Annotated in this window: 56 protein-coding genes, 2 pseudogenes and 1 riboswitch (1 of these 59 cut by a window edge); of the genes and pseudogenes, 40 read left to right on the top strand and 18 right to left on the bottom strand. The window is 65.6% G+C overall.

The window, feature by feature from the left end:
- The first annotated feature begins 211 nt into the window (after positions 1 to 211).
- The 3 genes from BIX52_RS20970 to BIX52_RS20980 all read left to right on the top strand — a co-directional run bounded on the left by BIX52_RS20970 (position 212) and on the right by BIX52_RS20980 (position 2023).
- Positions 212 to 1120, top strand: coding sequence for an ArdC family protein (locus BIX52_RS20970; RefSeq protein WP_075223072.1), 909 nt, complete (start codon positions 212 to 214; stop codon positions 1118 to 1120).
- A gap of 275 nt (positions 1121 to 1395) precedes the next feature.
- Complete coding sequence (locus BIX52_RS20975) at positions 1396 to 1710, top strand: type II toxin-antitoxin system RelE/ParE family toxin (protein ID WP_075223148.1); 315 nt, start codon at positions 1396 to 1398, stop codon at positions 1708 to 1710.
- Complete coding sequence (locus tag BIX52_RS20980) at positions 1694 to 2023, top strand: addiction module antidote protein (protein ID WP_075223149.1); 330 nt, start codon at positions 1694 to 1696, stop codon at positions 2021 to 2023. Before BIX52_RS20975 ends, BIX52_RS20980 begins: the two co-directional genes overlap by 17 nt.
- A gap of 311 nt (positions 2024 to 2334) precedes the next feature.
- Here the strand turns inward: BIX52_RS20980 and BIX52_RS23990 are convergent, their stop codons facing one another.
- Positions 2335 to 2997, bottom strand: coding sequence for a hypothetical protein (locus tag BIX52_RS23990; protein ID WP_075223073.1), 663 nt, complete (start codon positions 2995 to 2997; stop codon positions 2335 to 2337).
- Entirely contained in the window at positions 2997 to 3701 is a 705-nt protein-coding gene (locus BIX52_RS20990) for a nucleotide-binding protein (protein WP_075223074.1), read from the bottom strand. The genes BIX52_RS23990 and BIX52_RS20990 overlap by 1 nt, the downstream gene beginning before the upstream one ends.
- A gap of 543 nt (positions 3702 to 4244) precedes the next feature.
- Here BIX52_RS20990 and BIX52_RS20995 point away from each other — a divergent pair.
- The 3 genes from BIX52_RS20995 (at position 4245) to virD4 (ending at position 8571) form a co-directional block, all read left to right on the top strand.
- Positions 4245 to 4721: a DNA mobilization endonuclease VirD1/MobC family subunit gene (locus BIX52_RS20995; RefSeq protein WP_075223075.1), complete on the top strand. Its 477-nt coding sequence runs from the start codon at positions 4245 to 4247 to the stop codon at positions 4719 to 4721.
- 224 nt (positions 4722 to 4945) lie between these two features.
- Positions 4946 to 6436: a relaxase/mobilization nuclease domain-containing protein gene (locus tag BIX52_RS21000; RefSeq protein WP_157956294.1), complete on the top strand. Its 1491-nt coding sequence runs from the start codon at positions 4946 to 4948 to the stop codon at positions 6434 to 6436.
- An 11-nt stretch (positions 6437 to 6447) separates the two neighbouring features.
- Entirely contained in the window at positions 6448 to 8571 is a 2124-nt protein-coding gene (virD4, locus tag BIX52_RS21005) for a type IV secretion system ATPase VirD4 (protein ID WP_075223077.1), read from the top strand.
- A 150-nt stretch (positions 8572 to 8721) separates the two neighbouring features.
- On the opposite strand, the pseudogene cobW reads toward virD4, so the two are convergent.
- Positions 8722 to 9775, bottom strand: a pseudogene (cobW, locus tag BIX52_RS21010) (cobalamin biosynthesis protein CobW).
- 32 nt (positions 9776 to 9807) lie between these two features.
- The gene (locus tag BIX52_RS23340; protein WP_170126442.1) at positions 9808 to 9993 is read right to left on the bottom strand and encodes a hypothetical protein; all 186 of its coding nucleotides are present in this window, start codon (positions 9991 to 9993) and stop codon (positions 9808 to 9810) included.
- A gap of 153 nt (positions 9994 to 10146) precedes the next feature.
- Between BIX52_RS23340 and BIX52_RS21015 the strand changes: the two genes are divergently transcribed.
- The 6 genes from BIX52_RS21015 to BIX52_RS21040 all read left to right on the top strand — a co-directional run bounded on the left by BIX52_RS21015 (position 10147) and on the right by BIX52_RS21040 (position 15761).
- Entirely contained in the window at positions 10147 to 12417 is a 2271-nt protein-coding gene (locus BIX52_RS21015) for a ribonucleoside-diphosphate reductase subunit alpha (protein WP_205647874.1), read from the top strand.
- Positions 12414 to 13586 (top strand): ribonucleotide-diphosphate reductase subunit beta, encoded by a 1173-nt coding sequence (locus BIX52_RS21020; RefSeq protein WP_108676654.1) that lies wholly within the window; start codon positions 12414 to 12416, stop codon positions 13584 to 13586. Before BIX52_RS21015 ends, BIX52_RS21020 begins: the two co-directional genes overlap by 4 nt.
- A 38-nt stretch (positions 13587 to 13624) precedes the next feature.
- Positions 13625 to 13844: riboswitch (cobalamin riboswitch) on the top strand.
- Positions 13845 to 13926: 82 nt separating this feature from the next.
- Positions 13927 to 14106 carry a CbtB domain-containing protein gene (locus tag BIX52_RS21025; RefSeq protein ID WP_075223079.1) on the top strand — a complete coding sequence of 60 codons (180 nt, stop codon included), beginning with the start codon at positions 13927 to 13929 and terminating at the stop codon, positions 14104 to 14106.
- A gap of 8 nt (positions 14107 to 14114) precedes the next feature.
- Complete coding sequence (locus tag BIX52_RS21030) at positions 14115 to 14861, top strand: CbtA family protein (protein ID WP_075223080.1); 747 nt, start codon at positions 14115 to 14117, stop codon at positions 14859 to 14861.
- Positions 14845 to 15234, top strand: coding sequence for a DUF1636 domain-containing protein (locus tag BIX52_RS21035; RefSeq protein ID WP_157956293.1), 390 nt, complete (start codon positions 14845 to 14847; stop codon positions 15232 to 15234). Before BIX52_RS21030 ends, BIX52_RS21035 begins: the two co-directional genes overlap by 17 nt.
- Positions 15231 to 15761 carry a hypothetical protein gene (locus tag BIX52_RS21040; protein ID WP_075223081.1) on the top strand — a complete coding sequence of 177 codons (531 nt, stop codon included), beginning with the start codon at positions 15231 to 15233 and terminating at the stop codon, positions 15759 to 15761. The genes BIX52_RS21035 and BIX52_RS21040 overlap by 4 nt, the downstream gene beginning before the upstream one ends.
- 6 nt (positions 15762 to 15767) lie before the next feature.
- Here BIX52_RS21040 and virB11 read toward each other — a convergent pair whose 3' ends face one another.
- The 13 genes and pseudogenes from virB11 to BIX52_RS21105 form a co-directional block, all read right to left on the bottom strand.
- Positions 15768 to 16769 carry a P-type DNA transfer ATPase VirB11 gene (gene virB11 / locus BIX52_RS21045; RefSeq protein ID WP_075223082.1) on the bottom strand — a complete coding sequence of 334 codons (1002 nt, stop codon included), beginning with the start codon at positions 16767 to 16769 and terminating at the stop codon, positions 15768 to 15770.
- A 5-nt stretch (positions 16770 to 16774) separates the two neighbouring features.
- Positions 16775 to 18088 (bottom strand): TrbI/VirB10 family protein, encoded by a 1314-nt coding sequence (locus tag BIX52_RS21050; protein ID WP_075223083.1) that lies wholly within the window; start codon positions 18086 to 18088, stop codon positions 16775 to 16777.
- The gene (locus tag BIX52_RS21055; protein ID WP_075223084.1) at positions 18088 to 18855 is read right to left on the bottom strand and encodes a TrbG/VirB9 family P-type conjugative transfer protein; all 768 of its coding nucleotides are present in this window, start codon (positions 18853 to 18855) and stop codon (positions 18088 to 18090) included. The genes BIX52_RS21050 and BIX52_RS21055 overlap by 1 nt, the downstream gene beginning before the upstream one ends.
- Positions 18856 to 18857: 2 nt before the next feature.
- A complete protein-coding gene (locus BIX52_RS21060) occupies positions 18858 to 19532 on the bottom strand; it encodes a VirB8 family type IV secretion system protein (protein WP_075223085.1) in 675 nt (224 codons plus the stop codon).
- 100 nt (positions 19533 to 19632) lie between these two features.
- On the bottom strand, positions 19633 to 20823 hold the full coding sequence (locus tag BIX52_RS21065; protein ID WP_075223086.1) for a TrbL/VirB6 family protein: 1191 nt from the start codon (positions 20821 to 20823) through the stop codon (positions 19633 to 19635).
- Between the two features lie 28 nt (positions 20824 to 20851).
- Positions 20852 to 21277 carry a hypothetical protein gene (locus BIX52_RS21070; protein ID WP_075223087.1) on the bottom strand — a complete coding sequence of 142 codons (426 nt, stop codon included), beginning with the start codon at positions 21275 to 21277 and terminating at the stop codon, positions 20852 to 20854.
- Between the two features lie 5 nt (positions 21278 to 21282).
- Positions 21283 to 21996, bottom strand: coding sequence for a type IV secretion system protein (locus BIX52_RS21075; RefSeq protein WP_075223088.1), 714 nt, complete (start codon positions 21994 to 21996; stop codon positions 21283 to 21285).
- 138 nt (positions 21997 to 22134) lie between these two features.
- Entirely contained in the window at positions 22135 to 24498 is a 2364-nt protein-coding gene (locus BIX52_RS21080) for a VirB4 family type IV secretion/conjugal transfer ATPase (protein WP_083660641.1), read from the bottom strand.
- Positions 24491 to 24766, bottom strand: coding sequence for a VirB3 family type IV secretion system protein (locus BIX52_RS21085; protein WP_075223090.1), 276 nt, complete (start codon positions 24764 to 24766; stop codon positions 24491 to 24493). The genes BIX52_RS21080 and BIX52_RS21085 overlap by 8 nt, the downstream gene beginning before the upstream one ends.
- Entirely contained in the window at positions 24763 to 25053 is a 291-nt protein-coding gene (locus BIX52_RS21090) for a TrbC/VirB2 family protein (protein ID WP_075223091.1), read from the bottom strand. The genes BIX52_RS21085 and BIX52_RS21090 overlap by 4 nt, the downstream gene beginning before the upstream one ends.
- A gap of 110 nt (positions 25054 to 25163) precedes the next feature.
- A pseudogene (locus BIX52_RS24105) lies at positions 25164 to 25460 on the bottom strand (lytic transglycosylase domain-containing protein); the annotation flags it as partial.
- Between the two features lie 245 nt (positions 25461 to 25705).
- A complete protein-coding gene (locus BIX52_RS21100) occupies positions 25706 to 26035 on the bottom strand; it encodes a hypothetical protein (RefSeq protein ID WP_075223093.1) in 330 nt (109 codons plus the stop codon).
- A 592-nt stretch (positions 26036 to 26627) separates the two neighbouring features.
- Positions 26628 to 27578: a replication initiator protein A gene (locus tag BIX52_RS21105; protein WP_342743859.1), complete on the bottom strand. Its 951-nt coding sequence runs from the start codon at positions 27576 to 27578 to the stop codon at positions 26628 to 26630.
- On the opposite strand from BIX52_RS21105, the gene BIX52_RS23780 reads away from it, so the two are divergent.
- The 10 genes from BIX52_RS23780 (at position 27561) to BIX52_RS21150 (ending at position 36734) form a co-directional block, all read left to right on the top strand.
- Positions 27561 to 27812, top strand: a complete 252-nt coding sequence (locus BIX52_RS23780) for a hypothetical protein (protein ID WP_245803264.1) — start codon at positions 27561 to 27563, stop codon at positions 27810 to 27812. The two genes, BIX52_RS21105 and BIX52_RS23780, sit on opposite strands and share 18 nt — an antisense overlap.
- Positions 27813 to 28201: 389 nt before the next feature.
- The gene (locus tag BIX52_RS21110; protein ID WP_075223095.1) at positions 28202 to 29125 is read left to right on the top strand and encodes an IS110 family RNA-guided transposase; all 924 of its coding nucleotides are present in this window, start codon (positions 28202 to 28204) and stop codon (positions 29123 to 29125) included.
- A 128-nt stretch (positions 29126 to 29253) separates the two neighbouring features.
- Complete coding sequence (locus tag BIX52_RS21115) at positions 29254 to 29589, top strand: hypothetical protein (protein WP_139312835.1); 336 nt, start codon at positions 29254 to 29256, stop codon at positions 29587 to 29589.
- 727 nt (positions 29590 to 30316) lie between these two features.
- Complete coding sequence (locus BIX52_RS21120) at positions 30317 to 31747, top strand: multicopper oxidase family protein (RefSeq protein ID WP_075223097.1); 1431 nt, start codon at positions 30317 to 30319, stop codon at positions 31745 to 31747.
- Complete coding sequence (locus BIX52_RS21125) at positions 31744 to 32301, top strand: L,D-transpeptidase (RefSeq protein WP_075223098.1); 558 nt, start codon at positions 31744 to 31746, stop codon at positions 32299 to 32301. Before BIX52_RS21120 ends, BIX52_RS21125 begins: the two co-directional genes overlap by 4 nt.
- A 15-nt stretch (positions 32302 to 32316) precedes the next feature.
- Positions 32317 to 32784: a DUF411 domain-containing protein gene (locus tag BIX52_RS21130; RefSeq protein ID WP_075223099.1), complete on the top strand. Its 468-nt coding sequence runs from the start codon at positions 32317 to 32319 to the stop codon at positions 32782 to 32784.
- Positions 32771 to 33457 carry a L,D-transpeptidase gene (locus BIX52_RS21135; RefSeq protein WP_245803257.1) on the top strand — a complete coding sequence of 229 codons (687 nt, stop codon included), beginning with the start codon at positions 32771 to 32773 and terminating at the stop codon, positions 33455 to 33457. Before BIX52_RS21130 ends, BIX52_RS21135 begins: the two co-directional genes overlap by 14 nt.
- A gap of 5 nt (positions 33458 to 33462) precedes the next feature.
- A complete protein-coding gene (locus BIX52_RS21140; RefSeq protein WP_083660644.1) occupies positions 33463 to 33954 on the top strand; it encodes a c-type cytochrome in 492 nt (163 codons plus the stop codon).
- A complete protein-coding gene (locus tag BIX52_RS21145; protein ID WP_075223100.1) occupies positions 33951 to 35999 on the top strand; it encodes a protein-disulfide reductase DsbD family protein in 2049 nt (682 codons plus the stop codon). The genes BIX52_RS21140 and BIX52_RS21145 overlap by 4 nt, the downstream gene beginning before the upstream one ends.
- A 3-nt stretch (positions 36000 to 36002) precedes the next feature.
- Positions 36003 to 36734, top strand: a complete 732-nt coding sequence (locus BIX52_RS21150) for a DsbA family protein (protein ID WP_075223101.1) — start codon at positions 36003 to 36005, stop codon at positions 36732 to 36734.
- A gap of 35 nt (positions 36735 to 36769) precedes the next feature.
- Here BIX52_RS21150 and BIX52_RS21155 read toward each other — a convergent pair whose 3' ends face one another.
- Positions 36770 to 36964 carry a heavy-metal-associated domain-containing protein gene (locus BIX52_RS21155; protein ID WP_075223102.1) on the bottom strand — a complete coding sequence of 65 codons (195 nt, stop codon included), beginning with the start codon at positions 36962 to 36964 and terminating at the stop codon, positions 36770 to 36772.
- A 189-nt stretch (positions 36965 to 37153) separates the two neighbouring features.
- On the opposite strand from BIX52_RS21155, the gene BIX52_RS21160 reads away from it, so the two are divergent.
- From BIX52_RS21160 to BIX52_RS21245, 18 genes are all read left to right on the top strand, one after another.
- Positions 37154 to 39652: a heavy metal translocating P-type ATPase gene (locus tag BIX52_RS21160; RefSeq protein WP_075223103.1), complete on the top strand. Its 2499-nt coding sequence runs from the start codon at positions 37154 to 37156 to the stop codon at positions 39650 to 39652.
- Between the two features lie 92 nt (positions 39653 to 39744).
- Entirely contained in the window at positions 39745 to 40185 is a 441-nt protein-coding gene (locus BIX52_RS21165; RefSeq protein ID WP_075223153.1) for an EF-hand domain-containing protein, read from the top strand.
- Between the two features lie 283 nt (positions 40186 to 40468).
- Positions 40469 to 41788: an APC family permease gene (locus tag BIX52_RS21170; protein ID WP_075223104.1), complete on the top strand. Its 1320-nt coding sequence runs from the start codon at positions 40469 to 40471 to the stop codon at positions 41786 to 41788.
- A gap of 208 nt (positions 41789 to 41996) precedes the next feature.
- A complete protein-coding gene (locus BIX52_RS21175) occupies positions 41997 to 42812 on the top strand; it encodes a DUF6692 family protein (protein ID WP_245803258.1) in 816 nt (271 codons plus the stop codon).
- 21 nt (positions 42813 to 42833) lie between these two features.
- Positions 42834 to 43307, top strand: a complete 474-nt coding sequence (gene cueR, locus BIX52_RS21180) for a Cu(I)-responsive transcriptional regulator (RefSeq protein WP_075223106.1) — start codon at positions 42834 to 42836, stop codon at positions 43305 to 43307.
- Positions 43308 to 43452: 145 nt separating this feature from the next.
- On the top strand, positions 43453 to 43758 hold the full coding sequence (locus BIX52_RS21185) for a potassium channel family protein (protein WP_211098209.1): 306 nt from the start codon (positions 43453 to 43455) through the stop codon (positions 43756 to 43758).
- Positions 43759 to 43983: 225 nt separating this feature from the next.
- Positions 43984 to 44175, top strand: a complete 192-nt coding sequence (locus BIX52_RS24110; protein ID WP_371747319.1) for a DUF2933 domain-containing protein — start codon at positions 43984 to 43986, stop codon at positions 44173 to 44175.
- Between the two features lie 79 nt (positions 44176 to 44254).
- A complete protein-coding gene (locus BIX52_RS21195) occupies positions 44255 to 44599 on the top strand; it encodes an NADH-quinone oxidoreductase subunit A (RefSeq protein WP_083660648.1) in 345 nt (114 codons plus the stop codon).
- On the top strand, positions 44590 to 45576 hold the full coding sequence (locus BIX52_RS21200; RefSeq protein WP_139312837.1) for a hypothetical protein: 987 nt from the start codon (positions 44590 to 44592) through the stop codon (positions 45574 to 45576). The genes BIX52_RS21195 and BIX52_RS21200 overlap by 10 nt, the downstream gene beginning before the upstream one ends.
- On the top strand, positions 45573 to 46484 hold the full coding sequence (locus tag BIX52_RS21205) for a complex I subunit 1 family protein (RefSeq protein ID WP_075223110.1): 912 nt from the start codon (positions 45573 to 45575) through the stop codon (positions 46482 to 46484). The genes BIX52_RS21200 and BIX52_RS21205 overlap by 4 nt, the downstream gene beginning before the upstream one ends.
- Positions 46481 to 47191, top strand: a complete 711-nt coding sequence (locus BIX52_RS21210; RefSeq protein ID WP_075223111.1) for an NADH-quinone oxidoreductase subunit J — start codon at positions 46481 to 46483, stop codon at positions 47189 to 47191. The genes BIX52_RS21205 and BIX52_RS21210 overlap by 4 nt, the downstream gene beginning before the upstream one ends.
- Complete coding sequence (gene nuoK / locus BIX52_RS21215; protein WP_075223112.1) at positions 47188 to 47493, top strand: NADH-quinone oxidoreductase subunit NuoK; 306 nt, start codon at positions 47188 to 47190, stop codon at positions 47491 to 47493. Before BIX52_RS21210 ends, nuoK begins: the two co-directional genes overlap by 4 nt.
- Complete coding sequence (locus BIX52_RS21220) at positions 47490 to 49394, top strand: NADH-quinone oxidoreductase subunit 5 family protein (RefSeq protein WP_075223113.1); 1905 nt, start codon at positions 47490 to 47492, stop codon at positions 49392 to 49394. Before nuoK ends, BIX52_RS21220 begins: the two co-directional genes overlap by 4 nt.
- 4 nt (positions 49395 to 49398) lie before the next feature.
- Positions 49399 to 50904 (top strand): complex I subunit 4 family protein, encoded by a 1506-nt coding sequence (locus tag BIX52_RS21225; protein WP_075223114.1) that lies wholly within the window; start codon positions 49399 to 49401, stop codon positions 50902 to 50904.
- Positions 50905 to 50908: 4 nt separating this feature from the next.
- On the top strand, positions 50909 to 52318 hold the full coding sequence (locus tag BIX52_RS21230) for an NADH-quinone oxidoreductase subunit N (protein ID WP_075223115.1): 1410 nt from the start codon (positions 50909 to 50911) through the stop codon (positions 52316 to 52318).
- 1029 nt (positions 52319 to 53347) lie between these two features.
- Positions 53348 to 54802 carry a TolC family protein gene (locus BIX52_RS21235; RefSeq protein WP_075223116.1) on the top strand — a complete coding sequence of 485 codons (1455 nt, stop codon included), beginning with the start codon at positions 53348 to 53350 and terminating at the stop codon, positions 54800 to 54802.
- A complete protein-coding gene (locus tag BIX52_RS21240) occupies positions 54799 to 56190 on the top strand; it encodes a multicopper oxidase family protein (protein WP_245803259.1) in 1392 nt (463 codons plus the stop codon). Before BIX52_RS21235 ends, BIX52_RS21240 begins: the two co-directional genes overlap by 4 nt.
- Before the next feature lie 23 nt (positions 56191 to 56213).
- A protein-coding gene (locus BIX52_RS21245; protein ID WP_075223117.1) for a cupredoxin domain-containing protein crosses the window boundary here: on the top strand, positions 56214 to 56428 show its start. 307 nt of this gene lie beyond the right edge of the window; only the first 215 of its 522 coding nucleotides appear in the window; it begins with the start codon at positions 56214 to 56216; its stop codon lies off the right edge, out of view.

Below are 56428 nucleotides of genomic sequence, written 5' to 3' on the forward strand. Positions count from 1 at the left end.
AACCACGGTCACGGCCTGACGGCCGCGCTGCGTGGCCGGGTGATCCCCCTCCCCCCGCCCCCTTCGGGACGCTGCGCGCGAGCTTGCGTGGCACCCCCTCCTGCCCTCGCCGGGAGGCAGGGTTTCAGGAGAGGGCCGCTTCGCGGGCCTCTTCTGAAACCCCGCCCAATGATCGGTACCAGGACCGGACGGGCTGCGACGGAGGCCACACATGGCGAAGGCGAAGTTCGACGTCTACGAGCACGTCACCAGCGAAATCATCGCGCAGATCGAGGCCGGCACACCGCCCTGGCGTCAGCCGTGGACGGGCGGCACTGGCGGTGCGTGCCTTCCCCGCCGCTTCAATGGCGACGAGTATCGCGGGATCAATGTCCTGATGTTGTGGGCGACTGCGGCGATGGCGGGCTTCTCGTCGGCGCGCTGGATGACCTACCGGCAGGCGGGGGAGCTCGGCGCGCAGGTTCGCAAGGGTGAGAAATCCGCCTGTGTCGTGAAGTACGGCACCATCGAGCGCGAGGGCGACAACGGCGAGGAAAAGCGCATCCCCTATTGCCGCGCCTACCGCGTTTTCAACGCCGACCAGATCGACGGTTTGCCCGAGGAATTTTACATCCGCCCCGAGCCAGCGCGCGACCTCGGCACCGCCGCCGACCCCGAGCTTGACGCCTTCTTTGCGCGCACCGGCGCGACCATCGAGACGAGCGCCGACCCCCGCGCCTACTATGACGTTCAGGTCGACCGCATCCACATGCCGCCCGTCGCCACCTTCCACGACGCGCAGGGATTTTACGGCACCCTCGCCCATGAGCTCACCCACTGGACCGGCGCGAGCGTCCGCCTTGATCGCTTCTCGCGGTTTTCCGACCGCAAGGCGTATGCCTTCGAGGAGCTTGTTGCCGAGATCGGCGCGTGCATGCTCGGCGTTCAGATCGGCGTCACGCCGGAGTTCGATCAGTCTGGCGCCTACGTCGAGGGATGGCTTAAGGCGTTGAAGGAGGACAAGCGCGCCATCTTCCGCGCTGCGTCCGAGGCGCAGAAGGCCGCTGACTTCATCTTGCAGCGTGCTCGCCGCGAGGAGGACCCGAAGGCCGAAGAAATCGACGAGGCGCTTGCCGCCTGATCCGACCCCCGCAGCAGGCAGATCGAGCCGCCGCGCCAGATGGTGCGGCGGCTTTTTTTCGTGCGCGCCGGGCAGATGGAGCGCCGAGCAAGCCAAGGACGACCAAGGCGAGGCGGATAGCCGAAATTGTGCGGACCGGCGGAGAGCTGCGCCCTCCCCCGGCCCGCACCGGCGCTTCGCGCCGAAGGCCGCGTTGCGGCCAGGTGTCGATTTAAAATGTATCCTGCAGGAGACAAGGCGCTTGCAATTTGTCTTCTGTGGGATACATTGCCCGGATGAGGATCGTTCCGCTCCCCGAGTTCGACAAGTGGCTGCGGCGGCTCCGAGACACGCGTGCCCGTGCTGTCATTGCCCGTCGAATCGGGCGGATGAGGGCCGGCAACTTCGGTGACGTCAAGCCGGTCGGCAGCGGTGTCAGTGAACTGCGTATCGACTTCGGGCCGGGATACCGCGTGTATTTTACCCAGCGGGGGCGGACGATCGTGGTTCTTTTGTTGGGTGGCGACAAGGACAGTCAGCAAGCCGATATCGTGAAAGCGAAAACTCTTGCATCGACGATTGGAGATGTGGGCGATGACGAACAAGATTGATGTGAGAACGCTGCCGGAGTTCGACGAGGCCGACTATCTCGACAGCGCAGAGGCGCGTGCGGCTTACCTGTCGGACGCCATGCAGGACGGCGACCCCGCGGAGTTTCGGCGGGCGCTCAGCCAGGTGGCGCGGTCCCTCGGCATGGGGGAGATCGCCGCCGAGGCGAATGTCGGGCGGACGAGCCTCTACAAGTCGCTCGGCGAGCAAGGCGACCCGAAGTTTTCGACGGTGCTGCGGGTGATGGCAGCGATGGGCCTGGGGCTTTCGGCTCGGCCGCTCGATCCTGCCGAGATGGACCCACGGCAGACCTGACCGGACTGGGCGGCGATCGCCCCCTGCCCTTCTGAGGCGCTCGGACTCGGTGAGCGCTTGCCCGCAAAGAAATAGGCCGGAGCTTTCGCTCCGGCCATCACCTTCACGGTCATCGCCGTCCCCGGCTGTACCGTGGCATCAGCCTATCAGGCCTGCGCCGAGGTTCAAGTCGGCGGCCCCCGAACGTCTCCCCTCAATCATCTTCTGAAAATATCCTCGGGGGAGCGCGCAACGCGCGCCGGGGGCAGACAGCCCCCGCAGCCGTGGCCCGGCTTTGCCGGGACGCGGCTCCTGCGGCGGATCCGATCCGTTCAGCCGGCCGCCAACGAATGGCTGAGCGCCTGGCGGCAGATGGCGGCTGCGAGCTTGCCCGGCGGGAACAGCGCCATGGGATCGAGGATGGCTCGCGCCTTCTCGTAGACGTCCGGGCTGATGGCCCGGCTTATCTGGATACTCCCCTCCCCTCTCGGGTACTCGGGCAGCACACTGCCGATGGTGCCGGCTTGGATCGCGGCGCTGTAGGCGGTCAGCGCCGGCGCCAGCAGGAGCTGCAGAGCGGACTTGTCGCCATAGACCGCAGCGGCCTGGTCGAACTTCGCGCTGTGGCCCTGTGCGGGTATGGCGAGCCGCGCTTTGAGCAGGATCGTCTCGCCTTTGGTGGTGGCGGGTGCCGGTTCCGAGATTGGCGCCGCGTCAGCTGGCGCAGGCGCTGCGATGGCGGCCGGTCGAGCCGGGAACGGGCTGGCTGGTGCCGCGACTTTTGGCTTCGGCTTGGGCTCGGGCGCCGTTTTCTTGACCGGGGCGGCGGACGCTTGTGCGGGTGTCGGCGCCTCAGGGGCGGGAGGTTGCGCCTCGGCTTCTCTGCTCTGTGCTGACGAGCCTTCCGTGTCGCCGAAGAACCCACCCTTCGGGGAGCGCTTCCGCCGGAACTCGTCGAAGGACGGGGTATCCTTGCCGGGTCGAACGATGCCCATCAGTGATCCTCCTCGAGTGCGGCAAGCAATTCGTCGGTAAAGGAGCGCATCTCGATCAGGGCCACCTCGGTGTGGCCAGCGGCGATGCGTTTGGACGGCGTTTCGGTCAGGCGCTTATGGTAGAGATGGAGGAGACCGAGCCCCTTGATCTCTGAGTAGATGCGGCGGGCCGGAATCTTCGCGTCGAAGGTCGGCATTTCCTTCAAAACTTCGAGGCTGCTCTCCTCCCCCTTGGACAGCCGTCCCGTGGGGACGCGGTTGAGCGAGAGGCCGACAGGCCGGTCGATCTTCATCGTCTTCATGAACTCGACAACGTAGCGGAGCGTCTCCAACGCTTCGTCGATCTCGATCACGGACAGCCCGGTCGGAATGACGATGAGGGAGGCGTTCATCAGGATCGCCTGGTTGAGATCAGACCCACCACCACGGGTGTCGATGAGGCCGATCTGGCATCCGTCTTTCTCGGCCGCTTCGTAGCTCTTCTCGAACTCGTCGAGATCGAGCGCGCCGTGCACCACGCACTTGGCCCCGTCCCAGGTGCCGATCTCGCTGCCGTAACCCCGCCATGTGGCGAGGGGCTCGTTATCGTCCGCTTCGAAGCAGGCAACCTTCATCCCGCGCTCGGCGAGGATGGAGGCGACGGCCATCAGCGTCGTGGATTTGCCGCTTCCGCCTTTGAAAGATGTGAACGCGATGAGCTTCATGGCGACTGCCTCGTCTCCTGATGCTGTGGTGCTGCATCGCTGCGAAGATGCGCTTGCGTAGCAGTGCTTTGATGTGACGCGGTGCGTCGCCTTCGGGGCTTTGGTGCGTCGCGGTATCACGGCAATCCTGCAATGGCGTTAATATGCGAACATGCAGTGCTGTGGCGATGCGGAGGGCGAACGACGTGTTTCTGTGTTGCTGCGAAGCTGCGTCGAGGCACCGATGTGAAGCGGCAAAGATGCGAAGCTGCAAATAGGCGGATCGGTAATTCTGCGGTGCAGTTATGCTGCTCTGTCGTGCTGGGCCAATACGGCGTTGATGTGTCGATGCAATGGGGTAACGCTGCGATGGTGTATAGTTGTCAGAGTCTCGCGGAGCGATTGGATGGGCTTGGCGCGGCCCTCTCGGCTCAAGCGTGAGTCGGCCCACCGAGGAGGCGGTTGCGACTTTGAAGACAATGGGTTGAGGTGAGGTGCGAGGCAGGATATATCTGAAAGTAGAACTTTCGCGATTAAAGCCCACCTCACCGTCTCGACCTCCCCATGCCCGACGATCCCGACCGCCAGCCGCCCTGGCCGAACCGCCGATTCTCGGGGGGTTCGTGGACGAGCGACGCCTCCAGCTCGGCGACCAAACGGGCCGAGAAGACGGTCTCGGTGAAGATGACGGAGGCCGAGCTCGCCGCGTTCGACGAGGCGATCGCCCGCGCGGGGCTCAAGCGGAACCGCGCTTTGAGGATCGCCGCCCGTCGGATCGGCGGGTTTCTGGAGGCCGATGCCGAGACGCTCGCCGTCCTGAAGGACGTTCAGGCCCAGATTGCCGGCATCGCGCGGAACGTGAATCAGATCGCCAAATCCGCGAACCGGACCTACGACCCGGACTATCGTGCCTTCATGGAAGAGCGCAGAGATCTCGGGAAGGCGCTGTCGCGCCTCGATACGGAGCTTCGCACCATCACCGAGACCGCGACCCGGCGCACCGACGGCGAGGCGCGGCTGCGCAAGGCGTCGTCATCGTGAGGCAACCGGTCCTCGAGCTTTTGGCGAAGGGGAGGGGGGCTCCCGCCTATGTTTCCGCCGTCGACGCCGTCATGGGCGAGGATTGGGGCGAGATCGATCTCGGACGCGGCGGACGCGCGGCCATGCGGCAGTCCATCGCCGCGGCGCATCAGGAGGATATCGCTCCTGGCGGAGCGCCGATGCCGCCTTGCGTTCCAGGGCATAGCGCTCAGGCCGTGGTGAAGATGGTGCGGACCGGCGGCGCCCGGAACGTCGCCGGGCTGAAGGCGCAGATGAACTATCTAGCGCGGCAGGGTGGCGTCGAGCTGCAGCGCTCCGAGCGCTTCATGGGCATCGAGATCGACGAGGAGGAAGTCGCGAACATGGTCCGTGCTTGGGCCATGCCGACCGAGGGCGAGGCTCGCGCGGACCGCACCTCGCACTTCATCGTCAGCTTCCCGCAGGGGACCGACGAGGTGGCGGCCGAAAGAGCCGGCCGCGCGTGGGCCGAGGAGATGTTCGGCTCGGGCGCTTATGGCGGCGACAGCTTCGACTACTACACGGCGTTCCATACCGACCGCGACCACCCGCACATCCACGTCATCGTGCATCGGCGCGGCCTCGACAACGGGACGTGGCTGAAGGTCTCCAAGCGCAGCGAGTTCAACTATCAGGCGATGCGGGATCTCGCCGTGGCCGTGGGGCAGGGGGAGGGGATCGACCTCGAGGCGACGCCGCGGTTCGCCCGCGGCGTTCATGAGCGGACCGTGCCCGACGCCGAGTTCCGCCGTGCTTCAAAGGAGGGGCGCACACCGGTGGCGCCCGCTCATTCCGAGGTGTCGGCGATCCGAGCCGCGGCCGCGATCATCCATTACGCCCGGCGGTTTGCGGCCGAGGCGACGATGCTGGAGCGCGACGCGCCGGAGATGGCGGAGGCCCTGCGTCGTGTCTCTGCCACGATCGAACATGGAAAGGCCTTATCCGAGCGGCAGGACCAGCACACGAGGATTAGCCGAGAGGAGATTGCCACGATGAGCCAGAAGCTCGACCAGGCGCGCATCGAGACGCAATCGCGGTTCGACCGGATGGACGAGGGGATCGCCGATCTGCCGGGCGGTGCGGAGCGCGTGCGGCTGATGCGGCAGGTGGCGAGCCTCAAGGCCGAGGCGGCGCCCTACATGCAGGACGCCCAGTATCGTGACTTCCAGCGACCTGCCGCGCCCGGCCGCTATCAGAGCCTCGCCGGCACCGACGCGCAAAGTGCGGCGCTCAAGGAAGCGGCCGATGTCGAGGTGCGCCGGATCGCCGAGAGATACGGTCTCAACGGCGAGGCGACGGTGGAGCGGTATTCGGGCGGGCCACCGTCCAAGGCCCTCGCGGACCAGTATGGCGCGGCCGAGAGGCTTGAGCGCGAGCTGTCGCGAAGCCTGCGCGGCGACCGCGAGGAAACCCGCGAGCAGCGCGATCGCGCCTTGCAGCGCATGCATGACGAGATCGCTGCCGTCTATCAGACGGCGCGCGAGGAAGCCCGGAGCGGGCCGGCCGTCGACGCTGGACCCGGGATCCGCACCACGGCACCGCCTGCGCGCGGCGCGGCGGCAGAGGCGGACAAGGCGCGTACCGATCGGGATACCGAGGCACAGCGAGCCGAGACCGATCGGCAGGAGCGCGACGAGCAGGAGCGAAAGAACGCCGCCCGTAAAGCGCGCGAGCGAGATGGAGGACGCGGGCTGTAGGGGCGGACGTCGTGGGGAAGACCGCACGCGACGTTCTCGTCCTCGCGCTGATCGGGCTCGCTGTCGGGCTCATGCTGGGGGTGCTCGCTGCCGGTGGCTACACGACCTGGCGCAGCGGCGGCGACATCGCCGATGTCGGCTTCGGAACGTTCTTCGAGCACGCCCCGTGGACCGTTGGCCGGTTTGGCGAGCCTTTCCGAACGGGTCTCATCGTCCTCGCCGGCGTCGCGGCCTTCATCGTCGTGGCGGTCCCGGCCATCGGCCACAAGCCCAAACGCACGAGCCACGGCTCGGCCGAGTGGGCCAAGCCCCAGGAGCTGCGCAAGGCCGGGCTCACCGCCAGGCTCGAGGACTTGCGCGGGCCGATCTACGGCAAGCTGTCGCGCCCTCGATCCGCGGGCGAGTTCTTTACCTCGCACGACATTCCGCACAGCCTGATCGCGGCGCCGACCGGATCGGGCAAGGGTGTCGGCGTCGTGATCCCGACCCTCCTCACCTACAAGGGCTCGGTGTTCTGTCTCGACGTGAAGGGCGAGAATTTCGAGCTGACCGCGCGCCGGCGCCTCGCCATGGGCGACCGGGTCTTCAAGTTCAGCCCCTATGATCCGCACGGGCGGACGCATCGCTACAATCCGCTCGCATACGTCGCCGATGTTCACCCGCGCCGTCGCTTCACCGAGGCGCGCCGGCTGGCAGCCTCGCTGATCGTCGCGCGCGGCAACGGGCAGGGCTTTCTCGAAGGCGCACGGGAGATCTTTGCCGCGACGGCGCTGCTCGCCATCGAGCGCGGCACGCCCCGGATCGGGGCGGTCTATGATGCGCTGGCCGAGCCCGGGGAGGCTTTCGAGGTGTTCCAGCGCCTCGCGTGGGAGGTCGAGGCCGAGGAGGCGAAGAAGATCTTCAACCGCATGGCGGGCATGGAGTCGCGCATCCTGTCCTCCTACCTCTCTGTCCTCGCAGACGGCGGGCTTGGCCTTTGGGCGGATCCGGCCGTTCGGGATGCCACGGACGAGTCGGACTTCGGCATCGACGACCTGCGCCGCGACCCGACGTCGATCTTCGTCATCGTCTCGCCGAACGACATCGTGCCGCTGGCACCGCTGGTCCGGCTGATGTTCCAGCAGACCATCGCCCTTCTGCAGCGTGCCGAGCCCGGCCCGGACGAGCCCTATCCGGTGCTGTTCCTTCTCGACGAGTTCGCTTCGCTCGGCCGGATGGAGGTTCTGCAGCAAGCCGTCACGACCTTGCGCGGCTACGGCGGGTGCATAATGATCGTGGTGCAGACCCTCGCCAGCATCCGCGACAATGCCCTCTACGGCCGGGAGGGTGCGGCGGTTTTCCTGGCGAACTGCCGCTTGCAGCTCTTCATGTCACCGGCCGACAACGACACACCAGAGTACGTGTCGAGCGCCATCGGCGATTTTACCCGCGTCGCAAAGTCGAAGTCGTGGCGATCGAACGAGTTCATGTCGTCCTTTTCGGAGCGGGAGGAGGGGACGCGCCTGATCCGTGCCGCCGAGTTGCGCCAGCTGGGGACCGACAAGGTGGTCGCCCTGGTGCAGAACATGAAGCCGGTCATCGCGCAGCGCGTGACCTACTACGAGGACAAGGAGCTTCTGCCCTTGTTCGAGGGGCAGACGGGCCGCCTGCCGGAACCACCCGCGCTCTACCCGGAAGACACCAATCCGTTCCTATCGAAGCGCCTGACTGCCGAAGCGGAGCGCGAGGGAGAGATGCCGACGACCGGTGCGGCCGGGGTGAACGAGGAAAATCCGATCGAGCCTGAAGTTGAAGAGCCGGACGAGGCCGGGTCGGCCGATACCGATCGGAGCAAAGCCGAAGACCCGGCATCGGAATCCAACGCCGTGGACCAAGTCGAGGAGGGGGAAGCGGAGGCCCTGGAGGCGCTGAACGAGATCCAGCAGCGGCAGGCTCTAATCCTCGCCAAGATCCCAGAAGCGAGAGGGCGTTGGCGTCACGGCGAACTCGACGGCGTAGGACGTGAGCCCGGCGTTCGCCCCCATCTCGAGGTCGAAGACGCGGCCCTGCCCCGGCAGAGCCGCTTGCGGGCTGCGGGAAGCGACGACATCCTAGCGGCCCAGGCGAGGATTCGCGCGCAGTCCGGTCAGGGATGATGAACGGTTCGCCCATCCACTGCATGCGAAATCTTAACCAGAATGCTCGCCCACCCCCCAATCCGGCTGTTCACGGCCCCATCAAGCGATTGCAGGTGCGGACATTCCCGCATCGCGGTCGTTCCATCTCAGGAGGGGAGGGGCTCGATCCTAAGTTGACATCGTATCTCCGAGTGAAGCGAGGATCTCATCGCGGACGGCGCGCTCGTCGATGCCCGCCTCGGCGATTACGACGGCGCGAGTCGCCCGTTCACCGGGACGCCACGGACGATCGAAACTCGACGAAATCCGTGTGCCGACGCCCTGGACGACCAATCGCATCGGCTTTTGCGGGACGTCGAGGAACCCCTTGAGGCGCAGGATGTCGTGTCGCGCGATGATACCCTTCAACGCTGCGACGAAGCGCTGAGGGTCCACTACGGCCGGGGCGTCGACGACGAAGGAGTGGAATTCGTCGTGGTCGTGCTCCGATCCATCCTCGTGCTCCATCTCATGGTGCGACTTGTGGCCGGCGATCAGGGTTTCGGTCGCGGCGCTGAGACCGAGAAGCACGTCCGGCGGCAGCTGGCCGGCGGGCGACGGGATGTGCGGCGCCCGCGTCGAGTGGGCGACGGTCGCTTTGACGGCATCGAGCGCGCGCGGATCAAGCGTCTCGACCTTGTTGAGCACGACGAGGTCGGCCGCGCGCAGTTGGTCCTCGAACAACTCCTCCAGCGGCGATTCGTGGTCGAGCGACGGGTCGGCAGCGCGCTGGGCGTTGACCGCTTCGGGGTCGGAGGCGAAGCGACCTGCGGCAACGGCGGCGGCATCGACCACGGTGACGACGCCGTCGACGGTGACGCGCTCGGTGATGCCGGGCCAGTTGAAGGCCTGGACCAGCGGTTGAGGCAGGGCAAGGCCGGAGGTCTCGATGACGATGTGATCGGGGCGGGCGGGCCGTGCCAGAAGCGCGGTCATGGTCGGAATGAAATCATCCGCGACGGTGCAGCAGATGCAGCCGTTGGTGAGCTCGATGACGTCGTCCTCGCCACAGGTCTCCGATACCACAGCCCTTTAGAACCTCACCATCAACCCCCAGATCGCCGAACTCGTTGATGATGAGCGCGATACGGCGCCCGTTCGCGTTTTCGAGGAGATGGCGGATCAGCGTCGTCTTGCCGGCACCGAGGAAGCCGGTGATCACCGTTGCAGGAATCTTGCGCATGCGTGCGTCGGCGGAGAGAGGATCAGCCATTGTCAATTCTCCTTCGAAGAGATCATTTCCACGACGCTCGCCATCGACTCCAGCCCGTCGATGACGCGCGTCGTCGGGTTCAACGCCTGAGGGTCGAGGGGAACGATTCGGTCGTTTCGGACGGCGCCCAAGGTGCTCGTCACCGGATCGCTCTTCAGGAACGCGACCTTTGCCGCGAGCGCATCCATGGGATATCGGCGGCGCGACAGGTCCGCGACGGCGATGATGGTCGGATCGGCGCGGGCGATCGTTTCCCAACCGACGGTCGGCCAGTCCTCGACGCTGTCGACGACGTTGGTGACGGGGCCGTCGTCCCGCTCGACGAGACGCGGCTTGCAACGGTGATCGGCGAAGCCGCCGGGGGCCTCGACGGGGTGGATGCCGGCGTGATCCTCGCCGAGACGCGCCGCAACCTCTACGACGGCCTCAGGGAGGCCGAGCTGGCACTCGCCCCGATCATGGCCGCCCGCGCGCTGGTGGAGCGCGAGCCGAACTATTCGCGTGCCAGCGCCCGGCTCTTGATGGACAAGCTGCGCCGTGAGGTTCTGACCGGTCTCGCCGGCCACCCGGACGAGGCGACCGCGCAGGAGATGGAAGGGCGCTACGCAGAAACCTTCGCGTCGGCTGTTCACGCCGGCATCGCCGCCGGACGCATCGACCCAGAACTCGCGCGCTTCGACCTTGCCCGCCTCGGCGCCGCGCTGAAGCCCGAACGGGATATGGCGTTCGACTATCTGGGCCTGCAGACCCTCGTCGACCGCTACTTCCTGCATGTGGGCGGAACGCGGATCGAGCTGCCGCAAATCTTCTTCATGCGCGTCGCGATGGGCCTCGCGGTCCGAGAGATCGACCGCGAGACGAAGGCGCTCGCGTTCTACGACCTCCTCTCCTCGTTCCACTTCATGGCCTCCACGCCGACGCTCTTCAACGCCGGCACCTGCCACCCGCAGCTCTCCTCCTGCTTCCTGACGACGGTGGCGGACGACCTCGGCGGCATCTTCAAGGCGGTGAAGGACAACGCTCTGCTCGCCAAGTTCTCCGGCGGGCTCGGCAACGACTGGACGCCGGTGCGCGGCCTCGGCGCGCACATCCACGGCACCAACGGCGAGAGCCAGGGCGTCGTCCCGTTCCTCAAGGTCGCCAACGACACGGCGATCGCCGTCAACCAGGGCGGCAAGCGCAAGGGCGCCGTGTGCGCCTACCTCGAGACGTGGCATGTCGACATCGAGGAATTCCTCGATCTTCGCAAGAATACCGGCGACGACTCGCCCGACGAGACACCGGACCTTCACGACCTCTACGGCCCCGCCTTCAAGGCCGCCTATGAGGGCTACGAGGCGAAGGCGGCGCGCGGCGAAATGACGGTGTGGCGCACGGTGCGCGCGGTCGACCTGTGGCGGCGCATGCTGTCGATGCTGTTCGAGACCGGGCACCCGTGGATCACCTTCAAGGATCCCTGCAACATCCGCTCGCCGCAGGGCCATGTCGGCGTCGTCCACTCGTCCAACCTGTGCACCGAGATCACCCTCAACACGTCCGCCGACGAGGTGGCGGTGTGCAATCTCGGCTCGGTGAACCTCGCCGCGCACGTCACCCCCGAGGGGCTCGACATGGGCCGCCTCGCCGAGACGGTGACGACGGCGATGCGCATGCTCGACAACGTCGTCGACATCAACTTCTACACCATCCCCGAGGCGCGCCGGTCGAACCTGAAGCACCGCCCGGTCGGCCTCGGCCTGATGGGCTTCGCCGACGCGCTCGACGCCCAGCGCATCCTCTACGCCTCCGAGACGGCGGTGCGCTTCGCCGACGAGAGCATGGAGGCAATCAGCTGGCACGCGATTTCGGCCTCGGTGGACCTCGCCGCCGAGCGCCGGCGCTATCCGAGCTTCGAGGGCTCGCTGTGGAGCCGGGGTATCCTGCCGATCGACTCGATGGAGCTTCTGGCCGACACGCGCGCCGGCGGCATCGACGTCGACCGTGCGGCCCGGCTCGACTGGGAGGGTCTGCGCGAACGTGTGCGCACCACCGGGATGCGCAATTCCAACACCATGGCGATCGCGCCGACGGCGACGATCTCCAACATCTGCGGCGTCTCGCAGTCCATTGAGCCGACGTTCCAGAACCTTTACGTGAAGTCCAATATGTCGGGCGACTTCACCGTGGTGAACGCGGCGCTCGTCCATGATCTCAAGGCGCGCGGGCTGTGGGACGAGGTGATGGCCTCCGACCTCAAATCTTATGACGGCGCATTCGGCGAGATCGACCGCGTCCCGGACGACCTCAAGGCGCTCTACGCCACCGCCTTCGAGATCGACGCCACCTGGCTGATCGAGGCGGCGGCCCGGCGTCAGAAGTGGATCGACCCGGCACAGTCGCTGAACCTCTACATCGCGCGGCCCTCCGGGCGGGCGCTCGACGCGCTCTACCGCCTCGCCTGGGAACGCGGGCTGAAGACCACCTACTACCTGCGCGCCCGCGCCGCGACGAGCGTGGAAAAGTCCACCCTCAAGGGCACGGACGGCCGGCTGAATGCCGTCGCCGCCACCGCAGCCGAGGCCGCCCCGGCCGCCTGCTACCTCGACGATCCGACCTGTGAGGCCTGCCAGTGAGCCACCTTCTCGACTGGGGCGACGCCCCCGCGACCGCGACCCGCCCGGCGGCTCCGGCCTGGACCGACAGCGCGCCCACCGACGCTGCGCTCCCCGCCGACACAACGCTGGCCGCCGACGCGACCGGCCTCGGGGTGATCGAGGAAGGTGCGGCGCGCGTGTCGGTCTCCGACAAGGCGATGATCAACGCGCGGGCGGACGTGAACCAGCTCCTGCCACTGAAATATCGCTGGGCCTGGGAGAAGTATCTATCGGGCTGCAACAACCACTGGATGCCGACCGAGGTCTCGATGCAGGCCGACATCGCGCTGTGGAAGTCGCGCGATGGCCTGACAGAGGACGAGCGGCGGGCGATCAAGCGCAACCTCGGCTTCTTCGCGGCCTCGGAGAGCCTCGTCGCCAACAACATCGTGCTGGCGATCTACCGGCATCTGACGAATCCCGAATGCCGGCAATACCTGCTGCGTCAGGCGTTCGAGGAGGCGGTGCACACGCACACCTTCCAATACATCGTCGAAAGTCTCGGCCTCGACGAGGGTGAACTCTTCAATATGTATCGCGAGGTGCCGTCGATCACCGACAAGGCCGCTTGGGCACTGAAATATACTCAGCATCTCGACGACCCCAACTTCCAGACTGGGACGCCCGAGGCGGACCAGGCCTTCCTGCGCGACCTCGTCGCCTTCTACGTCGTCTTCGAAGGGATGTGGTTCTACACCGGGTTCGCGCAGATCCTGTCGCTCGGCCGGCGCAATAAGATGGTCAGCATCGCCGAGCAGTACCAGTACATCCTGCGCGACGAGAGCATTCACCTCAACTTCGGCATCGACGTCATCAATCAGATCAAGGCCGAGAACCCGCATTTGTGGACTGCGGCCTTTCAGGAGGAGGTGCGCGGGATGCTCGCCGAGGCGGCACAGCTCGAGGCGGCCTACGGGCGCGATACGATGCCCCGCGGCTTCCTCGGCCTCAACGCCGGCCTGTGCGAGGAGTACATGCACTTCATCGCCAACCGGCGATGCGCCCAGCTCGGCCTCGCCCCCGTCTTCGGTCCGGCCGAAACCCCGTTCCCCTGGATGAGCGAGGCGATCGACCTCCGGAAGGAGAAGAACTTCTTCGAGACGCGTGTCACCGAATACCAGACCGGCGGCGCACTCGCCTGGGATTGATCGGGACCGCTGTTGGCTTGTCCGCTCTCGGATTTGGCGGTAAATCCACAGACGATGGTTCTCGGCGGCCAAACGTCGCCGGGATTAAAAGGGAACGTGGTGAGAGCGACCCAATCCGGGGCTCGAAACCGCGGCTGCCCCCGCAACTGTGAGCGGCGAGTTTACCGTCCACCTAGCGTCACTGGGCGAAAGCCTGGGAAGACCGGACGGAGACGACGACCCGCAAGCCAGGAGACCTGCCATCGAAATGGCTTGAACGGGCGGGGATGCCCGGGAAGGGCGATCCGCACCAGCGCCGCTTCCTGTGCCCCTGCTCCATTTTCGGATTGGAGGCACTCCCATGGCGACTCTCTCGGCACCCTCAACATCGAACGCCGTCGGCACTGGCGCACGAGCGATCGCGCTCGTCACCCTCTGCGCCGGCCTCGCGCTCGTCTTCGCTGTCGGCTTCGCGCACTCGTCGACGCTTCATAACGCCGGTCACGACACGCGCCACGCACTGGCGTTTCCGTGTCACTGAGCGGTCCGATGCTGAGCCGTCTTCTCTTCTCGGCCATTATCGCGGGCGTTCTCGCCGGTGTCGCAGTGGCCGCGCTGCAGCACTTCACCACCACTCCGCTGATCCTCGAGGCGGAGACGTACGAGGGCGCTGGCGAAGAGCACGTTCATCCCGCCGCGCAAGACAACGCATCCGGTGCGCCCGTCGTCCCCGCGCAGACGGAGACCACCGTTGCGGAGCCCGAAGAAGAAGAATGGGCGCCCGCGGATGGCTTCCAGCGAACTGCCTACACCTCCGTCGCTACGATCGGTTCCGGCGTCGGATTCGCACTGATCCTCCTGTCACTGATGGTCTTGTCGAACGCTCAGATTACCGCGCGGACGGGGTTGATGTGGGGGACGGCCGCCTTCACCGCGACGGGGCTTGCGACGGCCCTCGGTCTCAGCCCGGAACTTCCCGGATCGGCGGCTGCCGCACTGGAGGCACGCCAGTTGTGGTGGATCGGGACCGCGATCGCGTCGGGGGCCGGATTGTGGCTCATCTTGCGCCTATCGAGCCCCCTCGCCATCGTGATCGGTGCGGTCTTGATCGTTGCCCCGCATGTCGTCGGAGCGCCGCACCCGAGCGCTTACACCAGCGCGGTGCCGGGCGAACTCTCCGATCACTTCGCGTCGGCGTCCCTTGTTGCTCAGGCGCTTTGCTGGGCGCTAGCCGGTTCGATCGCGGGCTATGTCTGGCAGCGCTTGGCAAGGTCGGCGGATGACGCAGTCGCCTAACCGGCCGGACGAGCGGGTGCATGACGGCGAGCGTCCGACGCTCGCCGTCTGCGCTGCGTGCGGGGACGGTGCCGGCCAGCGGCTCCTCGAGCGCATCCGAGTCGGCTGCGAGGGGGTGCTCGCCGGGAGGCCTGTGCCCTGCTTCGCAGTGTGCGACCGGCCGGTGACCGTGGCATTCATCTCCGCCGGCAAGTGGAGCTACCTCATCGGCGAGGTCGATCCGGACATCGCGCTTTCCGAGCTCGTCGAGGCTGCGGATGCGGTCGGAGCCTCGGCTTCGGGCATCCCGCCGCTGCGAAACCGACCTCCATTCTTCCGCCGGGGGGTGATCGCGCGCCTGCCACCCGTCGCCGACCTCGAGAGCTTCGAATGACGACGAGCCCCGTTCACACTCGGGCGCCGCTGATCGCCTTCGCCGTGGTCGGAGGTGTGGGCCTCGTATTGGCTGGCCTCTCCCACCCCGCCAACACGGGCGACCGAGTTCCCCACCACCACGGTGGCGCCAGTCAGGACGCATCGACGACGGTGACCGGGACCGAGGGACACGCCGGCCACGACCATTCCAGGCTCATGAACGTGCCCGCGGCGTCCGCGCCATCGGTTGCGATTTCCGTCAAGCCCGATTCGATGGCCGGATGGAATCTCCATATCGAAACGACCGGCTTCCGCTTCGCGCCAGAAGACGCCAACAGCGTTCCGGTCGTCGGTGAGGGCCATGCGCACCTCTACGTCAACGGGACAAAGCTCGCCCGGATCTACGGCCATTGGTTTCACATTCCCGCGCTTCCCGCCGGCGAGAACGACCTCTTGGTGACGCTCAATGCGAACGATCATTCGACACTTGCGGTCGATGGAACGCCGATTGCCGCGTACGCCACCGTCATCGCCGGACAGGAGTAGATGTCGTTAGGGTGCAAGTGGGTCATCGATTCGCACGGCGGGCCGATAAACCTCCAGCACGCCGCGTTGTCCACCACGCCGGCCGACCTGGATGATGAGATCGATCGTCTTCCGCGCATAGTCCAGCACGTCCTGGCGGGTCTGGTTCATCCCGGCCCGCATCACCATCATGGCGAGGCGCTCGAGCGCCAGCGCAGGACTGTCGGCATGGATGGTGCTGATCGATCCCGGATGGCCGGTGTTGATCGCTTCCAGAAAGTTGAACGCCTCCTCACCGCGGATCTCACCCAGGATCAGGCGATCCGGGCGCATGCGCAGCGCGCTTTCGAGGAGCCGCGCCGGCGAGCGCTCGGATCCGGAGCGCCGGTCCGCGATCAGCGGCACCGCATTCGGATGTGGCAGGTGCAGCTCCGGCGCGTCCTCGATCGTCACCATCCGCTCGGCATGATCGCTCAGGGATAGCATCGCGCGGGCGAGTGTCGTCTTTCCTGACGACGTGCCGCCCGAAACCAGAATGTTGAGCCGGTCGTCGATCGCCTTTTGCAGCAGCTCCTGCAGCCGACCGTCGTCCGCCAGCGCCGCCAGCTCTACGAGGTTATCCTGGCGCTCGCCTTCCACGTCGACTTGGCGACCTTCGAGGAAGCCGACCTCCGCCACCGGCAGCACCCGGGAGATGTACTTGCGGATCGAGACGGACACGCCATCCTCGATCGCCGGCGGCACGATCACCTGAACACGCATCGACTGGCCGAACACCTTCACGCGGCCCGAGACGATGGGATGATGCGGTCCAAGCTGGTTCTTCGACTCGCCGGCGAGGTGTGAGCCGAGCGTCTTCAGCCGCGCGGCCGGAATAGTCCCATCCCAAAGCTGCATATGCGGCTGAGAGGCGTACTCCACCCAGATGCGCCCATCGGGGTTCACCACCACCTCGTTGACCTCGTCGGAAGTCAGCGGCGCGCGAAGGGGGAGGAGACCCTGCTCGGCGTGGCTGGCTGGCGCCGTCACAGCCGTCAGAACACGAGGTCGCGGTTGACCATGACCGAGATCGCGGTCCCCTGGTCGATATAGATCACCGGGCCGAGCGAGAGGTACTCCGCCATCACCCCTTGGGTCGTGTCCTCCAGATCGCTCGACAGATCCTCAGCGGCATCGCGTGACGTGTCGCTCGTTCCTTCCTTCAGGATGAACTGCGGGCCGAGCGTGATGAGGGAGATCAGCGCCGCCGAGCCGAAGCGCTGGCGGAAGCGCGTATCGACCTGGCCGGACTGGCCCGACATGCCGAGCTGGTCGGCACCATAGCCGCCTAGCTCGACACTTACGCCGGCTGGCGTTACCGCCCGGTTCCAGGCGATTTGCGCCCGGTTCTGCGCAATCGACACGTCGGAATTGTAGCTCCCGATCAGCCGGGACCCGCGCGGTAGCAGGACGTTCTCGCCGTCGTAGGAATAGACGTCGTGCGAGACAACGGCGCGGATGATGCCCGGCAGCTCCGTCGAGACTGCCGTCTCGAGCACCGCGGCGAGCGATGTCCCCTGGACGATGGTTCGCCCCGGGTTGGCGATCGTCGTGGCCCGCACCGTATCGTAGCTCTGTGTCGAGGCGGTGCGCATGAAGTCTTCATTGCTCGAGCGCTCGCGATCGCCGCCCTGGACGGAGGAGGCTGCGGCGACAGCACTGCCGCCATCGAGCACCAGCGCGTCCGACTGCACCTGCTCGTGCGCGATCGCCTCACGGCGCATCCGCTCCTCCTCGAGCCGGGCCCGTGCGGCGGCCTCCTCCTCGCTCAGCTTGTCGGTCGCTGCCGCCTCGCGCGCGGCCTGCAGGCGCTTCTCGTACTCGGCCTCTTGCGCCTGCCGCTCACGGTCGAACTGGTCACGGAGCGCCTCGGCCTGCTCATCGAGCAGCGCGCGGATCTTGTCGACCTGATCGCCGCTTTGCGTGCGCATCTCCTCCAGCTGCCGTTCAAGTGCCGCGATCTGCGATCGGTACGCGCTGTTATCGATCGCCGGGCTGGTCGGGGCGGGGCGCATCGGCGGCTCCACGTCGACGATCGACGTCTCCACATCGTCGGGCAGGGTAATTTCCGTCGAGATGCCGCCATCCATGCGGGAGGTTTCCTGCATCGTCTCGCTGGTGGATGCGCCACCACCCAATAGCGAGCGCACCTGGTCGGGCGCGAGGACGACGACCGAGAGCGCGATGAAGGCGCCGCCCATCACGATGCCGATGAGAACCCGCGAGCGCTTGCCCTTGGGCTTGGTTTCGAAGGCGCGACGGCGCTCCTCGACGAGGCGATCGCGGTCTACGGTCTTGTCGTCCGTCATCAGCGGTCTCCACCGCGCGCGTTGCCTCGCCCGAACGCGCCGCCGCTTCGGCGAGCGACGGAGCCGTGGGCGACGGAGATCGTCTCGTCCCCCAGGCGGAGCGTCCAACGTTCCGACGTGCGCGAGACGACGAACCCGTCCTGGGTCTGCGAGACGTTGACGATGGCTTCCTGTCCGCGCGCGTTGGCGGCAAAGATCGCGGGCCGAGGGGCGTCCGGCGCGAAACGGAAATAGGTGCTGCGACCGTCGTCATAGACCTGCACCGGGACGATGCTGCGCGCTGTACCGGCGTAGAAATAGTTGAAGTCCTTAGGCCGCGCTTCGCGCTCTTGCTGCGCTCGTCGCTGCGCGGCTTCCTCACCCGGATAGCGGAAATCGATGCGGTAGCTCAGGTTGGGATCACCCGCGCGGCCACGCTTGGCGCGCAGCTCGAACGTGTAGACACGCCGATCCGTGTAGACCGTCATGTTGGTGTAGGCGTTTTCGATCAGCGGCTTCACCGAAAGCACGTCGCCGCGCGACAGCCGCACGATTTGCCAGGAAGCGCTGTCGCCGACCTGCACGGACTCCACGTTCTCGCCGGCGGCGAATTGCAGCGACGTGATGAATTTCATGTACACGTCTAGCCGGTACACTTGGTGCTCGTTGTAGGTGTAGTGACGGATGCGCGGGTCGGCCGAGTAAGGAAGCGGCTTCACTTCGGCCTCGGCCGCTGCCATCGACGCGACGAGGGCCAGGGTTCCGAGGGTCATCCGACGGATCGCCATGGTCAGTTCTCCCTAGCGCGAAGGGTTTCGGCATCGACGCGATAGTTCGTGACGGTGAACCCGAGCGGGTTCTGCCAGACCTGTTCGAGATTGCGTTCGACGCGCGGCCGAAACTCGAAGCCGACCGTCGCGACGAAGTTGCGCTCGATTGGATCGTCGCCGGGTCGTTCCAGGCGTCGTGTGAAGCGGACTTGTGCCGTCGTGTCACCCAGCATCGAGATCGAGGCGACCTTGACGGTGATCAGCGTGTCGGTGCCGTAGATGTTGGGCGGATAGTTCTCGGCCGAGGAGTTCCAGAGCGCGCGCAGCGACGAGCTCGCTTGTCCGACCGAGGTGTTGGCCACCATGGGAATGCGCGCGGCGTTGTCCGCCACGTCGTAAGTCTCGCGATCGGTCACGTAGCGGACGATCTCCGCCTCGCGGACGGCCTCTTGCTCCGACAGGGAGCCGGGCCGGGTGGTGACGATCTGCTCGCTCTCGCCGGTGGACCTGTCCACCATCACCACGTAGGGGCGGATCTCCTTCATCGGCAGCGCGATGCACAGCGCCACCACGGACGTGAGCGCGACCGCGATGCTGCCTGCCGCGATGAAGCCCAGGACATTGCGCTGCCGGCGGAGACCGAAAAACACTTCGTCCGCAAATCCGGTTGCGATCTCGTTGCTGCTCTTTGCCACTCGGACAGATTCCTTTCGCGACGCGACCGGGGGCGCGTCGAAATTCCTGCGGTGTCGTGCGGGAAGCCCTAGGCAGGACGGCGGGGGAGGGGATCGGCCATCAGCCTTCGCCCGGACGCCTTGTGCCCTGCGGTGAGCGCATCAAAGCCTGGAGTGCGGCGGTGCGGTTTTGCCTTGCGGCCTCGCGATCGTTCCGGTTCTCGCGGGCGGTCTGGATCATCGCCGCCTGCCCAGCCTCACGGCGTTCGCCGAACGACGTGCGCTGGCCGCGCTCCTGGTTGCGAAGACCGATCATCTCGCGGTTGCGGTGCATGGCGGCCGAGGTTTGTTGGGCATCTTGAAAAGCAGCGCTAATCCGCGAGCCGGCTCCGCCACCAGCGCTGCGCGCCGCTCCGATGGCTGACGCAGTCTGCAGGACTCGCGGCGTCGCCATCTGCGTCACGCTTTTGATGCCGCCGCCGCCAGCGGCTGCACCCTGCCGGGCCATTGCCACGCCGTTAGCCGTCGCGACGAACGTGCCGGCAAGGCCGTTTACCAGCGTCGGCACCTGGATCATCAGGAAGATCGCCGCCGCGCCGACGATGAGGAAGCCCGCCGCTTCTTGCAGCTCATAGGCGCCTTCGGCTTCGGAAATCATGTCCTGCCCGATGCCGACGATTGCTCCCATGACCCCGGCGAGGACGAGAGGGATGAGGGCAAAGCCGAGCGTGAAGCGTACCCAGCTCTCAAAGAGATTGCCGGTCGCCTTGAACAGCAGCGTCGGGATGAAGATCGGTGCGAGGCTGATCGCCATGGCGAGGCCGACCTTGGCGATGGCCGAAACAATGATGGCGACGCACGCCATCAGCGCGCCAACCACCCACACCAGCACTGAGGTTAGAGAGATCGAGAAGTAGCCGCTTTCCTCATCGGCCCGTTCCGAGAATTCGAACAGGCCGGTAATCATGTCGTCGAGAGCGACATTGAGGTTGGGCGCATCGACAGCCCCTAACAGCTCCGCGCCTATAGCGCCCGGCGTGTTCGTTACGATGTCGTAGATCGGCTGGAATTGCGCCCATGTCGTCGCGACCGTCAGGACAATGATGTAGCGCACCATCCAGCGTGTGTATTCGGTCACCCGAATTGGCACCCACTGGACCAAGGTGTTGAACGCAATGAAGGCAAGGCCGACGAGGCCCATGGCCTGCATCAGACCGGAAACGGCGCCACCAAAATCAGCGAAAACGCTTTCCGCGTACCCTTCAATGGCACTGTCGACTTTGTCGAGGGTCTCGACAACAAATGTCGCCATCGTCCTCTACCTCTCGAAATCACCGCCTTTAGCGGACCCACCCCTTGGGGATCGCGCCAACTTCCCGGCAGTAGTCGAGAGCAGCCTTGTACCCGTCGTCCTCCTCCTGCAGCGCGAGGTAGTAGGGTCGAACCTCCTTCCGAGGCATTCCCCACAACTCATCGGGCACCATCGCCTCAATCGCGTCCCAATCCCGCCGGCCCCGCAGGCAGCCAATTTCGTGAGGCTGACCCCTCGCGAACGCTTCGCATTGCTGGCGGACATGCGCGGCGTCCCAGCGCACCTGATACTCTTTCAGAACGCGCTCCATCGCTCGGTTGGGTGAGCGTGCCGAGAGCTGATCCCTATCGACACTTCCGCCAGTGCACCCCCAATTGGCCGGTTCCGCCGAGACAGGCCCCGCGACGATCGCCATCGATGCGGTCAGGGCGATGGCAAATGGGATCAACTTCATGAATCTTACTCCTCGGTGCCGTACATGAACCGGCGACCCGCCGTGCGGTCGCGGGCAGCCGAGATGGAATCGGTGCCGACCGTGGCCGCCATCGCGGCCTGCAGGCGCAGGTTCTCGTTCAGGAGGACGGCGACTTCGGCCATCATCCGCGTGTTGTAATCGAGGCTCGCCTTGAGGTCGGCGTTGGCGTCGATGCCGTCGATCAGCGTGTTGATCCGCTCCATCGACGCGTTGGCGCGCTGGTAAGTGTCCTCAGCCGTCGCGACCGTTGCCATGCCGGATACGGCTTGCGTGGCAAGTGCGCGGTCCTGCGCCAGATCGGAGCCGAAATAGGCGGAGAGATCATCGAGGTCGAACGTGTCTTTCAGTTCGCCGATCCGATCGCTCAGAGCGGACGTATTGCCGCCAGCAATCGAGCCGCTGCCAATCGCGCCGTCCATAATCGAAGTCAGGCTGTCCGCCGCCTGGCGCGCAGACTGATCCGTCGCCGAATTGAGGATGCTGCTGATCCCCTTGTCGCCGGTGATGCTTTCGAGTTGATCCTGCAGGCTCGTGAGTTGCTCCAGCTGCGCCTCGTAGTCCCGCCGCATCTGTTCGAGCTGCTGCACGAATTGCGCGACGGCCGTGCCGTCGAACACCGGCACGCCCTGCGCATGGGCGGCCTCGCCTCCCACCATCAAAACGACTGAAGCCGCCAGGGTTCCGATCATCTTGTTCATTCGACCACGACACCCCTCTGGTTGATCGGTGCCCACTCGCAAGCCTTGTTCTTGCAGGGCCATTTCTCTGCGGTGTAGCTCGCGCACCCGGCCGTCGAGGCAGCCAGCAAGAGCGCGAGGAGGATCCTCCCGGACATCTCAGAGCTCCTTCCAGAATGCTGGGTTCTCTCGCCAACCGGGCGGCGAACGCTCATCGCCTGGACCCGACACCAGGGCCGTCAGGAGCGACCCGAGGGCACTGAGATCCATGTCGACGAAGACGCTGCTGTCGCCGGAGCGGATCGAGGCGTAGCGGTGGCCGGACCCCGACGACATGAGGAATTCCTGTTCCCCATCGGTGAGGCCAAGTGGTGCGAGCTCCGCTGTCGTGTTGCGGGAATTCGGGAACAGGATCGTCGTGGCGACGCTTTCGAGGATCGAGCTCCCCGCGCGACTTTCCGCGATGTGCGACACGCGCTGCGTCAGCATGATGACCGCGACGTTCTTCTTTCGCATCGTCAGCATCCAGTCTTTCAACCGGCTCTGAAAATACGCGTCGTCGAGGAGCTTCCACGCCTCGTCGAGCACGACGAGCGTCGGCCGGCCGTCCTCGATCGTGCGCTCGATGCGCCGGAACACGTAGCTTAGCCAGGCCGTGCGCACGTTCGGGATATCGAGCACTTCGGTGAGGTCGAAGCCGGTCACGTCATTGGCGAAGTGCAACGGATCCGCGTCGGTCCCGCCGAACAGCCAGTCGTGCTGGCCACCCTCGTCCCATTGCGCCATGCGCGTGTAGAGGTCCTGCTCGTCGTCGACGCCGCGGAGCTGGGATCGGAAATGGCTGATCGTCTGCAAAACCGGATCGGAGTCGGCGTTGCTCGCGGTCATCTGGGCCAGCGCTTCCGCCTGCATCGGCGAGAGGCCGGCTCCGTCCTGCGACAGCAGCGCCCCAAGCCAATCGGTCAGCCAGGTCGTGCCCCGGGCGTCGCCTTCCGCTCGGAATGGATTGAAGCCCGTCTGCTCCCCCATGCGCACCGCCGAATAGCTTCCACCAAGCGCGCGGAGGGCCATCTCGAGCCCGCGGTCCTTGTCGAACGCAATGATGCGCGGTCGCGGCTCGATCCGCTGCGCCTGCGCCATCAGGAAGGCGATCGCGGCCGTTTTGCCCGAGCCGGTGCGCCCGACGATCAGCGTGTGCCCCACGGTGCGTTCGCCAGATCGGCCAGCCAGGTGGAAGCTGAAGCGATGAGGCTCGTGGCCCAGCGTGCGGAATGTCGTGATCGGCGCGCCCCAAGGCGTCCAGTCCGGCTCCAACCCTTCGCCGTTCGCGTGGAGGGCGGCGAAGTCCGCGAAGTTCGCCGACGAGATCATGGCCGCGCGAGCGCGGTAGCTGTGGTTTCCCGGATGCTGCGCGAAGTAGGCGCTGCGCGCGCCGATGTCCTCGCGGACCACGACGCCGCCGGTGCGTTGACCGGCACTGCGGACACGGGACGCCACGTCATCGAGCTCGGCCTCAGTGCGGGCAAAGACGGTGACGGAGGCTTGATGCAGGCCGAAACTGATCCGGCCGGAGGCCAGATCGTCGGCCGCATCCACAAGCTGTGCCTCCAGCGAGCGCGCCGCGTCGTCGGCGGCCCGCATCTGCCGCGCCGTCCGCTGGACGCGCGCCAGCGCCTCGAATTGCTCGATCGGGGTGAAGGAGTGCGTGACGACCGTGTCGTGCGGCAGATCGAGGCCGTCGAAGACGCCCGCATGCGTTTCGGTCGGATACTTCTTGTAGGTGAAGACCGCACCGAAGCGGGTTTCGTCAGCGTCGTTGCCGAAGACGACGAACGTGTCATCCCGGAAATCCACCCGCGATGCCGCCATTAGATCCGCCAAGGACCGGAATTCAGCCCCCGGCGCAAGCGGCCGGTAGATGCCCGAGACGCAGGCCTGCAGCATGCCGAGCCATTCACCCTCGGCAAGATTGAGGCGGCGCGGCGAGGGCGCCGAGAGTGCTCCCATCATGTGCCCGACCACCTCGTTGAGCCGGGTGATGCGCCGCTCCCGCATCGCCACGAGGTCACGTTTGCCGCCGCCGGAGATCCGCGCCCACAGACTGGTGAGCGTCATCGGGCGCACCACGACCGTGACCATGATCCGCCGCGAGCGCAGCCCCATGATCTGGAGGTCGCCTTGCCACGCGCGATCCACCGCCGCGGCGAAATTGTCGCCATCGATCGGTGGCATGGCGACGCTCGCCGGGTTGGAGAGGCGATGGACATAGAACGCGACGTCCGGCCCTGCCTGGGCGATGACGCCGCCCAGCGCATCAGCGAGATCGGCGACTGCGGCCAGCTCGGCCGTCAGCGCCTCGATCCCTTCCACCATAAATGCGGCCATGACGTCGCCGTCGCGGAGCATCACGACGTCGTCGCCGATCGGAACGACGTAGGGCAGGTGCCGGGCGAGCATGTGCTCACCCGAGACGCCTTTGGGCTCCACGGCCTTGCGGCCGTGCCCCCTTTGCACATCAAGCACGGTAGATGATCCCGTCGCCCTTGAACCAGCTCGGCGGAAGGGGCGTGCGGATCATCGTGATGAACACGACGTCCGCGATCCGGGGGTCATAGTTAGCTAGCAGCCGGAGGCCGATATAGCTCACGACGCCGGTGACCACGAAGTAGGTGAACGAGAGCGTCGCGATGAAGCCCCCGAACGTGACACCGAAGAGGATGACCACGTAGCTCATCGGGAGGCCCGCGATGCTCACGGGCCTCGTCAGCGCCTGGAAGCACGGGCGGCTCATGAGTATCCGGACAGGAGCGTCGCGGCGCCGAAAAGGATCGCAAGGCCGATGAGAACGGAGCCGGCGAACATCCAGTTCATGCGGCCCGTTGCGAAGGCGAGGCCGACGCCCGCGAGGGCGACGAGGCCGATCGCGCGACCGAGCGTCCCCGTCAGCGCCTCGCCGAGCGTGGTGAAGAAGTTCGTGACCGGCGAGAGATCCTGCGCCAAGGCCGCGCTCGTACTCGCGACGGTGAGCACCGTCGCGAGGCCCGCGATACGGCCGGCCTTCTTCAGTTGAATTCCCATACGCCGCTCCTTTGCATTTGGGGGCTGGTGGACACCTCACGCACCGCAGCCCCGCTCACAGGAACTCGACGCTCAGGCTCTGACGTCGCCGACGCGTACCCGGCGGCGGCAGTGATGGTGGCGACGTACGCCCGCGTTTCGCGAAAGGGCGGCACGCCGCCATGCTCGATCACGCGATGCGGGCCGGCGTTGTAGGCGGCAAGGGCCAGTCGAACGTCGCCGAAGCGAGCAAGCTGCGCCGTAAAGTACCGCGCGGCTCCATCCAAATTCTCGGCGGGATCGAAGGGATCGGAGATACCGAGGAGGTTCGCGGTCGCAGGCATGAGCTGCCCGAGACCTTGCGCGCCTTTCGGCGAAGTCGCTCGTGGATCGAAACGGCTTTCCTGATCGATCAACGCCACGAAGAGGTCGGCGAACCCGGTCGCGGTGAGACCGGCAGCGCGCGGCCCTGACCCTCCCGCGTGACGCAGGCCGACTGCGTGTGCCATGGCGCGAAACTGGGCGCGGCCAGTACTCGAAGCAGGAATCGGAACTCCTTGGGGCGGATCGCTGGCGATGGTCACGGCACCATGCGACCCGAACTCCATGACTGTCGCAATCGATGGACGTGCGTCGACGCAAAGCAGCATCGGTAGAAGCAACAGGAAGCGCATCAGGCGGTGAGATCGAGGGCCATTGTCCAGCTGAGAACAAGAACCAACGAAAGCAGGAGCATGTATTGCCAAGCCGGGGCGATGAAGAGTGTGCCCTCATGCTTGATGGCAGGGACAATATTGGTCAGGTCAGGGCTGGTGCGGACGATCTTGTCAGAGTCGACGGTCGCGCGAACGATAATGGTCGCCGAGCTAAAGTGCCCAAACAGTTCTAGGAGGCAGTCACGTCTTGATTTAGGCCTCGTCGTCGCGCTCTTCGTCGGAAGATTGAGGATCCGCCGCGTCAGCGTCTCCGCCGGGGAGCCAGGGTATGAAAACGCCTTCCTCATCCGGGAACATGCTTTGGTGATAGGATAGGACTGCATTCGCAGAGCGAATACGTTTAGGCTCCCCGTTCCGAGAGATGAATACTTGTGATTCGCTTCCATCGGAGCGAACGCCGAACACAAGCCAGTGAGTCTTGCCGCTCTCATCTCTGACGGGATGATATCGAAGCGTCCCACCGGCATCCAAGAACGGTCGCACAACATTGCCGAGCAGCACCTTTCCCTCTGTGTTTGGCTTCTTCATGCGACCTCTCATCCTCGATGAGGGATCAGCATAGAGATCCAGATGCCGCGTTTCCACGACGGCACACTCAGATTCGACAGTGATGTCCATAACGCAGAATCAAATCAACATGTCAAATGACATCAAATTTTAAATTTGGGCCATTTTGTGTTTTTCGTGATGGAGTTTTCCCGGACAGAAGTCGCGTGGCGATGCGCGCGAAACGGGAATCGAGCCGGAACCCGAGAGACCGCCTTCCTTTTTTCGGCAGGGCCATGTCCATGACGGGTATGGCGAAATTTTGAATCGCGTCTGCAACTACCCGCTATGCGTGCTTTCAAGGGCGTTCGCTGTGGATCGCCTTTCAGCCGTTCAGGCGAGAGGCGCCCGTTTATGGCGCGCCTTGCAGAAGCCGATAAAGGCCCGGTCCGGATGCTTCACCGCCGTGCCCTGGTCGCATGCCCACGCTTGCCATTCCGCATGCAGGAAATGGACGTCGTAGCCCGGCGCAGCCTTTCGGGCGGCCTCGTAGGTCTCCGGGGCGATCATCGGGACCTCGAACCGTGGAGGCTTCGCGCCCGAGCCGTCCGCCATCGCGGCGCGCCGACGGAACACGACGATGTTCCCTTCGAGGCGGATCCGATAGTCGGGGACGTGATCGAAGGATTCGTCGTGGCGCACGATTGTCATGAGCAGGCGCCGAAATTCCTTGTCGGTCGAGATCGACCCGCACTTCTTCTGCAGCAGCTCGACCGAGATGCGCCATTCGGCCTGCATGCCGCAGTGCTTGCGCGCCAGCTCGTAAATCCGCCGCTCAAGGGGTTTGCGGAGCCGGAAATAGTCGCGGTGGAGCGTCAACACCTCGTTGGCACGGATGGCGTTGAAAACCCAGTCCGACAGGGTGATCTCGACCTCCTGCATCCGGCCCTCGCGGGTCTCCCGCACGATGCGGGCGCGGTCGATGATGCCGAAGGTGTCGAACTCCTCATGCCCGCCGGTGACGATGTTGGTGCTGATCGTCGTGCCGCGCAGCCGCTCGAACGCGGCTTTCAGGCCGTCATAGCCGCGGCCGTCGGTCACCCGGTTTGTCGCCCGCAGAAGGTCGTACGCCTTGAGCCGGACCGTCTTGGTGACGGGCTTCCCCTCGTTCAGCGCGGCGATCAGCTGGCTGATGCAGTAGATCAGCACGTCGCGATCATGGACCGTCGCCAGCCCCTTCACCGACGGTGTGACCTCGACGAACGTCTCGCCGTGCTCGTAGCGCCGCACGCGCCGGTCCGGCTTCGTGGAGAGCGAGAAGATCGGATGCTCCATGGACGCCATGTCGCCCTTGGGCGCGGCATCGAAGATGTCGCACACGAAGAAATCGCCCTGGCCGGTCCGGTCCGGCAGCAGCGGCGAGCGATCGAGATTCGTGATTTCACCCACCATGACTCTACCATCGTGATTTCACCCACCGGGTCAACCAGATTCGTGATTTCACCCACTCTAATCAGTGGCCGGACTTTCGTGATTTCACCCACCAAGATACGTGATTTCACCCACCTTCTTTCGTGATTTCACCCACCAACAGATTTGAAATCGTATTTTATATCAGCACCTTAAGCGACGTCTTCCACTGCGTAACACGACTCTAACTTTATATTTAACACTCACAGCCTCTCAATATCGGCGACCATAGGTAGCGATAGGGGCCGATCGCCAAAGAGAATGACAACCTCCCGCGACCCCCTGTCTGTTGGCGAGGTGGTAGCATCAGGGCTGCGGAAGGGAGCCCGTCCCCCTGTCTGTTGGCGAAGTGGTAGCGTTGGAGTTGCGGAAGGGAGCCCGTCCCCCCCGAGGGCCGCGGAGCCCGTTAGGGAGCATGGGCCCCTTCCGCATCGCTCAGAACCCTGAACAGTTGCTTGGGACTGCCGATCCCGCACGACATGGACAGGACCTCTACCATGCCACGCACCGTCATCGGCTGCGATCTCTCGCGCGCCGTCATCGATCTCCAGACCCTGCCGGACGCTATCTCGTCGCAGGTGGCGAACGACCCTGAGGCTATCGCCGCATGGATCTCGTCGCTGCCCCCCGACGTGCTCGTCGTCTTCGAGGCCACCAGTGGCTGCGACGGCCCCCTCATCGCCGCACTCGCCGAACGCGGCGTCACGTTCTCGCGGACCAATCCACGCCAGGCGCGCGAGTTTGCCAGAGCCACCGGCGTCCTCGCCAAGACCGACCGCGTCGATGCCCGGGTGCTGGCGCAGATGGGCTCGGTTCTCGATCACCCCATCACTCGCCCAAGCAGCCCGGCACGGAGCCGGCTATCCGATTTCCTCAGGCGTCGCAGACAATTGGTGGACATCCGCAAGGCCGAGAAGACGCGCCGCCACAACGCCGGCCAGGACGAGATCGCCGCCCAGATCGAGGCGATGATCGGCCTCCTCACCCGCCAGATCGCCGAACTCGATCGCGCCATTGCGGGCCTCATCGAGGAGGAGCCCACGTTCTCCTCTCAAGCCCGGCTTCTGCGCGCCGTGCCAGGCATCGGCCCGACCGTGCTCGCCACACTTCTTGGTGAGCTCCCGGAGCTCGGCACGCTCGACCGGCGCCGCATCGCATCGCTCGCCGGCCTCGCACCGCATGCCCGGGAGAGCGGGACCTGGCGCGGTGCACGCCGCATCTGGGGCGGTCGCCGCAAGGTTCGCGAGGCGCTCTACATCGCCGCCCTCACGGCTTCGCGGCGCATTCCAAGCCTCGTCGCCATGCGCGATCGTATGCGCGAGAAGGGCAAGGCGCCCAAGACGATCCTCATCGCAGTCGCCCGCCAGCTGCTCGTCATCATCAACGCCATGCTGCGCAACGGAACGCCTCTCGTCGCCTGAGGTGACAACACAGTTGCCCCCGAGGGTCTGCAGCCCGTTAGGGAGCAAGGGTCCCTTCCGCGTCGCTCTGAACCCTGAACGGTTGCTTGGGACAGCCGATCCCGCACGACATGGACAGGACCCTCACCATGCCACGCACCATCATCGGCTGCGACCTCTCGCGTGCCGTCCTCGACCTCTACAGCTTGCCGGATGCCGCCTCGACGCAGGTCGTCAACGACCCGGATGATCGCCGCCTCTGGGGCGGTGGCCGCAAGATTCGGGAGGCGCTCTACATCGCCGTCCTCACGGCTTCGCGGCGCGTTCCAAGCTTCGTCACCATGCGCGATCGTATGCGAGAGAGGGGCAAGGCGCCAAAGACGATCCTCATCGCCGTCGCACGCCGGCTCCTCGTCATCATCAACGCCATGCTGCGCAACGGAACGCCGCTCGCAGCATGCGCGAACAACACAGTTGCCCGCTAGCAACATATTTCTACGCGCCGCATCTTCGCGGCTTTAGACGTACTCGACCACACGACATGCGCAGAAAACCATCACGATCAGCAACCCACTTCCAACCCATGAAAAGACGCAGTCGTGCAACGTTAATGTGCGCAATTAGGAATCAAACACCTGCCATTGACAGTTCGCAGAAGCAGAGCCATCAACACCAGATGCGTCTGTTCGCCGTCATCCTCCACGCGTTGATCGTAGCGGGGCTCCTTCTGAGCAATCCCGCCTCCGTCCGCGCGGCTCCCGCGATGTCGGGATCACCAAACGACACGGTGATGACGATTGCGAAGAGTGACGCCAGTTCAATGTCGCCATGCTTCGACGGTCACTGTCCCGACGGGAAGACCTCCATGCCGGAGTGCCCCGCCAACCTCACGTCTTGCGGTGGCTCCGCGATGCTCGCTGTTGATCCGTTCGTTCCGGGTTTCATCCGTACGTCAGGGGGTATTCCCTGCGGCGTGGTGTGGAATGCGACCGTTGTGCCGCCTCGGCACGATCCACCACCTCCGAGATTTTCCGCAAACACGGTCTGAGCGCTGCGCGCCGTCTTCTCGGCGAACGGTGTGACTCCGACCCAACGCCCATCGACTTGTCGCCGGTGAGAGCGTGTGTCCGCCCAAACAAGGGCGGTGTTGCGGGCCACTTCCCCGCTTGTCTCGCCATTCACTCATGAAAGTGATGGCTGCGGAAGATCACCATGAGACCCTTTTCCGGCGTTGCGATCACGCGGCGCACGATCCTCGCTGGCGCCGCCGCCAGCCTCGCGAGCTTGTCCACCACGCACCAAACACTCGCAGCGGGCATACCCGCGCGACTTATCGCTGCCCCAGGCCGCCAAGCGCTCGAGTTCGGCAAAGCCACCCGACTGGTGGACACCTGGAGCTACAACGGCACAGTTCCAGGCCCGCTCCTTCGATATCACGTAGGCGATCGGCTGGAGGTCCTGTTCGAGAACCGCCTCGATGAGCCAACCTCGGTCCACTGGCACGGACTCAGGCCACCGAACGCGATGGACGGCGCCGCACCGCTGACACAGGCTCCCGTGGAGCCGGGCGGTTCAATGAACTACGCCTTCGACCTCGCCGACGCCGGCACCTACTGGTACCACACCCATTTCCGCGGCTGGAACCAGCAGGACCGCGGACTCTATGGCATCCTGATCGTCGATGAGCGCAAACCGTTTAAGGTCGACCGAGACGTTCTCCTCGTTCTCGACGACTGGGTGATCGACCGTGGCGGTCGCCTCGACACCGACCTCGGTCAGATGCACGAGTGGGCGCACGCCGGGCGCCTCGGCAACCTAGCGACGATCAACGGCAGCGCTAACGCAGCGGTACCTTTGACGCCCGGCGAGCGTGTGCGATTCCGGCTCGTCAACGTCGCTAACGCGCAGATCTTTGCGCTTCTGTTCCCCGGCCACGCCCCCGTCGTTATCGCTGAGGACGGCAATCCGGTGGCGCCAAGAGCCGTCGGTGAAGAGCCGCTCATTCTCGGCCCCGGTCAGCGCGTCGACCTGGTCCTCGACGCAACAGGCAAGGCAGGATCGATCTACCCCATCAAGGCCTACACGCTGACCGATGAGGTCACGCTCGGCCAGTTCGCATACCGCGATGAGCCGGGCGGCAGCGGCCTTATCGGCACCGAGGTCACGCCCCTGGAGGCGAACGCGCGGCCGGCCCTCGCAATCGCCGAGGCCCGGCGGATCGAACTTCGTATGGAAGGCGGTGCGATGGGCCGCATGCGCGGTGCGATGATGGGGGGACGCATGGTGGGAATGCGCGACCTTGTCGCCAACGGCCGCGTTTGGGCATTCAACGGCGTCGCAGGGGACATGGAGACGCCGCTCGTTTCGCTGAAGCGTGGCGAGTCCGTTGTCGTCGACTTGATCAACGACACCGCGTTTCCGCACGCGATGCACCTCCACGGGATGCACTTCCGCGAGATCGAGCGGAACGGCGTGCCGGTAGACGGACCGTGGCGGGACACCACCGTCATGGCGCCGGACGATCGCGTCTCGATTGCCTTCGCCGCCGAAACAGCCGGCAAGTGGATGCTTCACTGCCACATGATCGAACATCAGGCCGGCGGGATGATGACGTTCGTCGACGTCAAAGGGGACGCCGCATGAGCGCACCTTCGCGTCGCGAGGTTTTCGCCGGCCTTGCAGCGAGTGTTTTCGCCGTGGCGCTACCGTCTGGTGCGGAGGCGCATCCCCGTCCGGTCACGCCACCCACCATCGTCGGCTTTCGCACGCGCGCACCCGCTGGCGCGATCGTGGTGCACACAGCCGAACGGCGTCTCTACTTGGTTCTGGGTCGAGGCCGGGCGCTCGAATACGTAATCGGCGTCGGTCGCTCAGGGCGATTGTTTCGCGGCTCGGGGCGCATCGGGCGCAAAGTGGCCTGGCCGAGCTGGACACCGACGGAGAACATGATCCGCCGCGAGCCACACAAGTACGCGAGGTTCGCAGGCGGGGTTCCGGGTGGACTTGGCAACCCGCTCGGCGCCCGTGCGCTCTACCTCTACCGCGGCGGTCGCGACACGATGTACCGCATCCACGGCACCAACGATCCGACGAGCGTCGGTCGCGCGGTCTCGAACGGCTGTATCCGCCTCCTCAATGCTCACGTCGAAGACCTCTACACCCGCGTCTCGATCGGCGCGCCAGTGTACGTCCAGTAAAGTTCGGAGTTTTCCATGTTCAGTGCAAAGTACGTCGCCGCAGCACTCTTCGCCGGAACGATCGCCGGATGGGCGCAGCCTGCTGCTGCCGGCGATCCGTCTGCCTACACCATGCACGTCTACAAGACGCCTTGGTGCAGCTGCTGCGGCGCGTGGACGGACCACATGAAACGCCTTGGCTACAAGGTCGAGGTGACGGAGCTGAACGACCTCGCTCAGTTGCGCAAGCAGGCCGGTGTCCCCGACGAGGTCCAGGGCTGCCACACCGCGGCCATCCAGGACTATGTCGTGGAGGGCCACGTGCCGCCAGAGGCGATCGCCAAGCTCCTCGACGAGCGGCCGAAGGTCCATGGGATCTCTGTCCCCGGCATGCCGAAGGGCTCCGTTGGCATGGGCGACGATCCGCGCGCGCAGTACGATATCGTGACGTTCGACGCCGGTCCGGCCGCGAACAGCCGGGTTTTCTACCGTGCAGGGCATTAATCTGATCGGCCGCCGCGCGTTTCTCGTCGGAGGCGGCGCCGCGCTGCTCGGTGGCTGTACCGGTGCGCAAGCACCCGCGCCGCAGGTAGCTGCCACCTCACGCGTGCCCCCGCTGTACCGCGAGATGTACGGCGCCCGGCCGGACGAGCGGTTTGCCATTCCGGCGGTTGATCTCTCAAAGGTCGATCCGCGGTTCTGGCGGCGGGAGGTGGCTGATCCGACGGGAGAGCGCGGCGGTACAGTCGTCGTCGATACCGGGAGCTATTTCCTTTACTGGACGATGGAAGGCGGCAGGGCGATGCGCTACGGCGTGGGCCTCGGTCGCGAGGGGTTCGGCTGGAACGGCACCGCGACGATCGAGCGGAAGGCACAGTGGCCGACTTGGACGCCACCGGCCGAGATGATCGCGCGCGAGCCAGAGCTCGAGGAATATCGAAACGGGATGCCGCCGGGTCTCGGCAACCCGCTGGGCGCACGGGCGCTCTATCTCTACCAGAACGGCCGCGACACGCTCTACCGCCTGCACGGCACGCAGGAAGCCTACTCGATCGGCCGCGCGGTATCCTCCGGCTGCGTCCGCCTTCTGAATCAGGACATTATCGACCTGCACATGCGCGTGCCCACCGGGTCGCGTGTCGTGGTGCGGCCGCCCAGCCAGTCGCTGCTCGGGTGAACGCCATGACCAAGACACGTCCCTTCATCATGCTTGGCGTCGGATTGCTCTTCGGCGCGGCCGCCATTGCCGCCGTCGCGTTCTGGCCGCGAAGCCAGACGGCGCCGGCGGTCGCACTAGCTCCGGGCGATGCGGCGGTGGTCGCGCAGGGGGCGACCATTTACGAGGCGCAGTGCGCCTCGTGCCACGGTGCGAACCTAGAGGGCCAGCCGAATTGGCGTGAGCGCGGCGCGGACGGCCGGCTTCCGGCCCCTCCGCACGACGAGACCGGGCACACCTGGCACCACCCTGACGTGCTGCTCTTCAAGCTGACCAAAGAAGGGCCGCCGAAGGAGATGGGCAACGGCGAGCCCTACTACTCGAACATGCCGGCGTTTGGGGGCGTCCTCAGCGACGACGAGATCGTTGCAGTCCTTTCCTACATCAAGAGCCGCTGGCCGGAGGACGTTCGGCGACGGCATGACGAGCTCAACCGCCAGATGGCGGGGATGCAATGACGATCGCCACCCGCATCGCCTGTGCGCTGATCCTGCTGGCGCCGTTCAGCGCATCGGCCGTCGCCGCAACGCCGTGGCAGGAGGGGGCAAACAGTGCGGCCCGTCTCCACATCGCACGAGATGTATCGGGCGACATCGTCGCCGGGCTTGAGGTGCGTCTCGAAGATGGTTGGAAGACGTACTGGCGCTCCGCCGGATCAACGGGCCTTCCCCCTCGTATCCAGACGGAGGGCTCGCAGAATGTCGGCGAAGCCCGCGTCGTCTTCCCGGCACCGGAGCGGTTCGTGGCCTTCGGCATCGAGGCCCTGGGCTACGAGCACGGGGTCACGCTGCCGCTTCGGATCAATCTGGCGGACCCGGCTCGAGGTGCGCGGCTGGACGTTCAGGCAGACTTCCTTGTCTGCGGCAAGGTGTGCATCCCGACGCATTTTTCATTCGCGGCGACGATTCCCGCCGATCCATCATTCCTGCCAGCGATCGCCGACACAGCCATCGCGGCCGCGCTGGCGCGTGTGCCCCGTCCCGCTCTCGATGAGAATGTCGCGCTGGCACAACTTGTCCCGGCTGCCGAAGGCCTTAAGGTTGAACTGAAGTCGTTCGGCGACGGTGGCGACCTCACCGGTGCGCTGATCGTGGCGGAGGTCGAGGGCGCCAACCCGTTGATCGGCAAGCTTGGCGCCAGGGGAGGCGGCCGTTTCACGGCGACGCTCAGAGGCGTGCCGCTCCCGCCGGGCACTGCCGTGCGTCTCACCGTTGCGGATGAAGACCTGGCGCTCGATCTTTCGGGCACGGTGACGGATGCTGTCGCGGCGGAGCCGACGACGAGCGGCTACAGCCTTGCCGCGATCCTCGCAATCGCGTTCCTCGGCGGTCTCATCCTCAACGTCATGCCCTGCGTCCTGCCGGTGCTGTCGATCAAGGTGGCGGCGCTTTCTCGCGCAGCGGCTCTCGATAGGGGACAGCAACGTCTCGCATTTCTGGCAACGGCAGGTGGTATTGTCACCTTCATCGCAGTCCTCGCAGTGGCGCTCGGGACGCTCAAAGCGTTCGGCCGGGACGTCTTCTGGGGGATGCAGTTTCAAGAGCCGCTCTTCGTCGGGTTTCTCTTCGCGCTCCTCGCGCTGATGACGCTGAACCTTGCCGGCGTCTTCGAGATCCGCCTGCCCGACGGTATGCAGAACCGGCTTGGCCGACTCGGCCGAACTGGCGATTTCGCCGACGGCTTCGTGATCGCGCTCCTCGCAACGCCGTGCAGCGCGCCGTTTCTCGGAACCGCCATCGCCTTCGGGCTAGCCGGGGGAGCTAGCGCGCTCGCGGCGACGTTCGCGGCGCTCGCTGCGGGCTTTGCGTTTCCCTACGTCCTCGTTGCCGCTGTGCCGGGAGCCACGAGGCTTCTGCCGAAGCCGGGGCGGTGGATGGCACGGCTCCAGCGCGCCCTCGTCGTGCCGATGCTGGCGGTCGTCGCCTGGCTTGGGTCGATCCTCTTTGCTCAGGTGGGCGTCGGTGTCCTGATCGCCCTCGCAACCGGGAGCCTCGCCGTTGCAGCGGTCCTGCGCCGTCCGCGCCCGGCCACGGTCGGATTGGGTGGCGTTGTGATCGCTGCGTGCGTCCTGGTCGTCGTCGCGAATGTCGGCTCGGCCTCGGTCAGCGGGCCTTCCGGAAACGCGGGGCACTGGCAGCCGTTCGACAGGGAGGTGATCGAGGGACATGTCGCACGCGGTCACGTCGTCTTCGTCGACGTGACCGCCGACTGGTGCATCACCTGCGTCTACAACAAGGCGGCCGCGCTCGACCGGGAACCCGTCGAGGCCCTTCTCGCCCGGCCGGACACGGTTGCGATGCGGGCCGACTGGACGCGGCCCGACGACGCGATCGCGGCGTTCGTGAAAGACCACGGCCGCTACGGCATTCCGCTCGACGTCGCATACGGTCCAGCCGCGCCGAACGGCATAGTTCTTCCAGAAATCTTGACTATCGACGCCGTCCGGAACGCGATCGCCGCCGCGCGCGGGCGACCCAGCGCCGTCGCACAAACCGGAGAGTAGACCATGCTGAAACTGTTCATCGTCGCCGCAGCGGTCGGCCTGTCTATCGTGAGCGCATCGGCCGACGGGTTGAGCGCCGGAGAGAAGGATGAGGTCCGTGCGCTCATCCGCGACCACCTTCTCGAAAATCCCGAGATTCTCGCCGATGCGTTCGAAGCCCTGCAGGCGAAGCAAAGGGCCGCGGATGAGGAGGCGGTGAAGGGCGCTCTCGCCGACCTCGGTGAGACGTTGCGCAACGCGGGAGACGATCCTGTCGGCGGGAATCCGGACGGAACGATCACGGTCGTAGAATTCTTCGACTACAACTGTCCGTACTGCCGGAAAGTGAAGCCCGAGGTGGTAGAGTTACTCGAGAACGACGAGCGGATCCGGTACGTATTCAAGGAATTTCCGATCCTGTCGGCGTCGTCAGCCCAGGCCGCGCGGGCTGCGCTTGGCGTGTGGGCGAGCGCTCCGGACAAGTACTGGGACGTGCATCAGGCGCTCATGGGCCATGAGGGAACGCTGACCGAGGCCCAGATCCAGGCGGCCATCGAAGGAGCAGGACTCGACTGGAGCGAGATCGTAGCGCGCGGCGATGCCGACGACATCACCGCCAAGATCCGCGAGACGATGCAGGTCGCCGGGCGCCTCAACATCAACGGGACGCCGAGCTTCGTGATCGGGAACGAGGTGATTCCGGGCTTCGTGGACGCGAAGCAGCTGGAGGCAGCTGTCGCCGCCTCCGGCGAATGAGCCAGGTACGCCAGCTCCCGGCTCCCGGACATGCCTTAGCGGACGGTCGCCGGGAAGCCCGCCTTTTCGAGCGAGGCGAGGATGTCGGCCTCGCTGGCGCGCGTCTCGACGATCGCCTCGTGCGTCGCGAGATCGGTCCTGACGGTGGCATCCTTGTCGACCTTTTCAACGGCGTGGGTGACGCCCTTCACGCAGCCGCCGCAGTGCATCGTTGGGATCGAGAGTTTCATGACGACATCTCCAGTTCATCTCTCGCCGGGAAGTGGGGCTTCCCACCGTGGGAAGGTCAAGATGACCGGCGACATACATTCTTTCGAGGACCGCGCTTGACCTTCCCATCATGGGAAGCCCCATCTCGCGTTGACGTGCCAAGGGAGGTTCTCATGGATGCATCGGTCGGCCGGCTTCAGCGAACGGAAATGGCGGCGTCGAGTATCGAATTCGGCGTTGAGGGGATGACCTGCGCGTCCTGCGTCGGCCGCGTGGAAAGAGCTTTGAGGGCGATCCCCGGTGCTACGGATACTAGCGTGAACCTCGCCACCGAGCGAGCCCGAGTGACCTTTACGGGACCTGCCGACGCCGCTGTGGTGCGCGAGGCGATCGAGGGCGCCGGATACGACGTCGCCGAGGCGACGACCGAGATTGCCGTCGACGGTATGACATGCGCGTCCTGCGTCGGCCGGGTGGAGCGCGCGCTCGCCGCCGTCCCGGGAGTTAAGTCTGTCAACGTCAACCTCGCGACTGAGCGGGCGACCGTGCGTCACGCGGACGGGGTGGTGACGACGGCCGCGCTTGTCGAAGCGGTGGAAGACGTCGGGTACCAAGCGAAGCTCGTGAGCGCGGCCGATGCAGGCGACGAGGCGGACGCAAAGAAAGCAGGCGAGCTCAAGGCGCTTCAGCGCGACGTCGCCATCGCCGCGGTGCTGACGCTGCCGGTGTTCGTGCTGGAGATGGGCACGCACCTCGTCCCCGCGTTCCACCACGCCATCGACGTCGCGATCGGGCGCGAGACGAGCTGGCTCATTCAGTTCGCGCTGACGACGCTGGTGCTGTTCGGTCCGGGTCTGCGCTTCTTCCGAAAGGGTATTCCGGCGCTCCTGCATGGCGGGCCGGACATGAACTCGCTGGTAGCTTTGGGCTCGGGCGCGGCCTGGGCCTATTCGGTGGCGGCGACCTTCGCAGCTGGTAGCCTGCCCGCGGAAACGCAGAATGTATATTACGAGGCCGCGGCCGTGATCGTCACTCTGATCCTCCTGGGCCGCTTCATGGAGGCCCGCGCAAAGGGGCAGACCGGCGAGGCGATCAAGCGCCTGATGGGTCTGAGGGCGAAGACCGCGCGCGTCGTGCGCGGCGACGAGACCGTGGACGTGCCAATCGAGGAGGTCACGGCCGGCGACGTGATCGCGGTGCGCCCGGGAGACAAGATCCCCGTCGACGGCGTGGTGCTCGACGGATCGAGCTTCGTGGATCAGTCCATGATCACGGGCGAGCCGGTTCCCGTGTCGCGCGGCGAGGGGGACGAGGTTGTCGGCGGCACCCTCAACAAGACCGGCGCGTTCACCTTCCGCGCCACCAAGGTCGGCGCCGACACCGTGCTGTCGCAGATCATCCGCATGGTGGAGACGGCGCAGGGCGCGAAGCTTCCGATCCAGGCGCTGGTCGACCGCGTGACGTTCGTCTTCGTACCGGTCGTGATGGCGGTCGCGGCCGTCACGTTCCTTGTCTGGCTGACGTTCGGGCCGGATCCTGCGCTCACCTTCGCCCTCGTCAACGGCGTTGCGGTGCTCATCATTGCGTGCCCATGCGCGATGGGGCTCGCCACACCCACCTCTATCATGGTCGGTACCGGGCGTGGGGCGGAGTTGGGCGTCCTTATACGCAAGGGAGAGGCGCTCCAGTCGCTGCGGGACGTCACCATCGTGGCGCTGGACAAGACTGGCACACTCACAAAGGGGCGTCCGGAGCTCACCGACTTCTCCGTGGCGGAAGGCTTCACCGAGGATGAGGTGCTGGCGCTCGTCGCGGCCGTTGAGGCGAAGTCCGAGCACCCGATTGCTGAAGCTATCGTACAGGCGGCACGGGCGCGCGGACTCTCAGCGGGGGAGGTTGCCGGGTTTGACGCCGTCCCGGGCTTCGGCGTCGGCGCGAACGTCGCGGGCCGGCGCATCGACGTCGGTGCGGACCGCTACATGACGCGGTTGGGTCTCGAGCCAGCCACCTTCGCTGATGAGAGCGCGAGGCTGGGCGGGGAGGGTAAGTCGCCGCTCTACGCCGCCGTCGATGGTCGCCTCGCCGCGGTCATCGCTGTGGCCGACCCGGTGAAGCCGTCGACGGCCGCCGCGCTCGCCACGTTGCATGATCTCGGCCTGTCGGTCGCGATGATAACCGGCGACAACCGCCGCACCGCCGAGGCCATCGCCACGCGGCTAGGCATCGACGAGGTCATCGCCGAGGTGCTGCCGGACGGCAAGGTGGAAGCCGTGAAAACGCTTCGGGAGCGCGGCCGCGTGGCGTTTGTCGGCGACGGCATCAACGACGCGCCGGCGCTCGCCGAGGCGGACGTGGGCCTTGCCATCGGCACGGGCACCGACGTCGCGATCGAGGCGGCGGACGTGGTGCTGATGTCCGGCGATCTCGTCGGGGTGCCGAACGCCATCGCGCTGTCGCGGGCGACGATGCGCAACATCCGCCAGAACCTCTTCTGGGCGTTCGCGTACAATACTGCGCTGATTCCGGTGGCGGCGGGGGCTCTCTATCCGGCGTTTGGGTTGCTGCTTTCGCCCATCCTCGCGGCGGGAGCGATGGCGTTGTCGAGCATCTTTGTGCTCACGAATGCCCTGCGACTGAAAGGCTTCCGGCCACCCATGGCCCGTGACGGTCGTGTGGTGGCTGCGGTCGCCGCCTCTCCCGCGGAGTGAACCCGCAGAGTTTCGGCGGCGCTCGTCGCCGCTGGGAAAACCGGGCGGAACTCGCCCGCCTCGATATCTCACGAGCATTGGAGGAAATGGTGATGAAACGAAGAGCAACAGCAATCGCCACGCTTGCCGGAGCGGCGTTCTTCACAGTCGCTCCCGCACTGGCCCAGGATAGCAACCAGGGGCATGCGTCCACGACCGAGACAACGTCGCCAGAGACGCCCGGCAGGAGCCCGCGCGACGGCGCCATGATGCAACGTATGAGCTCCGGTATGATGCCGGGATCGGGAATGAACCAAGGCGGGCTGGGCAAGCACGTGCGTGATGCCCAGCATGGCGGGGACCGGAGAATGGGCCATTCGATGATGATGCGGATGTTGTTCATCGCGGTAGACACAGACGGCAGCGGAACCCTGTCCCTTCCTGAGGTTCAGGAGTTTCATGCACGTATGTTCAAGGCCGCCGATGCGGACGATGACGGCGAACTAACCTCTGCGGAAATGCGCGAAATCATGATGGGCGGAATGGGCGGCTGATCCGCCTTTCCGACGGACCTCACGATCTTGTTCGGAGACGCAAACGCAAGGGAGGACCGCATGTTCGGTCACATGGACGGGTGGGGCATGAATCTTATGGGCGGCGGAATGCTGATCGGCGCGGCCGGCATCCTTCTTGCCGGCATCCTAATCGGGGTTCTGTTCGCCAGACGATAACGGACGGTCCTTCCGCACACGGCCAAGCCGGCGATCGCGCGCCAGACACCGCACGGCGGTCCCGGTGCGAGGACATTGGCCTGTATCATAGCAAGATGAGTGAGCCTTGAGTTCAAGCTACGCAAAGAACAGCCTATCGTTTCTCGATGCGGTCGCGATGGGAACAGGCGTCATGATCGGTGCGGGCATTCTCGCGCTGACAGGGCAGATCGCGGAAGTGGCGGGGTCATTGTTTCCGCTCTCCTTCCTAGTAGGCGCGGTCATAACCGCCTTCAGCGCCTACACATACGTCAAGATGTCGAACGCCTACCCGTCCGCCGGGGGGATCGGGATGATCTTGCAGAAAGCCTATGGGCCGACGACGGTGGCAGCGGGCGCGGCGCTCCTGATGGCTCTCTCGATGGTGATCAATGAGAGCCTCGTGGCGCGGACATTCGCCAACTATCTCTTGCGCGGCCTCGGAATGCCCGCTGAGGGCTGGTTGGTGCCGGCGATCGGCGTTGCGCTCATCGTGTTCGCCTATCTGGTCAACGCGGCGGGCAATCGTTCAGTCGGGCTGCTTTCGCAGATCATGGCGGCGCTCAAGGTTGGCGGGATCGCGCTCTTCGGGATCGCCGCGCTGTGGGCGGGGGGCATCTCCTTCGAAGCTGGCAGCAGCGACGCGGGAGCCGGTGGGTTCGTCGCATCGGTCGCACTGGCGATTCTCGCGTTCAAGGGCTTTACGACAATCACCAACAGCGGGGCCGAAATCACCGACCCGCATCGAAACGTCGGCCGTGCGATCGTGATCTCCATTGGCCTATGTACTGTCATCTACCTCCTTGTCGCGCTCGGCGTTGGGTCGAGCCTGCCGCTCGACCAGATCGTTGCAGCGAAGGACTACGCGCTCGCGGAAGCGGCCAAGCCCGCGCTCGGACAGGCAGGGTTCTATCTTACCGTCGCGCTGGCGCTCGTTGCGACAGCATCCGGGGTCGTCGCCAGTATCTTTGCTGTGTCGCGCATGCTCGCAATGCTGACTGACATGAAGCTCGTTCCGCACAGTCATTTCAGGATGCGCGGCACGATTCGCGACCACACGCTCGTCTACACCGTTATTATTGCGGGTGGCCTTACGGTTTTCTTCGATCTGAGCCGCATCGCGTCATTAGGGGCGTTCTTCTACCTCGTGATGGACATGCTGATCCATTGGGGCGTCTTCAGGAATCAGCGCAAGACGATCGCTGCGCGCGGCTGGGTTATGCTGACAGCCATCGGGCTGGACGCTTTGGTTCTGGGGGCATTTGCCTTGTTGAAGTGGCAGACCGATCGTCCAATCGTCTTCATCGCGCTCGCCGGGATCCTCTCGGTCTTCGCGTTCGAGCGCATCTTCCTGGCCGCGAGACAGTCGCGGTCCGCGCACCACCACGAGAGTAACGAAGGGGGTTGAAATGCGCGTCCGAGTGCGAGGGCTGCGGCCGGCGAGACGCGCCAACGGCCGTTTCTCCCGCGACGCGAGGGCCTTTCGGATAACCAATTCCACCGAAACTTTAACCCCCTTCCGGGGTTGAGGTTTGATCAGCCTACATGTGATCTCAACGGAGAAGCCTGTGTCTTATTTGCGTTTCGCTGCGATGATCCTGACGTCGACAGCCGTCATGTTCGTCCTCATGTATCTGAACACGTATCTCTTCAGTCACGTCTTCTTCTCGGAGACGCGGACGTACATGGCGATCATGATGGGCGCGGTCATGACGCTGATCATGCTGGCCTTCATGCTGGCAATGTACAAGAACACCCGCCTCAATTTTGCGATCTTCGCCGGCGCGGTAGTCGTTTTCGGTGTGTCGCTCTGGCTCGTACGCAGTCAGGTCACGGTCGGCGACACATCCTACATGCGCGCGATGATCCCGCATCACTCGATCGCCATCATGACTTCGAGCCGAGCGGATATCTCCGACCCGCGCGTGCGCAAGCTCGCCGACGAGATCATCTACGCGCAGGACAAGGAGATCGCCGAGATGCGCTTCCTCATCGACGACATCGACCGGAACGGTGACGGCACCGGGACGGCTGCGCCGTCCGCGTCGGTAATGACGCTCGACGAGGCGCTCGCCACGGCGGACCTTCCCTCGCTCGACCCGCAGTTTATGACGGACGATGAGATCGCGCTGGGTCTTTCGGGCGGAACGACATGCCGGTTCACCTATACCGAAGGAAGCCGTCCAGTGCTGGCGCTTGCCAGCGACGGCGCAGCGCTAATGAAGATCAGCGGGGACCTCGTGCAACTGCAGGCCGACCCGGCCTCACTTGCCAGAGGCCCGACGGCTGCCGCAGCGGGTGTGTCGATGGCTGTCAATGGACCGACCGGCGATCTCCTCGCGGGTGATGGCGAGCGTGACGCTGTGCTGACGATGAGCCTCGATCGCGGGATGACCGTTGGCTACAGCGGCTTCTACGACTGCCGCACCTAACGCTCGCTCGGGAGGCGGAGAATGAACATCGGGCAGGCTGCGAAGGAGTCTGGTGTCAACGCCAAGATGATCCGATACTATGAAAGTATTGGCCTCATAGGCGCGGTCGAACGATCTGCTGCGGGATACCGAAGCTACGCACCAGCCGATATCCAGACCCTTCGCTTCGTAAGGCGGGCGCGTGATCTCGGCTTTTCGATCAATCAGATTGCGGAGCTGTTGAAACTCTGGGGGGACGGGTCGAGAGCGAGCGCGGACGTGAAGTCCGTTGCGCTGGCCCACATCGCAGAGCTGGAAGGCAAGATCGCGGACATGCAGGCGATGGTCTCGTCGCTGCGAAACCTCGCCTCCCACTGCTCAGGCGACGAACGCCCGGAGTGTCCGATCATCGACGACCTTGCTGAAGCAGGGGGCGGAGCGGGCCGGCCGAATTCCCAACGCCGCGCATCGGCGTCGAAAGGCGGCCCCGCAACGAGCCCCACTACGAGCGCGTGAGTAAATCGTGGCTATGGCTTTGGCGATACTCTTGTCCGTCGTACTGTTTGCCGTCTCGACGAGCGTCCACTACGCAACCTTGTGTTCGGTTTCGAGTGTACTCTCCAGGATGCCCCCGCGCCCGCACCTCGGACTGACAATCGCCATGATGGCGATCGCGTTGGCGCATGTCGTGGAGGCGACCCTCTACGCTGTCGGGTTCTGGTTAGGTGATACGGCGCTCGGCTTAGGATCCTTCAAGTCGGAAAGCGAGCTGGACTGGATGGACCACTTCTACTTCTCGCTGGTCAACTTCACGACTCTCGGTCGTGGTGACCTGACGCCGACCGGACATCTCCGCTTCATGGCGGGCATCGAAGCCCTGCAGGGCTTCTTGTTGATCACCGCGTCAGGCTCGTTTCTATTCCAGGTAATGCGAGGCTCTGTTCCCCTCTCACGCCGCCGTCCGTGAACGCGGCTCCATGTTTCACGTCCGGTTGGTCGCCTGAGATCCAAGAGTCAGTATTGACCTTACCATGCTGGAAGGTTGTAGCTTATTCTGGAAGTGATCTTCTAAAGGATGAGGCCCATGCGCGGCGCGCCATCGTCTAATGAAATTAATATTGACCCAGAACTTGGATCTCAAAGGACTTCGAAGTCCGCAGGTAATATCGGGATGTGGGCGTGCTGCGTTGCGATGCTCGTGCCCATCGGCATATACTTCGCCTCCGGCGGAAGCCTGACCAGTGTGACCTCTGCAATTGGTCTGCTTGCTCCGCTGGCCCTTTGCGGTGGCATGCACTTCGTCATGCATCGCTGGCTTGGCCGCTCCTGCCACGGCGCCGCGCAGGGCGTTCCGACCGCCGAGCCTTCCCGGCGACGAGCTTAAGCCACGACCCGCATCGTTTGCACCGGCGAGTGACCCACCCGGCGCCGTCTCGCGATCTCGCTCAATGGTTGGATAAGATTTGGAAGCGCTCCTCACCGCCCTCGTTCTGACCGGCATCTTCGTCGCGCTCGTCCTGGCGGCGTACCGGGCGTCCGGCCCGCGATGTTCGCCCTGGCCGCAGCGACTTCCCTTCCTTGGCGGCGGTGAAGCCGACACGCACGCCTGGCAGCGCTACCATGTGCGCTTCTACACGATGACGCTCGTCTTCATCGCCTTCGAGATGGAGATGATGTTCATGTACCCGTGGGCGGTCGTGTTCGTCGAAGAGGGCCTGAAGGCGCTCGCCGAGATGGGGATGTTCCTGGCCATTCTCTCCCTCGGCATCCTCTATGGTTGGCGCGAAGGGATCTTCCGGTGGCAGTAGGAGGCACCCCGGTCTTCGTCGCCGCGGGTGGCGGTGTCCTCGGCGCAGTCGAGGCACTGCGGCTGGAGCCAGCGCTGACGCTGGTCGCGACCCCACGGGCTGCGCAGGTGCTCGTTGTGGCGGGCGAGCAGCGACCAAGCGACCGTATCGCCCTCGCGCGGATCCACGCCCAGCTTTTTGAGCCCCGCGCGACCGTGTGGTGGCGCGCCGACCGGCCGTCAGGATTCGACTTCGGCACCGGCGCGCCGGAGAGTGTGTCCGACGCTGCGGCCTTCATCAGTGCGCAGGCGACGCAGTCCGAGGGTGAGGCGATCCTGCTCGACGATGGGCCACCCAACCCGTGGGAGGGCGTCGGACCTTACGGTCAGGGCGGCAATGGCATGATGGGCGGGACACCCTACGGCCGACCGATGGCGATGACGACCGACGACCTGCGAGATGGTTTGGCGCTCGACGCATACAGCGCGACATTCGGCCCGTATCTGACACAATGGCCGCCCGGTCTCATCATGGAGACGACGCTCCAGGGCGACGTGATCCAGTCCGTCCGCATCGTCGAAGCGCCGCTCGCGCAGGACCTTCTCGCGGCGACGCCTCATTTGGAGCTCGCACGCCTCCTGCGGCTCCTCGAGCTTCCTGCGCTCGCCGATCGGCTCGTGCGGGCGGCGCTAGCCGATCCCGCGCGCGCCGCAGCCGGGCTGGCCCGCGCGGTCCGGTGGACAGGCCTTCTCGCCGCGATCCCGTCCGCGCTCGCCCGCGACGAGAGCGGCGGCGACGTGCGCAGTCGGACGGCGGGCCGGCTCGACGCGCTGAGCGCCGGCCGACCCGCCGACCCGGCCGCACCCGGCGATCTCGCCGCGATGCTCATCGGCCTCGAATGGCACGAGGCGGCGCTGGTCCTGGCGAGCTTTTCCATCGACGAACTGCGCGGAGCGATCGCGTCGCCGGCCGTCCGAATGGCGAAGGGCGCCGCATGAGCCTCGCAGCATTCCCGTTCCTAGCGTTCTTCCTGGCGCTGGGCGCCGCGCTCGTGGTCGTCCTCGACGCCGTCGCGCGGGCGGCGCTCGCAGGCGCGCCGGCGGGGCCATACCTCGCTGGCACCTTCCGCCATGCCGCGATGCGTCTCTCCGGTCAGTTGGTGACAACCGAGGCGCCCGACCGTGCCAACTGGCGCCTCGCCCCGGCGTGGTACGGGGCGCTCGCGGCGGCGGGTCTCGCCGTTGTCCCGTTCGGCGAGGGCATGGCCCTCATCCAGCTACCCACGAGCATCGTTCTCTGGGGCGCGGTCGAGGCGCTGGTGGTGGTCGTCGTCTTCCTCCACGGGTGGTCGCCGAACGCGCCGTTCCCGCTGATCGGTGCCTACCGCTACGTCGCCACCGGCCTGCCGGTCATGCTGCCGTCGATGTTCGTTCTCATCGGCGCCGCCCTTCCGGCCCGCTCGCTCGACGTACTCGCCATCGTCGAAAGTCAGCGTGAGATGTGGAATGTCGTACGCCAGCCGCTGGGGCTGCCGCTCTTCCTCATCGTCGGCCTGTCGCTCACCTTGCGCGGGCCGATGGACTACGCCGATTCCGCCGACCTTGCCGGCGGTAGCAGCGCCGAGGACTCCGGCCCCGCGCGGGCCATGTGGCAGGCGGCGCGGCTCGCGATGCTGGTCGCATTCTCGGCGATGGCGGCGACCGTCTTCCTCGGCGGCTACCTCGGCCCGCTGCTGCCTGGACCGCTTTGGCTCGCGCTCAAGACTGCGCTCGTCCTCGAGCTGATGGTGGCGGCAACGCACCTCCTACCAAGAATGCCGGTATCGCGGATGGTGACATTCTTGTGGGTCGTCCTCCTGCCGGTCTCCTTCCTCCACCTCCTTGCCGCGGGGCTCGTCGCGCTATGACCGACGCGCTGTTCACCGGTCTCTCCGCTCTGGCGCTCTACGCCGGTTGGCGCGTCTTCCGCGTCGATTCCATGGTGCGGGCTAGCTTCTGGCTGATGATCTCGTTCATCGCCGTCGGCGGGATCGGACTCCTCCTGTCGGCGCCATACATCGGCGTCGCGACGGTCTTCATGATGGCCGTGGAGATGACCGTCATGGTGCTCTTCATGGTCATGTTCATGATGAACCCGGCCGGCCTCAACCCGATGATGATGGTCCATCAGCACCGCTTCTCCATCGGCGTCGGGGTCGTCGCTTTCGCCGGAATGACGGCTGCGACGCTCCTCACCGACCTACCATCGAACCCTGTCGCGGCGGGCAAGGCGATTGTCCACGACCTGGGGATCGAGCTTCTGGGGGACTCGATGCTGATCTTCGAGACCGCCGGCGTCACGTTGCTCGCGACGATGGTGGCCGCCGTCATCCTCTCCGCGCGCACGGGTCGCTTCGGCGACGCCGTCGAGGGCTCGGTCCCGCCGGGCCTCGAGCCGGGAGGGACGCCCGCGGGCCGCGTGCCGGAGAAGAGCGGCGGCCACCACCACGGCCACGGCGGACACGACCACGGCTCCCACGGCGACGGTAGGAGCGATCACGCACACCATCACGAAGGGGATGGCCACGACAGCGGCGGGCACGATCATGCCGGCGACAAGGAGAAGCACGCATGACGCTCGCCTCGGTTCTCATCGTTGCCGCGGGGCTCATCGGCATCGGCCTCTACGGCGCACTATCGCAGCAGTCCTTCGTCATGCTGATGATGGGGCTCGAGCTGATCATGAACGGGGCGCTTCTGGCGGTGCTCGGCTTCTGGTCGTTCGCGCTCGGCGGGATGCCGGAGGGGCAGCTCCTCGCGATCGTCATCATGGCCGTCATGGCGGTGGAGATGGCGGCCGGGTTCGCGCTCGTCGTCGCCGTTTACCGCAACCGGCAGGCGGACGTCATCGAAAGCCTCACGACGCTGAAACAATGATCCTCGCCCTCGTCGTCCTCCTGCCGACGCTCGCCGGATTTGCCCTCATTGCCGCCGCGCCGGACCGGCGGGGTGAGCTCGCATTGGCCGCCGGGTTCATCCTCGGCGCCACGCTGGCGCTCGCCGTGGCGGCGATCCTCACCGGCGATACGCTCCTCATCGTCTGGGGCAGCGGCATCGAGCTCGCCGGGCGGCTGACGCCGCTTTCGGCGATCATGCTCATCCTCCCGCCGCTCGTCGCGCTCCCCGTCGTGGTACGCGGCGCGCTGACGGAGGAAGGGCCAGGCTTGCCGCGCATGGTCGGCCTCCTTCTCGTGTTCGTCGGCGGGATGGAGCTCGTCGTCATTGCGGACGATCTCGTCACGCTACTCGTCGGGTGGGAGGTGATCGGCGCGGCCTCGTGGGCGCTGGTCGCCCATCGCTGGCGTGATCCGGACGCCGTGACGTCCGGCATCTGGGCGTTTGTCGTCACGCGCACGGGCGACCTCGGCCTGTTCCTCGCGCTGATGGCGACTGTCGCCGCCACCGGCTCGACCCGGCTCAATGCTCTCGGTGAGCTGACCGGCATGCCTCTCCTGCTGGTGTCAGCGGGCCTTCTGGTTTCGGCGGCGGCTAAGGCGGCGCAAGCGCCGTTCTCGCCGTGGCTGTTCCGGGCGATGGATGGACCGACTCCGGTCTCCGCGCTGCTCCACAGCGCCACGCTGGTCGCCGCCGGCGCCTACCTCGTCCTGCGCGCCGGGCCCATGCTGGGCGACGGGTTCGGGGCAGGCGCGATGGCGGTCGGCGCTACCACCGCGGTTGCCGGCGGAATCGTCGCGCTCCTCAACCTGCACGCCAAGCGGCTCCTCGCCGGATCGACCTCGGCGCATCTCGGGCTCATGTTCGTGGCGGCGGGCGCCGGATATCCGGGTGTCGCGCTCGCCCACCTCGTCACCCACGCAGCAATGAAATCGGCGCTCTTTATCGAGGCCGGCACCGCGCACGAGCTTCGCGGCACCTACGCGCTGGACCGCCTGGCCATCGGTCGTGCCGTACCGGTCCTCACCTGGATGACGCTCTTGCCCACGCTGGCGCTCGCCGGCATCCCGCCACTCGGCGCGGCGTGGAGCAAGGAGAAGATCGCTGGCGCCGCGCACGATGCCTCGACGCTCGCTACCATAGCGGTCGTCGTGGGGGGGGCACTTAGCGCCGCCTACGCGATGCGTTTCTATGTCGCCGTCTTCTCCCCCGGCCCGGACGTCGACCCCGGCCGTATCCCATCTCGTGCGGTATTAATCCTGCCGTCGGCCTTCCTCGCCGTGGTGACGCTGGCCCTATCGGTGCTGTGGATCCCCGCGGTTCCCAACACCATCGCCGATCGTCTCGGGGTTGCCCTGCCGCCCGGCTCGCTCGGCCTGTTCGCCGCCTCCATCGCGGCGATCGCGGCCGGGGCCGTCCTCGGCATCGTCATCGCCCGGCGACGCGCGGATCTAGGCCGCAATGACACTGCAGCGGCGCTCGGCGACTGGCTCGGTCTTCCGTGGCTCTTGGAGAACGCGGTGGCGCGGCCGGCCGTCGCGCTTGCCCGCGTCCTCGCCCGCATCGACGATGTCCTCGTCGACCGCGGTGTGCACCTTGGCGCAGCGCTGTCGCGGACGATTGCCCACGTCCTTGCCCGCATCGACGACACTGTCGTCGACCGCGGCGTGCGCCTCGTCGCTGCGTTGTCACGGTGGCTCGCCAACGCGGGGGACCGCTTTGGCGAGTGGGCTACCGATAGCCTGCCCCGGTTGACCGCCTATCTCGTCGGCGCAGCCGGCGGCGGCGTGCGGCGCACGCAGACCGGGCTTTCCCACCATTATTTCGCGATCCTCGTGGCGGGCCTCGCCGTCGCGGTCGCCGTCCTCTCCTACGGAGCGTGACCCGATGCTGACCCTTGCGATCCTCGTCCCGTTCGTCGGGGCCTTGGTCCTCGTGACCGCCCCCGGTTTGAGGGCAACGACCTCGCGTGCGCTCGCCGTCGCCACCGCCGCGGTGCCGCTGGCGCTCCTGTGCTTTGCATGGTCGCGCTTCAGCCTAGGCGGCACCGACTTCCAGCTCGTCGAGGAGATGGCATGGGTGCCGGCGCTCGGCGTCGCCTGGCGCGTCGGCGTTGACGGCGTGTCGCTGGCGCTGTCCCTGATGACGGGGGTCCTCTTCGTCGCCACGATCGCCTGGCCGATGGAGCAGCGCGAGCGGGAGCGCCAGTACTATGCCTGGTTCCTGTTCCTGGAAGCCGCGTCGCTTGGCCTCTTCCTCACGCTCGACCTTCTCGTCTTCTACGTGTTCTTCGACCTCTCGCTGGTCGGCATGTTCTTCCTGATCGGCCGCTGGGGGCACGGAGAGCGGCAGGCTGCGGCGCTGAAGTTCTTCATCTACACCTTCGTCGGCTCACTCGCGATTCTGCTCGCGATCATCGTGCTCGTCCTTCGCACCGATCCGATGACGTTCGATATGCGCGTGCTGATCGCACAGCAGCCGCTCGCCGGGGCGGGGCCGGTCGCGACGCTCGTCTTTCTCGGCTTCGTCATGGGCTTCGCGATCAAGGCGCCGCTGTTTCCGGTCCACACATGGCTACCACCGGCGCACGTCAACGCGCCTGGGCCGGCGTCCGCCATCCTCGCCGGCGTTCTCCTCAAGATGGGCACCTACGGCATGGTCCGGATGCCGCTCCAGATGATGCGCGAAACGTTCGCGGCCTATGCGCTGCCCCTGGCTGTCGTCGCCCTCGCGTCGATCCTTTGGGGCGCGTTCGTGGCGCTCGGCCAGACCTCGATCAAGCGGCGCATCGCTTACACGTCGGTCAACCACATGGGCTACGCGGTGCTCGGCATCGCGGCGGCGGGCGCGCTCGTCGCCGGTGAGGAGCACGCGCGCCAGCTCGCCCTCACCGGCGCGGTGGTGGAAATGGTGGCGCACGGGCTCATCACCGGCACGCTGTTCCTCCTTGCCGGCAGTATCTGGGCGCGGGCGGATACTTACGAGATGGACCGCTTCGGCGGTCTCGCCGGCGTCGCGCCGAAGCTGACGGCGGCGACGGTGGTGGCGGCCTTCGCGAGCCTCGGCCTGCCGGGCCTCGCCGGCTTTGTCGCCGAGGTGCAGATCTTCATCGGCGCTTTCGCGGTGTTCCCGTGGGTTGCGGCCGTCGGCCTCGTCGGCATCCTCATCACCGCCGCGCTGTTCCTCACGATGCTGCTGCAGGTCTTCTTCGGCGAGCGACCGGTGGAGCGGAACGCCTTTGCGGACGTCGGCCGGGTGGAGGGGGCGGTCCTCCTCGCCATCCTCGCCCTCGTCGTCGTGATCGGCGTCTATCCCGCTTGGCTCCTCGACCTCGTCAATGCCGCCACGGATAGCGCCGTCGTCGGGACCGCCACCGTCGCGCCCGGGGGCTGAGGCGATGCCGATCGGCGACCTTGCACCAGAGATCGCGGTTCTCTTCACCGCGGTTGCAACGCTCCTCTTTGCGATGTTCGCGCCGCGTCGGCTGCATGTCGTCGGCGCGATCATCGCGCTCTCCGGCCTCACTGTGGCGGGTGTTCTCCTCGCAGACCAGCTCGGTCGCACAGGCACCACCTTCTCCGGCACCTTCGCGATCGATGGCGTCGGTGTCTGGGCTCGCTTCCTGATCCTCGTCGCGACAGGCGTGTGCGTGATGATCTCACCGGGCTGGTTTGCAACGGACCGCCGCCACGGCGAGGTCTACGCGGTGTTTCTTCTGTCGGCGGTTGGGGCGATGGCGCTCGCTGGCGCCGCCGACCTGATGCAGCTCGTCGTTGCCGTGCTCCTGTCGTCCGTCACCGGCTACACGCTGGCCGCCTACCATCGCGGCTGGGCAATCTCGGTGGAAGCGGGGATGAAGTATTTCCTCATCGGCGCGCTCGCCAACGCCGTCCTCGTCACCGGCGTCGTATTCGTGACCGGTATGGCCGGGGTTACCGGCTACGAGCCGCTCGCGAACGCCTTTGCCGATGGGCTCATCGCCTCGCCGCTCCTTGTTGCCGGTCTTGCGATGGTCGCCGTCGGGATCGCCTACAAGCTTGGTGCTGCACCGGCGCATACTTGGGTACCAGACGTCGCGGAAGGCGCGCCAGTTCCATCGGCGGCGTTCCTCACGGTGGTCCCGAAGATCGGCGCCGCGGTAGCATTCGCGCGGTTGGTCACCGCTGTTCCTCCAGATGCTCTCGCGTTGCGTCCCCTCGTCGCGACAATAGCGGCTGTGACGATGACGATTGGCAACCTAGCTGCGCTCCGGCAGCAAGATGTGCGGCGGCTACTCGGCTGGTCGTCCGTCAGCCAGGCTGGGTACGTGCTGATGGCGGTTGTCGTTATCGACCTCGATACCGGTGCGCCGACAGCACTTGTCGCGATGCTCGGAGCGTATACCGTCGGCAACATCGCCGCGTTCGCCGTTGTCGCGGACCTTCGCGGTCGAACGGCGCTTTCGGACTATAGCGGCCTCGCGGCGCGCCGGCCGCTTGACGCCGTGGTGTTGGCGCTTGCGTTTCTTTCCCTCGTTGGCATCCCGCCCACAGTCGGCTTCTTCGGAAAGTTCACAGTGTTCGAGGTTACAATCGCCGGCGGTTACGGTTGGCTCGCCCTCGTGGCGGCGACAAATACGGTTGTGTCGCTCATCTACTACGCCCGCGTGCTGTCGCCGATGGTCTTCGATGCATCAACCAATGGCGCCGTAGCCCAACTCGACAAAATGACTTGGGCGGCGGCGGTCGCAACGGGATCGGCCATTATAGCACTTGGGCTCACCGCCGGGCTCCTGCTGGATCAGCTCGCCGACATCAGCCTCCTGTAATGCTACCCGTTCCAAAAGGGTCGGCTCACTGATGGATTCCAGAAGCGCCGGCTCGGGCCGAGGCTATGAGCATGACGGGCGGCACGCGAGTTTGCCGCTCTCGGGGTATCGGCGCGGAGGGCTCCACCGGACTGATTTGTCGAAGCGCGCGGTAAGCCGGGCAGGCGATCCACGAATGCACTTCGCAGCTATAGGGTCGAGCCCGATCCGCCGGAGCTATCCCGAGTTCTCCGCTGATAGCAAAGCCGAGCTTCATCACTTTCCACAATCGATAATTGTGTGACTTTTTAGGCGCACGTGAAGCTGTGGCTTCGTAGCACACTTGTTGGTGCACAGGCCGAATGATATCAGGCCAAAGCGTATGTGGAGAAGGTTTTGGCTGTCGCTCGCTTCATATTTGTCGCGCTGATCGTGCTGGCCGTTGGAACGGCTGGTATTGGTCACACTGCGGCCTATGAAGGCGGGAGGACGGCCATCTCCGTAGATGGCTCCGACATTGATGCTCACAGCTCTCATTCAACCGAGGGAGGCGTCGCAAGCGACACCTCTGACGCAGGCGACTGCTCCGATGCGGGGCCCTGTGTCGGCTGCGCCACCCATTGCTCAGCAATGGCTGTTTTTGATCCATTGTCGAAGACCACAAGCTTTGGTCCTGAGCGATTGTTAGTGATGCCACACGAGCAATTGCTTGCGAGCGATACTGCGACGCTAGAACGTCCGCCTCGAACGATCTGACCGAGCTGCGTCCTTCTGTGGGCGCTGTCCGTCAGTTGTCCGATCGCTCCATCTTGAATTGAATTCCATGAAACGCTTGCTCACGGGCGCGCTTGCCGCGTCAGTGGCTGGCTGCGCGGGTGCACCTTACACGGCTGCGCCCCCGCCGCCGGCTGCCGTGCCGACGCTTGCTTCGGTCTCGCTTCCTCAATCTTCCCCGACGGGCGGATATGTTCACCGCGTCCCGGTCGAACCGGATCCGCCGCGCTCTGTCACGCCCCCGGAAGAGGGGTTTGCACGGCCGAGGGTTGGGTCATGACCCGCTGGTCCCGTGCAGCGAGTGCTGTGACTCTCGCCGGGTTCCTTAGTGGCTGCGTTTCCGCCGCGGAGTTTCCCATCGATCGGGGATTTGCCGCCGTCAGCGCCGGCGCCGAGCCGGTCACGAAGTCCCGAAGTGTTTGGGCGACGAATGCGGTCCAGCAGGCACAGAACGAAGCCGAGGTGCACTCACTCGTGACAGACCGCACCATCGACGCCGATACGGCGGTGCGCGTCGCTCTTTTGAACAACCAGGATCTGCAGGCGGCTTATGCGGACCTTGGCCTCTCGGTAGCCGCGCTCTGGCAGGAGAGCTTGCCGGTGAATCCCCGTTTGTCGCTTGGGGTCAATACCACTACCGACATTCTGACCCAGGCCGTCGAAGGCGCCGTGATCGCCAATGTCCTATCCTACGCCACACGCGGACGTCGTGTGGCCATCGCGGAAACGCGCGTTCGCCAGGCGCAGCAACGCGCCATCGAAGCCACTTTGCGGCTCGCTCATGAGACACGACGTGCTTACTACGAAGCGGCAGCGGCGTGGGGAGTTGTCATCGAGCTGAACCGTGCGCTTGTCGCGGCGGACGCCGCCGCAGAATTGGCGGCCGAGCTCGGTAAAACCGGCGCTTTCTCCAAAGTCGAGCAAGCACGTCAGCAGGCCTTCTACGCGGAACTCACCTCCGAGAAGGCCCGTGCAGTGATGGCAGCCCGACTTGCCAAGGAGGAGCTGACGCGTCGCCTTGGGCTTTGGGGTGCCCGGCTTTCCTACGAGGTTCCAAATGGCCTGCCGCCTCTGCCCCGTTCAATCCCCGATCAATCCGCCATTGAACGGTTGGCGCTTCAAAACCGCGCCGACCTCAAGATCGCGAAGCTGGAGCTTGAAGCGCTGGCGCGCAGTTATGGCCTTACGAAAGCGACCCGGTTCGTCACCGACCTTGAGGTCGCCGCAGGGCTGGAGCTCGAGCGCGAAGAAGAGGTGGACGAAGGTGATACCACGGTTACGAATCGTCTGACGCCCCGGCTCGAAGCGGATTTCGCGATTCCAATCTTCGACACGGGAGACGCACGCCTCAGAACGGCGGAGCTCAAAATCATGCGGGCGACAAACCTCCTTGCCGCCCGCGCCGTGGCCGTGCGCTCGGAGGCTCGAGCTGCACATACCGCGTACCGGGGTACCTACGACATCGCCAAGCACTACCGTGACGCTGTCGTTCCGCTGCGCAAGACCGTCGAGGACGAGGCCGTCCTGACCTACAACGGCATGATCACCAATACATTCGATCTGCTGGCCGATACCCGTGCGCGCATCGAGTCCGTGAGGGCTTCGCTCGAGGCACGGCGGGACTTCTTCCTCGCGGAGGTCGATGTCGCGGCGGCGATCTGGGGTGGTGGTGTTGCCGGTTCTGAACCCGCCGAAACCGAGGTTGCAGAAGCCGAAGGAGACGAAGAATGACCGATCGTTCGAGTGCCACCGGCATGTCACGGCGCCAGATCCTGGGCGCAGGTGCTGCAGCCGGAGCTCTGGTATCCACCGCAGCATGGTCGCGCACGACCAACATGAGCTTGCCTGATGCGCCGCTGATGGAAAGTTCGGCCACGCAGGCCCCGGTGAGACCGACGGCGGGACTTCCATACAATCCGGTCTGTACGCTGAACGGCTGGTCGCTTCCGTTCCGCATGAACGGCAATGTCAAGGAATTCCATCTCGTCGCCGAACCGGTCGAGCGCGAGCTTTCCGACGGCACGATCGCGCATCTCTGGGGCTATAACGGTCAGTCGCCGGGGCCGACCATCGAAGCGGTGGAAGGCGAGCGCGTCCGCATTTTCGTCACCAACCGGCTTCCGGAACACACAAGCGTGCACTGGCACGGCCTCATCCTGCCGTGTGGCATGGATGGTGTCACGGGACTGACCCAGCCCGGCATTCCGGCCGGCAAGACCTTCGTCTACGAGTTCGAACTGACGAAGTCAGGCACGCATATGTACCACCCTCACGGCGACGAGATGGTGCAGATGGCGATGGGCATGATGGGCTTCTTCGTCATCCATCCGAAGGACCCGGATTTCATGCGCGTCGACCGGGACTATGTGTTCCTGCTGTCGGCTTATGACATCGACCCGGGCAGTTACATGCCCCGCGTCATGGAGATGACCGACTTCAACCTGTGGGCCATCAACAGTCGCGTCTTTCCAGGCGTCGATCCGCTTGTGGCCGCGAAGGGGGACCGGGTCAGGGTGCGTGTGGGCAACCTGACGATGACCAACCATCCGATCCACATGCACGGCTACCATTTCGAGGTGACGGGCACTGATGGCGGTTGGGTGAGGCCCGAGGCGCGCTGGCCGGAAGTGACGATCGACATCCCCGTCGGGGCGATGCGCGCCTATGAATTCGACGCGATCCACGAAGGCGACTGGGCACTGCACTGTCACAAGTCGCATCACACGATGAACGCGATGGGCCACGACGTCCCGACCTTCATCGGCGCTGACAAGACGAACGTCGCCAGAAAGATCCGCCTTATCCAGCCCGAATATATGCCGATGGGCACCAACGGCATGGCGGATATGGCCGAAATGGCGATGCCGATCCCGGACAACACCGAACCCATGATGGGGGGATGGGGCCCCTTTGGCTCAGTGGAGATGGGCGGCATGTTCACGGTGATGAAGGTTCGCGAAGGGCTCGCCGCGGACGATTATTCGGACCCCGGTTGGTTCGATCATCCCCCGGGTACCGTCGCTTACGAGTGGACGGGTTCACTGCCCGAGGTGGCCTCCATGGACGAGGCCGCCACGGTTCCGCCGCAACACGCCGAGCCCGTTCGGCGGGTTGACTGACCATCTCAATAGACGAGGACAAGATGAAGCTTCCTGCTGCTGCGTGGCTCGCCGCCACGCTCATTATCACTCCGGCTACGGCATTCGCCGCTGGCAGTCACTCTGGTGGCCACGAGAATGGCCATTCCGCAGAGGCCGACGCTGATGATCATCACGGGGAGATGGCGATCGGCTCCCCCGGTAAAGCAGCCGAGGTGGTTCGAACGATCCGCATCTCAATGAAGGAAACCGATAGCGG

Source organism: Acuticoccus yangtzensis (assembly GCF_001927245.1).
Taxonomy (GTDB): Bacteria; Pseudomonadota; Alphaproteobacteria; order Rhizobiales; family Amorphaceae; genus Acuticoccus; species Acuticoccus yangtzensis.

Bases quoted from the DNA above. Each gene is read 5' to 3' on its own strand.
- BIX52_RS21220 (WP_075223113.1), top strand. From the start codon at position 47,490: ATGATCCTCGCCCTCGTCGTCCTCCTGCCGACGCTCGCCGGATTTGCC.
- BIX52_RS21235 (WP_075223116.1), top strand. From the start codon at position 53,348: ATGACCCGCTGGTCCCGTGCAGCGAGTGCTGTGACTCTCGCCGGGTTC.
- BIX52_RS20995 (WP_075223075.1), top strand. From the start codon at position 4,245: ATGCCCGACGATCCCGACCGCCAGCCGCCCTGGCCGAACCGCCGATTC.
- BIX52_RS21065 (WP_075223086.1), bottom strand. From the start codon at position 20,823: ATGGCGACATTTGTTGTCGAGACCCTCGACAAAGTCGACAGTGCCATT.
- nuoK (WP_075223112.1), top strand. From the start codon at position 47,188: ATGACGCTCGCCTCGGTTCTCATCGTTGCCGCGGGGCTCATCGGCATC.
- BIX52_RS21035 (WP_157956293.1), top strand. From the start codon at position 14,845: ATGACGCAGTCGCCTAACCGGCCGGACGAGCGGGTGCATGACGGCGAG.
- BIX52_RS23990 (WP_075223073.1), bottom strand. From the start codon at position 2,997: ATGGGCATCGTTCGACCCGGCAAGGATACCCCGTCCTTCGACGAGTTC.
- BIX52_RS21090 (WP_075223091.1), bottom strand. From the start codon at position 25,053: ATGGGAATTCAACTGAAGAAGGCCGGCCGTATCGCGGGCCTCGCGACG.
- BIX52_RS21105 (WP_342743859.1), bottom strand. From the start codon at position 27,578: ATGGCGTCCATGGAGCATCCGATCTTCTCGCTCTCCACGAAGCCGGAC.
- BIX52_RS21175 (WP_245803258.1), top strand. From the start codon at position 41,997: ATGTTCGTCCTCATGTATCTGAACACGTATCTCTTCAGTCACGTCTTC.
- BIX52_RS23340 (WP_170126442.1), bottom strand. From the start codon at position 9,993: ATGGATGCGCTCGCGGCAAAGGTCGCGTTCCTGAAGAGCGATCCGGTG.
- BIX52_RS20970 (WP_075223072.1), top strand. From the start codon at position 212: ATGGCGAAGGCGAAGTTCGACGTCTACGAGCACGTCACCAGCGAAATC.
- BIX52_RS21155 (WP_075223102.1), bottom strand. From the start codon at position 36,964: ATGAAACTCTCGATCCCAACGATGCACTGCGGCGGCTGCGTGAAGGGC.
- BIX52_RS21125 (WP_075223098.1), top strand. From the start codon at position 31,744: ATGAGCGCACCTTCGCGTCGCGAGGTTTTCGCCGGCCTTGCAGCGAGT.
- BIX52_RS21240 (WP_245803259.1), top strand. From the start codon at position 54,799: ATGACCGATCGTTCGAGTGCCACCGGCATGTCACGGCGCCAGATCCTG.
- BIX52_RS21070 (WP_075223087.1), bottom strand. From the start codon at position 21,277: ATGAAGTTGATCCCATTTGCCATCGCCCTGACCGCATCGATGGCGATC.
- BIX52_RS21130 (WP_075223099.1), top strand. From the start codon at position 32,317: ATGTTCAGTGCAAAGTACGTCGCCGCAGCACTCTTCGCCGGAACGATC.
- BIX52_RS21030 (WP_075223080.1), top strand. From the start codon at position 14,115: ATGCTGAGCCGTCTTCTCTTCTCGGCCATTATCGCGGGCGTTCTCGCC.
- BIX52_RS21160 (WP_075223103.1), top strand. From the start codon at position 37,154: ATGGCGGCGTCGAGTATCGAATTCGGCGTTGAGGGGATGACCTGCGCG.
- BIX52_RS21000 (WP_157956294.1), top strand. From the start codon at position 4,946: ATGGTGCGGACCGGCGGCGCCCGGAACGTCGCCGGGCTGAAGGCGCAG.
- BIX52_RS21230 (WP_075223115.1), top strand. From the start codon at position 50,909: ATGCCGATCGGCGACCTTGCACCAGAGATCGCGGTTCTCTTCACCGCG.
- BIX52_RS21075 (WP_075223088.1), bottom strand. From the start codon at position 21,996: ATGAACAAGATGATCGGAACCCTGGCGGCTTCAGTCGTTTTGATGGTG.
- BIX52_RS21085 (WP_075223090.1), bottom strand. From the start codon at position 24,766: ATGAGCCGCCCGTGCTTCCAGGCGCTGACGAGGCCCGTGAGCATCGCG.
- BIX52_RS21225 (WP_075223114.1), top strand. From the start codon at position 49,399: ATGCTGACCCTTGCGATCCTCGTCCCGTTCGTCGGGGCCTTGGTCCTC.
- BIX52_RS21140 (WP_083660644.1), top strand. From the start codon at position 33,463: ATGACCAAGACACGTCCCTTCATCATGCTTGGCGTCGGATTGCTCTTC.
- BIX52_RS21025 (WP_075223079.1), top strand. From the start codon at position 13,927: ATGGCGACTCTCTCGGCACCCTCAACATCGAACGCCGTCGGCACTGGC.
- BIX52_RS21055 (WP_075223084.1), bottom strand. From the start codon at position 18,855: ATGGCGATCCGTCGGATGACCCTCGGAACCCTGGCCCTCGTCGCGTCG.
- BIX52_RS21185 (WP_211098209.1), top strand. From the start codon at position 43,453: ATGATGGCGATCGCGTTGGCGCATGTCGTGGAGGCGACCCTCTACGCT.
- BIX52_RS21150 (WP_075223101.1), top strand. From the start codon at position 36,003: ATGCTGAAACTGTTCATCGTCGCCGCAGCGGTCGGCCTGTCTATCGTG.
- BIX52_RS24110 (WP_371747319.1), top strand. From the start codon at position 43,984: ATGCTCGTGCCCATCGGCATATACTTCGCCTCCGGCGGAAGCCTGACC.
- BIX52_RS21100 (WP_075223093.1), bottom strand. From the start codon at position 26,035: ATGAGGAAGGCGTTTTCATACCCTGGCTCCCCGGCGGAGACGCTGACG.
- BIX52_RS21145 (WP_075223100.1), top strand. From the start codon at position 33,951: ATGACGATCGCCACCCGCATCGCCTGTGCGCTGATCCTGCTGGCGCCG.
- BIX52_RS20990 (WP_075223074.1), bottom strand. From the start codon at position 3,701: ATGAAGCTCATCGCGTTCACATCTTTCAAAGGCGGAAGCGGCAAATCC.
- BIX52_RS21115 (WP_139312835.1), top strand. From the start codon at position 29,254: ATGCCACGCACCATCATCGGCTGCGACCTCTCGCGTGCCGTCCTCGAC.
- BIX52_RS23780 (WP_245803264.1), top strand. From the start codon at position 27,561: ATGCTCCATGGACGCCATGTCGCCCTTGGGCGCGGCATCGAAGATGTC.
- cueR (WP_075223106.1), top strand. From the start codon at position 42,834: ATGAACATCGGGCAGGCTGCGAAGGAGTCTGGTGTCAACGCCAAGATG.
- BIX52_RS21120 (WP_075223097.1), top strand. From the start codon at position 30,317: ATGAGACCCTTTTCCGGCGTTGCGATCACGCGGCGCACGATCCTCGCT.
- BIX52_RS21110 (WP_075223095.1), top strand. From the start codon at position 28,202: ATGCCACGCACCGTCATCGGCTGCGATCTCTCGCGCGCCGTCATCGAT.
- BIX52_RS21210 (WP_075223111.1), top strand. From the start codon at position 46,481: ATGACCGACGCGCTGTTCACCGGTCTCTCCGCTCTGGCGCTCTACGCC.
- BIX52_RS21205 (WP_075223110.1), top strand. From the start codon at position 45,573: ATGAGCCTCGCAGCATTCCCGTTCCTAGCGTTCTTCCTGGCGCTGGGC.
- BIX52_RS21165 (WP_075223153.1), top strand. From the start codon at position 39,745: ATGAAACGAAGAGCAACAGCAATCGCCACGCTTGCCGGAGCGGCGTTC.
- BIX52_RS20980 (WP_075223149.1), top strand. From the start codon at position 1,694: ATGACGAACAAGATTGATGTGAGAACGCTGCCGGAGTTCGACGAGGCC.
- BIX52_RS20975 (WP_075223148.1), top strand. From the start codon at position 1,396: ATGAGGATCGTTCCGCTCCCCGAGTTCGACAAGTGGCTGCGGCGGCTC.
- BIX52_RS21050 (WP_075223083.1), bottom strand. From the start codon at position 18,088: ATGACGGACGACAAGACCGTAGACCGCGATCGCCTCGTCGAGGAGCGC.
- BIX52_RS21040 (WP_075223081.1), top strand. From the start codon at position 15,231: ATGACGACGAGCCCCGTTCACACTCGGGCGCCGCTGATCGCCTTCGCC.